46 protein-coding genes (1 of these 46 running past the window's edge) are annotated in these 57,671 nt (G+C 68.5%); 23 read left to right on the top strand and 23 right to left on the bottom strand.

The window, feature by feature from the left end:
- Nucleotides 1-491 carry the start of a ricin-type beta-trefoil lectin domain protein gene (locus ACIHCM_RS34905; RefSeq protein WP_399905213.1) on the bottom strand. Its footprint begins 7,129 nt before the window's first position, so 491 of the gene's 7,620 nt are visible here — the first part of the coding sequence; it begins with the start codon at nt 489-491; the stop codon falls past the left edge of the window.
- 576 nt (nt 492-1,067) lie between these two features.
- On the opposite strand from ACIHCM_RS34905, the gene ACIHCM_RS34900 reads away from it, so the two are divergent.
- The 6 genes from ACIHCM_RS34900 (at nt 1,068) to ACIHCM_RS34875 (ending at nt 11,028) form a co-directional block, all read left to right on the top strand.
- Nucleotides 1,068-4,571, top strand: coding sequence for a DNRLRE domain-containing protein (locus tag ACIHCM_RS34900; RefSeq protein WP_399905210.1), 3,504 nt, complete (start codon nt 1,068-1,070; stop codon nt 4,569-4,571).
- Between the two features lie 906 nt (nt 4,572-5,477).
- Nucleotides 5,478-7,964: a DnaB-like helicase C-terminal domain-containing protein gene (locus ACIHCM_RS34895; protein WP_399905207.1), complete on the top strand. Its 2,487-nt coding sequence runs from the start codon at nt 5,478-5,480 to the stop codon at nt 7,962-7,964.
- On the top strand, nt 7,964-8,536 hold the full coding sequence (locus ACIHCM_RS34890) for a hypothetical protein (protein WP_399905204.1): 573 nt from the start codon (nt 7,964-7,966) through the stop codon (nt 8,534-8,536). The genes ACIHCM_RS34895 and ACIHCM_RS34890 overlap by 1 nt, the downstream gene beginning before the upstream one ends.
- A gap of 995 nt (nt 8,537-9,531) precedes the next feature.
- Nucleotides 9,532-9,666: a hypothetical protein gene (locus tag ACIHCM_RS34885; RefSeq protein WP_399905201.1), complete on the top strand. Its 135-nt coding sequence runs from the start codon at nt 9,532-9,534 to the stop codon at nt 9,664-9,666.
- A gap of 359 nt (nt 9,667-10,025) precedes the next feature.
- Complete coding sequence (locus ACIHCM_RS34880) at nt 10,026-10,433, top strand: DUF6336 family protein (RefSeq protein ID WP_399905198.1); 408 nt, start codon at nt 10,026-10,028, stop codon at nt 10,431-10,433.
- Nucleotides 10,434-10,671: 238 nt separating this feature from the next.
- Entirely contained in the window at nt 10,672-11,028 is a 357-nt protein-coding gene (locus ACIHCM_RS34875) for a hypothetical protein (protein WP_399905195.1), read from the top strand.
- Here ACIHCM_RS34875 and ACIHCM_RS34870 read toward each other — a convergent pair.
- Genes ACIHCM_RS34870 through ACIHCM_RS34855 form a run of 4 tightly spaced genes read right to left on the bottom strand, consistent with a single transcriptional unit; the run spans nt 11,000 to nt 14,116 of the window.
- Entirely contained in the window at nt 11,000-11,788 is a 789-nt protein-coding gene (locus tag ACIHCM_RS34870) for a transposase (RefSeq protein WP_399905192.1), read from the bottom strand. The two genes, ACIHCM_RS34875 and ACIHCM_RS34870, sit on opposite strands and share 29 nt — an antisense overlap.
- 39 nt (nt 11,789-11,827) lie before the next feature.
- Entirely contained in the window at nt 11,828-12,679 is an 852-nt protein-coding gene (locus ACIHCM_RS34865; protein ID WP_399905188.1) for an isocitrate lyase/phosphoenolpyruvate mutase family protein, read from the bottom strand.
- A complete protein-coding gene (locus tag ACIHCM_RS34860) occupies nt 12,672-13,358 on the bottom strand; it encodes a dTMP kinase (protein WP_399905185.1) in 687 nt (228 codons plus the stop codon). The genes ACIHCM_RS34865 and ACIHCM_RS34860 overlap by 8 nt, the downstream gene beginning before the upstream one ends.
- Nucleotides 13,355-14,116 (bottom strand): hypothetical protein, encoded by a 762-nt coding sequence (locus tag ACIHCM_RS34855; RefSeq protein ID WP_399905182.1) that lies wholly within the window; start codon nt 14,114-14,116, stop codon nt 13,355-13,357. Before ACIHCM_RS34855 ends, ACIHCM_RS34860 begins: the two co-directional genes overlap by 4 nt.
- A 306-nt stretch (nt 14,117-14,422) precedes the next feature.
- Here ACIHCM_RS34855 and ACIHCM_RS34850 point away from each other — a divergent pair, with 306 nt between their 5' ends.
- Complete coding sequence (locus ACIHCM_RS34850) at nt 14,423-15,835, top strand: helix-turn-helix domain-containing protein (protein ID WP_399905179.1); 1,413 nt, start codon at nt 14,423-14,425, stop codon at nt 15,833-15,835.
- Between the two features lie 59 nt (nt 15,836-15,894).
- Nucleotides 15,895-17,379 carry a PCC domain-containing protein gene (locus tag ACIHCM_RS34845; RefSeq protein WP_399905176.1) on the top strand — a complete coding sequence of 495 codons (1,485 nt, stop codon included), beginning with the start codon at nt 15,895-15,897 and terminating at the stop codon, nt 17,377-17,379.
- On the opposite strand, the gene ACIHCM_RS34840 is transcribed toward ACIHCM_RS34845, so the two are convergent.
- Complete coding sequence (locus ACIHCM_RS34840) at nt 17,366-17,935, bottom strand: nucleotidyltransferase domain-containing protein (RefSeq protein ID WP_399905173.1); 570 nt, start codon at nt 17,933-17,935, stop codon at nt 17,366-17,368. The genes ACIHCM_RS34845 and ACIHCM_RS34840 overlap by 14 nt on opposite strands.
- Before the next feature lie 384 nt (nt 17,936-18,319).
- On the opposite strand from ACIHCM_RS34840, the gene ACIHCM_RS34835 reads away from it, so the two are divergent.
- Nucleotides 18,320-18,850: an ATP-binding protein gene (locus ACIHCM_RS34835; RefSeq protein ID WP_399905169.1), complete on the top strand. Its 531-nt coding sequence runs from the start codon at nt 18,320-18,322 to the stop codon at nt 18,848-18,850.
- A gap of 240 nt (nt 18,851-19,090) precedes the next feature.
- Here ACIHCM_RS34835 and ACIHCM_RS34830 read toward each other — a convergent pair whose 3' ends face one another.
- From ACIHCM_RS34830 to ACIHCM_RS34810, 5 genes are all read right to left on the bottom strand, one after another.
- The gene (locus tag ACIHCM_RS34830) at nt 19,091-20,887 is read right to left on the bottom strand and encodes an MAB_1171c family putative transporter (RefSeq protein ID WP_399905166.1); all 1,797 of its coding nucleotides are present in this window, start codon (nt 20,885-20,887) and stop codon (nt 19,091-19,093) included.
- Nucleotides 20,888-20,939: 52 nt separating this feature from the next.
- Nucleotides 20,940-22,187 carry a transposase gene (locus ACIHCM_RS34825; RefSeq protein ID WP_399905163.1) on the bottom strand — a complete coding sequence of 416 codons (1,248 nt, stop codon included), beginning with the start codon at nt 22,185-22,187 and terminating at the stop codon, nt 20,940-20,942.
- Nucleotides 22,175-22,645 carry a transposase gene (locus ACIHCM_RS34820; protein WP_399905160.1) on the bottom strand — a complete coding sequence of 157 codons (471 nt, stop codon included), beginning with the start codon at nt 22,643-22,645 and terminating at the stop codon, nt 22,175-22,177. The genes ACIHCM_RS34825 and ACIHCM_RS34820 overlap by 13 nt, the downstream gene beginning before the upstream one ends.
- A 142-nt stretch (nt 22,646-22,787) precedes the next feature.
- Entirely contained in the window at nt 22,788-24,839 is a 2,052-nt protein-coding gene (locus tag ACIHCM_RS34815; RefSeq protein ID WP_399905157.1) for a tetratricopeptide repeat protein, read from the bottom strand.
- Between the two features lie 988 nt (nt 24,840-25,827).
- Entirely contained in the window at nt 25,828-28,053 is a 2,226-nt protein-coding gene (locus ACIHCM_RS34810; RefSeq protein ID WP_399905155.1) for a hypothetical protein, read from the bottom strand.
- Nucleotides 28,054-28,453: 400 nt separating this feature from the next.
- Between ACIHCM_RS34810 and ACIHCM_RS34805 the strand changes: the two genes are divergently transcribed.
- Nucleotides 28,454-30,103 (top strand): hypothetical protein, encoded by a 1,650-nt coding sequence (locus ACIHCM_RS34805; protein WP_399905152.1) that lies wholly within the window; start codon nt 28,454-28,456, stop codon nt 30,101-30,103.
- Nucleotides 30,104-30,274: 171 nt separating this feature from the next.
- On the opposite strand, the gene ACIHCM_RS34800 is transcribed toward ACIHCM_RS34805, so the two are convergent.
- The gene (locus tag ACIHCM_RS34800) at nt 30,275-31,117 is read right to left on the bottom strand and encodes a hypothetical protein (protein ID WP_399905149.1); all 843 of its coding nucleotides are present in this window, start codon (nt 31,115-31,117) and stop codon (nt 30,275-30,277) included.
- A gap of 392 nt (nt 31,118-31,509) precedes the next feature.
- Between ACIHCM_RS34800 and ACIHCM_RS34795 the strand changes: the two genes are divergently transcribed.
- Nucleotides 31,510-35,679, top strand: coding sequence for an NACHT domain-containing protein (locus tag ACIHCM_RS34795; protein ID WP_399905146.1), 4,170 nt, complete (start codon nt 31,510-31,512; stop codon nt 35,677-35,679).
- 10 nt (nt 35,680-35,689) lie between these two features.
- Here the strand turns inward: ACIHCM_RS34795 and ACIHCM_RS34790 are convergent, their stop codons facing one another.
- Genes ACIHCM_RS34790 through ACIHCM_RS34780 form a run of 3 tightly spaced genes read right to left on the bottom strand, consistent with a single transcriptional unit; the run spans nt 35,690 to nt 42,770 of the window.
- Nucleotides 35,690-38,311, bottom strand: a complete 2,622-nt coding sequence (locus ACIHCM_RS34790; RefSeq protein ID WP_399905143.1) for an RNaseH domain-containing protein — start codon at nt 38,309-38,311, stop codon at nt 35,690-35,692.
- On the bottom strand, nt 38,308-41,622 hold the full coding sequence (locus ACIHCM_RS34785; RefSeq protein WP_399905140.1) for a hypothetical protein: 3,315 nt from the start codon (nt 41,620-41,622) through the stop codon (nt 38,308-38,310). The genes ACIHCM_RS34790 and ACIHCM_RS34785 overlap by 4 nt, the downstream gene beginning before the upstream one ends.
- The gene (locus ACIHCM_RS34780) at nt 41,619-42,770 is read right to left on the bottom strand and encodes a hypothetical protein (RefSeq protein ID WP_399905137.1); all 1,152 of its coding nucleotides are present in this window, start codon (nt 42,768-42,770) and stop codon (nt 41,619-41,621) included. Before ACIHCM_RS34780 ends, ACIHCM_RS34785 begins: the two co-directional genes overlap by 4 nt.
- 181 nt (nt 42,771-42,951) lie before the next feature.
- Between ACIHCM_RS34780 and ACIHCM_RS34775 the strand changes: the two genes are divergently transcribed.
- The 3 genes from ACIHCM_RS34775 to ACIHCM_RS34765 all read left to right on the top strand — a co-directional run bounded on the left by ACIHCM_RS34775 (nt 42,952) and on the right by ACIHCM_RS34765 (nt 45,001).
- Nucleotides 42,952-43,098, top strand: a complete 147-nt coding sequence (locus tag ACIHCM_RS34775) for a hypothetical protein (RefSeq protein ID WP_399905134.1) — start codon at nt 42,952-42,954, stop codon at nt 43,096-43,098.
- Nucleotides 43,099-43,103: 5 nt separating this feature from the next.
- Complete coding sequence (locus ACIHCM_RS34770; protein ID WP_399905131.1) at nt 43,104-44,078, top strand: hypothetical protein; 975 nt, start codon at nt 43,104-43,106, stop codon at nt 44,076-44,078.
- Between the two features lie 164 nt (nt 44,079-44,242).
- A complete protein-coding gene (locus ACIHCM_RS34765; protein ID WP_399905128.1) occupies nt 44,243-45,001 on the top strand; it encodes a DUF5131 family protein in 759 nt (252 codons plus the stop codon).
- A gap of 33 nt (nt 45,002-45,034) precedes the next feature.
- Here ACIHCM_RS34765 and ACIHCM_RS34760 read toward each other — a convergent pair whose 3' ends face one another.
- The gene (locus ACIHCM_RS34760) at nt 45,035-46,174 is read right to left on the bottom strand and encodes a three-Cys-motif partner protein TcmP (protein ID WP_399905125.1); all 1,140 of its coding nucleotides are present in this window, start codon (nt 46,172-46,174) and stop codon (nt 45,035-45,037) included.
- 95 nt (nt 46,175-46,269) lie between these two features.
- Here ACIHCM_RS34760 and ACIHCM_RS34755 point away from each other — a divergent pair, with 95 nt between their 5' ends.
- The 5 genes from ACIHCM_RS34755 (at nt 46,270) to ACIHCM_RS34735 (ending at nt 49,973) form a co-directional block, all read left to right on the top strand.
- Complete coding sequence (locus tag ACIHCM_RS34755) at nt 46,270-46,872, top strand: transposase (protein WP_399905122.1); 603 nt, start codon at nt 46,270-46,272, stop codon at nt 46,870-46,872.
- Nucleotides 46,842-47,396: a transposase gene (locus tag ACIHCM_RS34750; RefSeq protein WP_399905119.1), complete on the top strand. Its 555-nt coding sequence runs from the start codon at nt 46,842-46,844 to the stop codon at nt 47,394-47,396. Before ACIHCM_RS34755 ends, ACIHCM_RS34750 begins: the two co-directional genes overlap by 31 nt.
- Nucleotides 47,397-47,496: 100 nt before the next feature.
- A complete protein-coding gene (locus ACIHCM_RS34745) occupies nt 47,497-47,925 on the top strand; it encodes a hypothetical protein (RefSeq protein ID WP_399905116.1) in 429 nt (142 codons plus the stop codon).
- 101 nt (nt 47,926-48,026) lie between these two features.
- Nucleotides 48,027-48,527, top strand: a complete 501-nt coding sequence (locus ACIHCM_RS34740; RefSeq protein WP_399905113.1) for a hypothetical protein — start codon at nt 48,027-48,029, stop codon at nt 48,525-48,527.
- A gap of 447 nt (nt 48,528-48,974) precedes the next feature.
- The gene (locus tag ACIHCM_RS34735; protein WP_399905110.1) at nt 48,975-49,973 is read left to right on the top strand and encodes an IS481 family transposase; all 999 of its coding nucleotides are present in this window, start codon (nt 48,975-48,977) and stop codon (nt 49,971-49,973) included.
- Nucleotides 49,974-50,002: 29 nt separating this feature from the next.
- Here ACIHCM_RS34735 and ACIHCM_RS34730 read toward each other — a convergent pair whose 3' ends face one another.
- The 7 genes from ACIHCM_RS34730 to ACIHCM_RS34700 form a co-directional block, all read right to left on the bottom strand.
- Nucleotides 50,003-50,692, bottom strand: coding sequence for an rRNA adenine N-6-methyltransferase family protein (locus ACIHCM_RS34730; protein ID WP_399905107.1), 690 nt, complete (start codon nt 50,690-50,692; stop codon nt 50,003-50,005).
- The gene (gene tgmB, locus ACIHCM_RS34725) at nt 50,689-51,636 is read right to left on the bottom strand and encodes an ATP-grasp ribosomal peptide maturase (RefSeq protein WP_399905104.1); all 948 of its coding nucleotides are present in this window, start codon (nt 51,634-51,636) and stop codon (nt 50,689-50,691) included. Before tgmB ends, ACIHCM_RS34730 begins: the two co-directional genes overlap by 4 nt.
- Nucleotides 51,633-51,926 carry a putative ATP-grasp-modified RiPP gene (gene tgmA / locus ACIHCM_RS34720; protein ID WP_399905101.1) on the bottom strand — a complete coding sequence of 98 codons (294 nt, stop codon included), beginning with the start codon at nt 51,924-51,926 and terminating at the stop codon, nt 51,633-51,635. Before tgmA ends, tgmB begins: the two co-directional genes overlap by 4 nt.
- A gap of 86 nt (nt 51,927-52,012) precedes the next feature.
- Nucleotides 52,013-52,387, bottom strand: a complete 375-nt coding sequence (locus tag ACIHCM_RS34715; protein ID WP_399905098.1) for a DUF6415 family natural product biosynthesis protein — start codon at nt 52,385-52,387, stop codon at nt 52,013-52,015.
- Nucleotides 52,388-52,752: 365 nt separating this feature from the next.
- Complete coding sequence (locus tag ACIHCM_RS34710) at nt 52,753-53,487, bottom strand: hypothetical protein (RefSeq protein WP_399905097.1); 735 nt, start codon at nt 53,485-53,487, stop codon at nt 52,753-52,755.
- 296 nt (nt 53,488-53,783) lie between these two features.
- Nucleotides 53,784-54,017 (bottom strand): hypothetical protein, encoded by a 234-nt coding sequence (locus ACIHCM_RS34705; RefSeq protein WP_399905094.1) that lies wholly within the window; start codon nt 54,015-54,017, stop codon nt 53,784-53,786.
- The gene (locus tag ACIHCM_RS34700) at nt 54,014-54,538 is read right to left on the bottom strand and encodes an ATP-binding protein (RefSeq protein ID WP_399905235.1); all 525 of its coding nucleotides are present in this window, start codon (nt 54,536-54,538) and stop codon (nt 54,014-54,016) included. Before ACIHCM_RS34700 ends, ACIHCM_RS34705 begins: the two co-directional genes overlap by 4 nt.
- 273 nt (nt 54,539-54,811) lie before the next feature.
- On the opposite strand from ACIHCM_RS34700, the gene ACIHCM_RS34695 reads away from it, so the two are divergent.
- From ACIHCM_RS34695 to ACIHCM_RS34680, 4 genes are read left to right on the top strand one after another with little or no spacing between them, the layout of a single operon-like run.
- The gene (locus ACIHCM_RS34695) at nt 54,812-55,213 is read left to right on the top strand and encodes a hypothetical protein (RefSeq protein WP_399905091.1); all 402 of its coding nucleotides are present in this window, start codon (nt 54,812-54,814) and stop codon (nt 55,211-55,213) included.
- Entirely contained in the window at nt 55,191-55,715 is a 525-nt protein-coding gene (locus tag ACIHCM_RS34690) for a DUF6879 family protein (protein ID WP_399905088.1), read from the top strand. Before ACIHCM_RS34695 ends, ACIHCM_RS34690 begins: the two co-directional genes overlap by 23 nt.
- Nucleotides 55,716-55,722: 7 nt before the next feature.
- Nucleotides 55,723-56,586, top strand: coding sequence for a helix-turn-helix domain-containing protein (locus ACIHCM_RS34685; RefSeq protein WP_399905084.1), 864 nt, complete (start codon nt 55,723-55,725; stop codon nt 56,584-56,586).
- Nucleotides 56,583-56,768 carry a DUF397 domain-containing protein gene (locus tag ACIHCM_RS34680; protein ID WP_399905081.1) on the top strand — a complete coding sequence of 62 codons (186 nt, stop codon included), beginning with the start codon at nt 56,583-56,585 and terminating at the stop codon, nt 56,766-56,768. Before ACIHCM_RS34685 ends, ACIHCM_RS34680 begins: the two co-directional genes overlap by 4 nt.
- The last annotated feature ends 903 nt before the right edge of the window (nt 56,769-57,671 follow it).

The raw sequence follows: 57,671 nt of genomic DNA, 5'->3' as shown, positions 1-57,671 counted from the left end.
TACAGCTCAGCGAACGGGGTGTAGTTCAGAGCGACGACTGCTTCACCGGTGGCCTCGGCGGGTGGTGTGACAGTGAGTGCGAGGCCCTCGACCTCGGCGCCGGTGGCTGCGGCGATGTCGTCCTGGTCGGCGACAGTGACCTGCCATTCACCTTCCAGGGCAGCCGCCTCCGCCGGGGACGCGTCCTTGGGCGCTCCGAGCTCGACGGGCAGTTGGGTGCCGTCAGCGCCGACGACGGGGACGAGGTCACCGGGGGTCAGGTCGGAGAGCGTCTCGGGGACGGTGCCCCCCTGGGGGACAGCTGTGGCCTGCGGCTCGTACTCCTGGGGGTCTATGACTTCGGCGGTGGCCAACTCCTCCATGTCGGGCCTGGCGGGGTCGTCTTCCTCGGCCTCCTCCTCGGCGGCGGGCAGATCGACCAGCTCGACGTCGAGGCGCCCGTCGTCCGTAGGCGGGGGCACGGCATAGGCGGCCGGCGACACTCCGAGCATCAGAGCAAGGAAAACGGCAGCGATCACCGAACGCCGTGCCGCCAGCCGCCGGCGGCGCTCAGCACCGTGCCGGCTGAGTCTTCCCCGGCCACACCACGACAGCGGTCTCCCCATGACGCCCATGCCCCACCCTCAACTCCGAATTAACCTTTGATTAACCCAGAATTCAGCCGGCTCTCCAACGGGAACACCGCGTCCGGCTCACCCCAAAATGACGGCCAATTATGGGAGTACGAGTAAAGCCCCAGTCAATGGCGGCAAGGGAGCGGTGAATTAGATCACACGCCGCTCCGGGGCCTAATAATGCCGACTATGGACAATGCGGCAAGTCGGGGCGAGATGGGGTGATCTTGTAAAGATCACCTTCACAAGTGCTGCTCTACCTGCATCAACTGGACAACGCCGTGGTCGACGAGCAGACACAGAGCGGAACGGCAACACCCGGGGCGGGTACTCCCCAAAAAGCCTCGACTGTGGCGTACCACGGCTCTTTGAGTCATGCTCTGGCGAGAATTCCTAGGGGGTCCGCGAATAACCGCAGGACCGTGCTGCCGTCAGGGGAGAGGCTCAGCAACCATGGATCGTCATGGCTTCGGATCGTTTTGGAGACGGTCCTCGACCGGGCAGCGGCTTTCGGCCACCGGCATCGCCGCGCTCCTGGCGGCCGCGCTCGGCATCGGTCTGCTCGGCCCCGGAGCCGACGGGCAACGCGGTGGCCCGAACGCGCAAACCGACGCCCGGCCAAAGACCAGGACCGCTCCAGCGCCACTCGACGAGGACGCTGCACAGGAGAAAGCCGTCACCTCCGGCCAGCGTGTGGAAGTGGCGGCGCTGCGCAGCGAGACCTCCACCACGTACGCCCGGCCCGACGGCAGCTTCGAACTGGTCACGTACGGCGCCCCTGTACGGGCGAAAGTGGACGGCGCGTGGCAGCCGATCGACACGACCCTCAGGAAGGTGAATGGCGGCTGGGCCCCTAAAGCTGCAGCCGATCCCGTCGTCTTCTCCGACGGAAGCAATGAGGTCGAGGGCGGTGCGGTGAAACCGGCCGTCTACACCGTCACCCAGTCTGGCCGGGCACTCGAAGTCGCCGACGACAGCACTGCATTCAATGAACTTGCCACCCTCACCAGCGCAGGCCATCAGGTCACCCTGAGCTGGCCGGGCCCGGTTCCCCAGCCAGTCGTCAACGGCTCCAGCGCCCTGTACCGCAACGTCTTCCCCGACGTCGACCTGCTGCTGAGCGCGCAGGACAGCGGCTTCACCCACGTCCTGATCGTCCACAACGCTGAGGCAGCAGCCGACCTGGCACTCAGACGCCTCACGTACGGCCTGTCCTCACCGGACCTGATCTTCCGCCTCGATCCGCTCAGCAAGGTCGTTACCGGCGAAAACAGAAAGGGCGAGGAGATCACGGTCAGCCCCACGCCGTACCTGTGGGACTCAGCCGGCAGACGGGCCGTCACCGAGGGAGGCGACCCCGAGCCTGCCGAGCCGAACGACGACCCGTCGCCCTCCTACTCCGAGGAACCGGGCTCAGGCGTGGGCGACGAACCGGAGCCGGAACCCCTGGACACCGAAGGCCCGACTCCCACGGACGAACCGCAGGAAAAAGGCCCTGCACTGACGGCCCCCGCAGCAGACCCCAGCGAGACCGCCTCGAGCGACCCACGCTCGCCTGCCTCGTTCAAACGCAGCCGCAACAGCGACACCACACCGGCCATTCACACAGGCGCGGAGGCAGCCACACCAGTCGCGGCCCCGCTCACGGACGACGAGATCTGGACGTTGCCCGGCCTAGCAGGCGCCGACCCAGGCACGCACATAGCCGTCGCCGACGCCAAGCTGAGCGACCCAGGCACCGACGCCACCACCCTCAGCATCGTCCCTGACACCGACCTGCTGACCGACAGCGACACCGTCTATCCGGTCTTTATCGACCCCACCATCTACGGCAAGACCAGGAACTGGACCACCGCCTACAACCGCTACCCCACATCCAGCTTCTACGACGGCGCCAACTACAACACCGGCACTACAGAAGCGCGCGTCGGCTACGAGAAGACCACCTGGGGCACCTCACGCTCATTCTTCCGTCTCGGCTGGGACCGCGACATTGAGGGCGCGACGGTCCTGTCCGCCTCCATCAGGCTGCGTGAGACATATGCATGGTCCTGTGCAGCCCGTGAGATGCAGCTGTGGCACACCGGCAGCATCTCGTCGAAGACCACCTGGAGCAACCAGCCCTCCTGGCTGACCGAAATCGGCACCAAATCCTTTGCTCACGGCTACAACTCATCCTGTCCGGACGCCTACGTCTCCTACGACGCGAAGGCCATCGCCGAGGAGGCCACGGACAACGGCTGGCGTTCACTCACGCTAGGGCTGCGGGCCACCGATGAGAGTTCGGCCTACCCGTGGAAGAAGTTCAAGGCAGAGGGTGACGGCTCCCCTCGCTTCAACCTTGTCTACAACCGCAAGCCCGCCGCCCCCAAAGCACTGGACCAGTCACCCGGCAACGTCAGCTGCGACCGCACCTCGCCTGCCCAGCACATCGGCAAGCGTGACCTGGTGCTGTCGGCCAGATCCTCCGACCCAGATGACACATCGGTCCAGCAGAACCTGAAATACCTGCACTTCCAGGTTTGGCGGAGCGACAACGCCACTACCTTCCTCGCCGACGAGAGGATCACCGTCGACAGCTCCGGCAAGGCCTCGGTGAAGGTGTCGCAGTCGAAGTTCACCAACGCCAAGACCTACCGATGGCACGTACGTGCCATCGACGCCAGCGGAGCCGCCTCCGCCTGGTCGCCCACCACCAGCCCGGCCTACTGCCACTTCCTATTCGACAGCGACTTCCCCGAAGACCCGGACATCACCTCCACCGACTTCCCCCGGATGAACGACGACGGCACTGTCTGGTCCGAGGTGAAGTTCGGCACGGCCGGCAACTTCCACTTCTCACCCGCCGGTGAGACGGACGTCGTCAGATTCGAATTCTCGTTCAACACGTCCAGCTACGGCGGCTCAAAGACCGTCACGCCCGGCCAGTCAGTCACCGTACCCCTCAAACCGCACTTCGCCGGCCCCAACGTCCTCTACGCCCGCTCCAAGGACAGCGCAGGCAACGTCTCACCCGGAACCAAGTACATGTTCTACGTCACCCCGCGCGACAAAACCGACGCGCATGGAGACGTCACCGGCGATACCTATCCCGACCTGTTCGGCATCCACTCCGACGGCCAACTGCGAACCTATCCCGGCAACTCCGCCGGCGACCTGGCCTCCGGACTTGCTGCCGCCCACAACAACGGCACACCCCTCGACATCAAGAAATACGCCAACTACTGGGTCGGCAGCGACGGCAAACCGGCCCTGCTCACCCACGACCGCGACATCCAGCCGGGCGACGGCGTCACCGACCTATTCGCCCGCATGCCTGACGGCAAGCTCTACGTCTACCGAGGTGACGGCTACGGCGGCGTCGACATCACCAAACGCACCACCGTGCTACTCCCTCCCAATGGACCGGACACGGCCACCATCACCCAGATGATCGCCGGCGACATGAACCTGGACGACCAGCCCGACCTGTTCCTGCGCACCCAGGGCGGCGGCTTCTGGATCCTCAGCGGCTACACAGGAGCAAGCTTCCGCACCGCCACCCATGTCGCCTCAACCACCTGGGCCGAACGCGACCTGGTCTCCGTCGGCGACCACAACGCCGACGGCGCACCCGACCTCCTCTTCCGCTCCACCACCTCAGACCGACTCGTGCTCCGTTACGGCATCAAGGACCCGGTCAACGGCGGCTCCACCATCGCCTCCTTCGCCACCTCAGGCGGCTCCTTGAACGGCAAAGACGAGATCTACGCCGAAGGTTGGAACGAGACCACCACACCCATCACCCACATCCGCGGCACCCCGGACGTCAACGGCGACGATATTCCCGACATCTGGGCACTCGCAGCGGACGGAAGCATCCAACTGCACGTCGGCGGCAGACTCTCCATCGGCGCGACAACGGTGGTCGTGGGCGCCTCGGGGGAGTGGGGGACGAACAAGTTGACATTCGGCTGATCAACTCACGCGGTCGCATCTGCCGTCTATATGGGAAGCGGACCTGGCCCGCCAGCGGGACCGTAGGACGTTCGGCCCTGTCTCACATTCGGTGGTGACGGAGTGTGCCGCTATGCCCTCTGCCTTGACCGGCCCCCCAGACAGGAGCAGGAGGCAACGGACGGCTTCAGGCGGAGACGCCGCGCAGCGCGCCACCCATAGCCGGGGTGCCGATCTCCTGGGCCTTGACCACCTCGCCACGCACGGCGCGCTCACCGACATGAGACCGAAGGAGACCACGACGAGCCAGAACCTGGAGCAGCACGCGGAGAGCGCGGCACGGTCCTTGGTGGACCTGGTCAACGCCCTGCACCGCCAAGGCCTGCAGTACCCGGGGGAGGCCTACCACATCTACAACTACCTCACCCGCGCCGCCGCGGAACTGAGGAACCGCCCTCGACCTCGTCGGGAGCTTCGTACACGACCTGCACGCGAGGGGGCGCCTGACGTCCGACCTGAGGGGCGACTCCCTCGAAGACGTGATCCGTCGGTTCACCGAAAGCTCCGCCGCGGCGCAGGACCTCGCGGGCGGGCTTGCCGACAAGAGGGGCACGGCGTACTCCGCTGTCGGCCACCTCGCGTACAACGAAGCACCGGACCAGGGCTCGACACCTGCGAACTGACACCTGCGCCAGACCGTGTGAGCGTCCACAGCGACGTGAGTGGAAGGCCGGGACCGGCAGTTCAGGTCCCGGCCTTCCCGCATCGTGCACGAGCCGGCTCCCACCCAATTCACGAACCTTATGAGTGATTCGCACTCGAAAAAGGTATGACTCTGTGCCTCTCAGATGTGTTGAGCTGCTAGCTTTGGGGTGGGTTACTAGATCGGGAGGGTGTGTGAGTCAGTCGGCGCACGAAGAGAGCGAGATGAACGCGACCGAGGCGCGCAACGCCCTCTACGCCCTCGTGAAGCGTGCCGTGGAAGACGGACGCACGACTCTGATCTACAAGGGCCAGAAGCGGCAGGAGCGCGTGCTGCTGGCACCGCTCGACCGGCTTCCCGCCGCACGGAACACCGAGACCCTGCCTTCCCACGTCCTCAGCGCGGCACAGAAGGACTTCGGTGAGCTCATCACGCGAGCGGCCAGGGGAGAGCCACAGGTACTCTTGAGAAACACCACCCCAGTCGCAGTCCTGCTGTCCGCCGACGTCGACTCCGCCAACCACTCAGCCGATCCGGCCTCACGCGCGGCGTCCGCAGGAGGTGCGGTGAACAGCCCACGCAATCCGGACCGCGGCCGCGCGCCGCGCAGGCTCACCACGCTGGGCGACGCCATCGGCGCCGCACTCACCTCAGGCCCCGTCGGCAGCACAACATTCGGACTGCCCGGCCTGGACTCGGCAATGGGCGGTCTGCAGACCAACCGACTGACCCTCGTAGCGGCCGACCCGAACGTCGGTGGCAGCCTGCTGGGTCTGGCCGCCGCACGGAAGACCGCCCTCATGGACAACCACAAAGTCCTCTACGCGGCGTCCGGACCGAACCAGGCCGACATCATGCGCCGCATCATCTCCGCGGAGACCGGGGGCGACTACCCGCGCCTGAAGCAGGGCCGGCTCACCGAGCACGAGCAGCAGGTCGCCCGCGAGCTGATCCAGGCGCCCCTGCTCATCGACGACGGCAGCGATCTGACCGCCGAGGCAATCGCGGACACCGCGCCGTACGTCGAGAACCTGGCCCTCGTGGTCGTGGACCGGCTCCAGAGTGCCCACAACCCCCGCCTGCCTCTGTCGGGAAACCGTCTCCCGCACGCCTCCCAGGTCCTGGCCTCCCTCGCCCGCACCCTGCACGTGCCGGTCCTCGCCATCGTCGACAGCGCCGACCCCACCCTCGTGCGCCTCCTGGACGCCGACGTCCTGGTCACCCTCACGCCCACCGACGACCCCGCCAAACTTCAGGTGACGGTCGCAGAACGCGACTTCGGCACGATCGGCTCCGCCTACCTGCGCCCCGACCTGGTGCACGCCCGCTTCCTCGACGCCGGAACCGCCCCCGCTGGCGCACGCAACGCAGAACCCGCCCGCACCCTCGGCACGCCCGAGGAGCGGGAGCTGGCCGAAGCCGCGCTTCCCTACACATCCGGCGCCCGACAGGGGCTGCCGGCCTCCGTCACTCATCTGCTGTCCGCGCTGCGCGCCGCCCTGAACAATGCGGACGAGGAAGCCCTCGCCGACCTCGGGCCGTCACTGGCCCAGATGGCCGCGGCTCCACAGCCGCTGCCGGACGACGCAGAGGGACGCCGCCTTGCCACCGCGCTGACCGCGTACAACACCGCGCCCACCGGCACCCCCGGGCAGCCTGCTGCAGGCTCCGCTACGGACAGCGGACCCGCGACCGACGACGAGGCCAATGAAGAGCGAGAGCAGGAGCTGCGGCCGGGGGACGAGAAGGACGAGCCGGACAGCGCACCGTTCCCCGCGCTGAAACTCCTCAAGGACGCGGTCGCCCGCTCGAAGATGCACCCGATCAAGGTGATCCGTATCGAGGACCGGCAGAGCGGTCCGTGGCCGCTGATCAGTGAGCGCATGGACGGCGAACCGCGCTGGGTCCACCCCGAGGTGATCAACACCCGTGTGCCCGTCATCCGGGAAAACGGGAAGCGGGTCCGCCGCGACCAGCTCACGGTCCCCGCCTCCTACGGCGACGGATTGCTGTGCCTGATCGACCGTAACGGCAGCTACCCGTCCGCGTGTTCGGCCGTCCCCCTGGCCCCGAACAAGCTGCTGCACACCGGTCCCCTGGCCGCGCTCGACAAGGCCAGCGCCGGCATCTACCTCATCGACATCCCGCCATGGGCCCGCACCGACATGCCGCACCCTCTGGGCCGCATCATCGACCGTCCCGACGAGGACGGCCGCGTCTGGGTCACCACCCCGCACATCAAGCAGCTGGACAGACTCGTCCGCGACGGACACCTGACCGCCATGCCCACCATCCACGACTCCTGGACCGGCAAAGCCAACGAGTCCCTCTTCAAGCCCTTCTACGCCGCCGCCCGGCAGGCACGCCTCGACCTCGTCCAGGCCGGCGGCGAACCGTACAAGGCATACAAGACCCGGCTGTCGATCGCACTGCGCCTGCTGTGGCCCAAGCGCCAGGAACAGAAGTCCCCGTTCTGGCGGCCGGACTGGCGCATGAGCATGGTCGCCGAAGCCTCTGTCCGTCACTGGACCACAGCCTTCAAGGCCGTCCAGGAAGGCCACACACTCATCGCCCTGCGCAACGTCGACGCGGCCGTCTTCTTCACCCCCGACGACACCCCGCCGTCCACGTATCGGATCGGGACCGGCTTCGGCGAGGTCAAGGCCAAGTTCATCCAGCCCGGCGAGTTCATCCCCGAAGGTGACGACTGATGGCCGGCCCCACCGGGCACGGACGATCCCTGGGCGCCGCCCTCAACGACCTCCTGCACTCCCAGGTCACACCCCGCCACCGGCTCTCGTCATACAACGCCAAGCACTGGCACGCCCAGCTCAGCCAGCTCACCGGCACCCACCGCGGCTATCAGGCCCTGGAAGAGGCCGGTCTCGACGTGACCGTCAGAACATTGCTCAACTGGCTGTCCGACCCCGAGTACAACGTCCGTCGCGGCTACCGCGACCTTATCCACACCGCCTACGAGAACGTCGCCATCGTCCCCGCCGAGCCGATCCCCGACCGCTTCAAAGACGGCGACTTCGAGATCAGCGGCTGGGTCACCACCGGCCGCGACCGACGCGAACGCGGAACACGCGAAGCCGCGCCTCTGCGGATCGACGGCCGCCAAGGCGACTGGAACGCCATCGAGGAACTCTGGATGGCCGGCGAGCTCACCGACGACGACTTCGAGGACCACTTCATCGACGACGTCATCGTTGAGGACATCGGCGAAGGCACCGACGGATGGACGTTCGACGGCGGCTCCTACGCGGTGGAACTCAGGTGACACCCCCAGCGGCCTAAGGTGAACGTCGGCGGGCCGGGAACCCGTGCTGACAATGTGCTCGTCGAGCCTCAACGCCTCACCGGCGGGCCGGGCATTCCGGGTTCTCGTCGTGCTGCCCATGAAGTGAGCGAACCCTCTCTCCATGTCCCCCAAGGAATTCGGCAAGGCGCTTGCGAGGCCGTTGCCTAATCTGGTGACGAAATCTGGCTGGAAGTCGACCTTCGATGACATGAAGGCGATCTTCAATGAGAATATCTGGGGAGTGGCACGAGAAGGTATCCGGGCGAACGGGGGTTTCTTGAAGTCGGCGTGCCTGGTGGATTCCGAAGTCGCCGCAAGCCTCATGGCAATCAAGCCGGTGACCGCAAGTTTTTCCGGGTATCTCCGGCCTCAATGGTGTGGCGACCAAGATCAATGTCTTTACGGGCCTCGGATATGCTGTCACTGCTGGAAATATCTACTTCGACGAGAATACTCGTCCCGAATTCTAGGAGATTCTACATGGTGGTTGAGATCGACGACTGGACCTGTCGGCTTGACTTTCCGGACGGCTGGGTAGACTTGGCTTCCGCCGACGACGCCGCGGGGCGGGCAGCATGGGCGCGAGAGGTAGTGGAAACATTCAATTCTTTGCATCTCGTGATATCTAAAGGATCTTTGTAAAAGGAACTGATCAACCTAGCCAGACTCGCTGAGAGGAGGCAATCCGTAATTTCTGCCGCCTTCTATGCGGAAGGCGGCGTCAACTATGCGGCCTTTGACATTCGGATCTTCGGCGAAGAAGAGGGAGTGCCTTCCCTGGAAGGGTCGAGAACATGCTCCGCGCTCAGAAATCAATCGCGGGGCAGCCCGTGGTCAGTAGGGTCGAGTTGCCTGCAGGGAGTGCTCTTCGTTTCCAAGCCAGGTATCAGTCGAAAGGCCTTCTCGGAATCGGGAAACGTCCGTCGGAAAGCGTGTCCCATGCGATGCTGGTGCCTCAGACCGCAGATGTCCTGATGGCGACCATGGACTGGACAGCCATGGAGCGCAGCGACGAACTGGCGGAGATGGCCGATGCCCTCATCCGTGCCATGCGGTTTATCCCGCTTGATGCCGAAGGTAACCCGCTTCCCGGGGGCGCCGATGCATGAAACTTGCCGCAGCTCGGCTGCTGGGGGAGCGGCGGGAGGCCGGGGCGCAGGAGCGGGTCACGGTCTGGCCGAGGGGGCCGCTGAGCACGCCGTCCTTCACCACCCGTTCGACGTCCTCGCCGCCACCCCAGCACCGCACGAGGCCTGACCTCCGGCGTCCACCGGGCATGCTGGTCGAGACGGCCCGACAGACACCGCGGAACTGACCGCCGCCGCTCGTCGCTCTCGGTCCGCTGGCGATGGCGCTCATCGACTACAGCCGGGTCGGCGAAATGTAGTCGGACAGAACGGTGCCCGCCCCGCGCCAGGCATGGCTTCGCGTCCGGAACGTACCTCGTGGTCGGGATAGGGTGCCGATCATGACATTGGACGACGACGGTGTGATAACTCCGCGGCTGCGCCCGGCAGATGTAGTGCGGCGAGGTGCTCTCTTCGGCCTGGCGGGGGCGGCCACGCTCGCGGTGCTGGTCGTGTGCATCGCGGAGCACAATGACCGAACGGAGTTTCTCTCCGTCCTCGGTGTCCTCAGCCTCTTCTTCGGCGCAGGATTCTTCGTCATCGGCTCGGTCTTCTGGTTGTTCTCCAGGCGAGACGTTCGGCGCTTGCGGGACTGGCGCAGCATGACGGGACAGTCCGACGCGATCACCGCCAGCGGCCCGATGTTCGTGCGGCTGGGGGTGTTTCTGCTCGTCTTGGGGAGTGCCGGGCTCGGCATGGCCCAACTCGTGGATGCCGCGCCCTACGACAGCTGGCTCCATAGCCACTGACCGCTGCCCACTGGTTCTCACCGATGCGGTGTCGTCATCAGTTCCACTGTCGGCCGGCCCGCAGGGCCTTGACGGCCGGCATCGCAGGTCGCCGACTGCTTCGGCGTGTCGACGATCAAGTTTCCCGCGGTTGGTCGGCTTGAGCGTCATGTAATTCCCCATCCCGAATTCTCCTAATTGGCCTTGGGTAGCGCGGAGGTCGGGATCGAGGGACCTGGTCGTCGCGGAGCTGGTCAAGTTGCTCGCCCTGTGGTTCGGATGGCCGATGGGCAGCCCGGTTGGCGAGGAAACGTTCGTCGTGGTCGACATCACCGAGATCTACGTCCACTGGTACGCGGGCCGCTCGAAGAGCGAGCTGGCTGCGTCGCTGGGGGTGGACCGTAAGACGGTCAGGAAGTACCTGGCGCTGGCAGAAGCGTCCGGGATCAGCCCGGGCGGCCCGCCGATGAGCGAGTCCGACTGGTCAAAGCTGATCAGGGACGGCCAGGTGCCGGGCGGGCCGGTCGGGGCAGATCTGGCAGGGGCGTCCTTCCACCTCCTGCCCGGGGCCCAATGCCGTTGTTTGACTACTGAACTATCGCGGGCTGCAGCGTGATGACCTTGGCTGTGATCCGTCGTGTCGGCCGCCGGTCACGGGTGTTGATCCGGTAGGAGAGTTTCGAGGAGTACTTCGAGTCCGGACGCTTCAGATGTCGGTCCGCCTCGCGCAGGCGCCTGGCGCCGTTGTCGAGCTTGCGGCGAACCTTTGCCGCCAGCATCACCAAGAACTCCTTGATCTTCGTGGGCGTGTCCGTGCACTGGCGGACCACGCTGCGCCGTGCGTGCTTGAGGACCTTGACGAAGGAGACCCGGTCCGGGGCGATCCCGTTGTCGTCGGCCAGAGCGATGATGACCTGCGTGAGGCAGTGGTGTACGACCAGATGCGCCCAGACCTCCTGACGCACCAGATCCGGGTCACCCGAGCGCAGGACCTCGGCCGGCCCGCGCTGGAAGGTCTTGATCTGCCGGAATGCCGACTCCGCCTCCCACCTCGAGTGGTAGAGCCCGGCCAACTCCGCCGCCGAATAAGCGACCGGGTCCACCAGGTCGGTCAACAGCCTGACCACCTCGCCGCCGTCAACGCGGTACTCGATCACGCGGACCAGCACACCTCCGGGATGCGCGCCTTTCTGCCCGGCCAGGTTCATCCTCGCCAGGTAGGTTCCGTCGGGCAGATACGTGACCGGGCGAGCAGCGACGCTCGACCGGGCACGGATCAGCAGATGAGCCCCGGTTCCGGTGTATGCCTTCCACAGGGCCACCCCGGGAAAGCCGCGGTCCATGATGACCAGCATCCCGGCCGCCGCGTCGGCCATTTTGATCGCCAGCTCCGGCTCGCCGCCGTAGTTCGGGTGTCAGAGGCACGACAGCGCCTCCGGTTCGCCGACCTCCGCGAGGGACCCCGCGAGGGTGGAGCGGAAACTCCCTCCGCGCCGGAACTGACGGGCGGCGGTGCGCATACCCGCGAGGGCGGCACGGCTGAGCTGGTTCGCGTAGATGCAGAGGCGGAAGCCGGCCTCGCCGAGTTCGGTGGCGCTCAGGTCGGGGAACGCCGTGGGTACGCTGACCAGCGGCACGCCGTGACTCCATTCCCGTCCGATGGCCCGCGCCTGGTCACCGGAGGCGTCCTTGGAGTGGATGATTACGGCATCCGCTCCGGCCTCGGCGTACGCCTCGGCGCGGGCGATCGCCGTGGCCAGGTCCTCGCCGGCGATCAGGGCCTCGGTGCGGGCCACGACCACGAGGCCGTCACCGGCGACCTTCCGTATGCGCCCCACCTGCTCGCACAGCAGGTCCCGGTCGGCGAGGGTCTGGGCCCGGTGGGCCGCGAAGCTGTTGCACTTGGGGTATGCGCTGTCCTCGACACACACCGCCGCGGCTCCGGCGCGCATCAGGTCGGACGCGAACCGCTCCGCCGTGCGCCCCGAGCCGCCCGCGTTGTCGATGTCCACGATGACGGGCAGCTCGGTGACGCGGCCGAGCGAGGCGACGACGTCGGACAGGTCCCGCGGGCCCAGCACGTTGGCGTCGGGCAGCCCGGAGGCCGCGGACACCTCCAGACCGCTCACCCACAGGGCGTCGAAGCCCGCTTCCACCGCGACGTGCGCGGCGAGTGCGTTCACCGCACCGATAGCCAGGAGCGGGTGCTTCCGCTCGCTGTCGGCGAGGGCCTCACGCAGACGCATCGCCTTCGTGTCGTCAGCCATGGGTCTTTCCTCCTTCCGTGCGGGCGGCGAGCGACGGCACCAGCTGCCGTTCGCGCAGTACGTCCCAGGCTGCGAGCAGCACCTCGGACCTGGGCCGGCGGGCGTCGAGGCGGACCACGTCGCCGAGGAGCGGGAACTCGTCGGGCTTCGTGACCACGGCCTCGTAGGTCTCGCGAACCCGGCTCTGGACGTCGTGCACGTCCCAGTCGGCCCTGACGGCGTCTCCCTGTCGGGCCTGCGCCCGGCTCATCGAGGCGTCGGTCTCTAGGTCCAGGACGAGCGTGAGATCCGGGGCCACGGTGAGCTGCGCGGCCAGCGTCTCGTACGTCTCCAACGCCCTCATACGGTGCTTCACCGTGAAGAAGGCCAGCTCGCTGAGAAGCCAGCGATCCGCGATCACCGGCCGGGCCGGCCGCTGGGGGATCACGAGTCGATCCAGCGTGGCCTCCTTGTCCGCCGCGATCGCGGACAGGTAGGCGTCACGGTTCCCGGCATTCGGCTGGTACTTGCCGGTGACGACGGCGGCGGCCTGGTCGGCCGCGAGGAAGTTGGTGGTGAGCACGCACAGCGGGGTGACGCCGTAGAGGCCTTCCCAGAGCCGGAACAGGCCTTTGCGCAGCGTCGTCTTGCCGGTGCCGTCGAGCCCCTCGATGACGATGAACGGATAGCGGTGGTTCATTCGACCTGCCCCGCCCCCGTGCCGCCGGCGTATTTGGTGAAGCGACCCCGCCAGCGGGCCATGGTGGACACCAGGTCCACCAGCCGCAGCTCCGCCAACTCGTCGACCAGCCCGGGCAGCTCCGGCTCGGCGCAGATGCTGGCCTCGATGGCCCGGCAGTACGTGGCACGGAGGACCGGGTCGTCGTCGGAGTTGCGCAGCGCTGCCTCCAGCACCCGAGTGGCCATGCCGTGGGCCACGACGCCTACCGCGGTGCCAAGGGCCTGCTCATGCAGCGGGCCCGGGTGCGGCTCCAGCGTGATGTGGTGCACCCCGCGGTGGCGGATGACCGCGAAGAAGCCCACCCACCACGCGGCGGCGGCGCTGACGGCGGTCACGGCGTCCGACCAGGCCGCCCCGGGCTGCTCCGCGAGGAGGTTTTTGGCAGCGGCGTCGGCGGCGCGGTGAAGTGCCCCGCGCCCGTGCCGCGACTCCGCTCCGTGCCGCTGGGGCAGCTCCCACCAGAAGCCGAGCCCGGCGTCCTTCAGCAGCGCCATCGCGGACTCGTCGCCTGCCGGCAGGGGAGACGGGCGTTGGGCGAGCACGGAGACATCGGTGCCCGGCACGTCCGGCAGCGCCTTCTCCTCGGCGACAGCAGCCCGCCATTCGTCGAGATGGAGGTGGAGCCGCTGGGTCAGCAGCCCGTCCGCCAGCGTTTGCCAGGCATGCGCCAACGGCGGCGAACCGGGGGGCCGAGGCGGCAGGGTCAAGGACGTCACAGGTCCGGTCCTCACGTCCGGGGAGCCGCGGCACGCGGCTCCGGTCGGTGGTGCTCCACCACGATGGCTGCCACGAAGGCCCACGCCTATGAGCGTTTATGAGCTCCACCAGCGGAACGTGTCCGGGTGGTCGCAGAGCGAGAGAGAATGCCGACCATGGTCGACAGCGGACAGCGGCGGTGTACGCGTTGCGGCGCCCTTCTCAGTCGTTTCAACGCGGGTACCCGATGCGCCTCGTGCCAGGACGGGCCGGTCGCCCGACGGGCCGACCCGGCCTTCTGGCGTGATCCGACGGTCCGGCGAGCCGTGGCCGCATGGGAACTCGGCACTGTCGTCAAGCTGTTCAGGAAGCACACGGGCCTCTCCCAGGCCGGCGTGGCGCGGATGGTCAGCATCGACCAGGCCGAGGTCAGCAGACTGGAACGCGGGCTCAAACAGATCCGCGACCGACGGCAGTTCGTCCAATGGACCGATGCGCTGGGAGTACCGAAGGAGCTGCTCGCGCTCCTACCCACCGCCGATCCTCACACCCCGGACACCACGGGCCAACCGGGAACGGCGGACACCGGAGCCCGTGGGTACGCGGCGCTCCCCGAAGGTCCGGGCCAGCTCCTGTTACCCGCCGGCCGGTCCGTCTCGACAACGGCACTTCCCGTGCTGATCCTTCCCGCGGCCTCCTTCCTCGGGGACAGCCTGAGGCTCGACTCCCGCCCGGAGCTGGATGCCTGGCGCACCATGCCGATGCGTGCGCTCGTCGTCGCAAACCGCACGGTGGCCGGGGCGGTCCGGCAGTTCGTCATCGACGCCCGGCCGAGCGGCGTATGCGCCACCGCCTCCACCCCGGTCGACATCCCCGCCGCGTACGAACTGGATGATCTGACCTACGGCATTCTCTGGGCCGTGTCCGGCTTCGAGGCGGCACTGCTCGGCGACGACCAGCTCCTGCACACCTCGCTGGCGGCGCTCACCGCTTCCTCACGCTTGCCGTTCGCCTCCGACCACGGCCTGACCGAAGTCTCCCGGATGCTGATCGGCTCGGAGGCCGCCGCCCGATACATCCTCGGCCACCGTGACCACCTGGGAGACGCACCCGTCTTCTGGACCAGGGAACAGCACGGCGAGGAGGCCGCCACCTGGCTGTTCTTCCGGCACAAGTACCGCTACCTCGAACGAATGGCTCCCCGGCATCCAAGCGGTACCAGCGGCCGGGGGTTCTGCGTCCCCGACGCTGCGGTCGCCTCCTCGCCCGCGTACGAGCGCGTTCTGCTCTTCCTCGCCATCGCGCTCATGGAGCCGTTCGGCATCCGCACCTGGGTGACCGACGACGCAGGCTTCGCCCACACCGACGGCTTCGCTCTCTCGCATGGACGCCGCGCCGTCATCGCCTCATGGGTACGGACCGAGGGGCCTTCCCATCTCGCGGTCACCTCGCGGTCGGGAGCCCTGCGGAGGTTCGCCGATGTGACGGGCCACGTCAGCCACCACTCGGCCACAGCGGGCGAGCGGGCCGGACAGCGACTCGCGGCAACCGCAGAGTACCTCGGGCTCGACGCCTCCTGGCTCGGTCGACGGTGCGCACAGTTGTCGGCCGTCGGCACGGAGCGGTTCGCCCGGCCGCGGAGCCGGTTGCTGGGCCTCGAAGGGCTCGAGGCCGCCTGCAAGTTCACGGCCGAGCAGCTGATGATCATTCCGCGTACCCGGACCGCGCCGACCCGATAGCCTGCGTGAACCATTCGCGAAGTTGCGCTCGGCGGCGTCCTGACAGGGGAGCAGTGGACATGACGGAGTCGGTCAGGAACGTGGCGGTCTTCTCCCTAGGCGGCACGATCGACATGACCACGGATCCCATCACCGGAGGCGTTGTACCCGCACTCTCGGCCCACGAACTCCTCGCCGCAGTACCCGCCTTGGCCACGAGCGGCATCGGCCTCAAGGTGCGGGACTTCCGACGCCTGCCCGGCGCCTCCCTGACCTTCGAGGACCTCACCGCACTGTCGGCCGCGATCACGGCGGAGCTGGAGACCGAAGACGTCGACGGCGTCGTCATCACCCAGGGCACCGACACCATCGAGGAGACCGCCTACCTCCTCGACCTCTACCACGGCCACGAACAACCGGTCGTCGTCACCGGCGCGATGCGCAACCCCACCCTGCCCGGCGCTGACGGTCCGGCCAACATCCACGCCGCCGTCCTGGCCGCCGCCGACCCCGGCCTCAGCGGAGTCGGCTGCCTCGTCGTACTCGGCGACGAGATCCACTCGGCACGAACCGTCCGCAAATCGCACACCACCAGCCCCGCCGCCTTCACCTCACCGGCGTGCGGCCCGATCGCGCGGATCGCGGAGAACCGGGTGCGTAGGGTGGGGTGCCTGCCGTCCCGTGGACCGCTGGTCCGTGCCCCCGACCGTGCGGCACGCTTCGGGCTCTACACCGCCACCCTCGGCGACGACGGAGCCCTGCTCGACCTGTGGGACGGCAACTGCGACGGGCTCGTAGTCGCGGCCTTCGGCGTCGGCCACGTCCCGGAGCGTCTTGTCGAAGGGCTCACCAAGCTCGCGTCCCGCATCCCTGTGGTACTCGCATCCCGCATCGGCAACAAATCGTCCTGTCCGACACGTACGGCTTCCCCGGCTCCGAGAAGGACCTCCTCGGCCGCGGGCTCATCTGCGCCGGAGACCTTGGCCCTTACCAGGCGCGGCTACTCCTGCACGCTCTGCTCGCCCAGGGCGCCGACGGAGCGACGGTCCGCAAGACCTTTGCTACCGGCGCCGCCCGCTGATCCCACCTCATCAGGAGACCCGCGCATGCGTTCTCACGAGCTGACCGTCGGCCGTACCTTCGGCGTCACCTTCGACCACGGGGAGGACTTCTTCGAGGCGCTGTCCACCTTCTGCCGGGACAACGGCGTACGGCAGGGCTACATCCCCTCGTTCATCGGAGCCTTCGCGGAGGCCGAGATCGTGGGTGCCTGCGAAAAACTCGCGGACCCGGACGCACCCGTCTGGGCGAAGACGTACGTCACCAACGTCGAGGCGTTCGGCGCCGGCACCCTCGCCCATGACCCGGCCACCGGCGAGATACTCCCGCACATCCATGTCTCCGCCGGCCTGAAGGCCCAGTCAGCCGACGGCAGGACAAGCCACCTCCTCAGCGCCAAGGTCCAGTTCCTCAGCGAGCTGATGGTCGTGGAGGTCACGTCGCCCACGATGACCCGGCCCCGGAACCCCGACCTCTACGACGTCCCGCTGCTCACGTTCGGTTGACCGGTAGTAGCCGGCGGAGCCAGTGGTGGGTGGGCGCGATCATGTTGATCGCCTCCGCCAGCCAGGCGCGTGCCGGAGCGTCGAGCAGCGGCAGCACAGCTTCGAAGTCGGTGTTGTCCTTGTCCCGGGTCGCCTTGGCCTTGTAGAAGAGCTGCACCTCGGGCGCGAGATACGGGATGCCCGTCTCGCTCGTTCGCCCGAGTCGGTTGATCGGGAGTCGGATCTCCGGGGTACGCCGCGAGACCCACTGGGTGCCCTCGGCCTCGTCCAGCATGATCTGCACCGACCAGGGCGCCTTCGGCGTGCGGCGGCACCAGATGTCGTGTAGCGGCGGCTGCAGGACCTCTCCCGGACGCCAGGGTCGAAGCTCCCCCTGGCCGGGCGGGTCCGCCACGTACAGGTCCCAGTCGGCCAGCAGTTCACGTACGAGGGCCTGGTCGCGCCGGAGGACGAGGACGTCAAGATCGCCGTGTGCGCGCAGCTCGCGGCCGACCGCGAGTTCGATCGCGTAGCCACCGGCGATCCACCACGGGAAGTCCGCCTTGGCGAAGACCATAGCCACATCCTCGGGGCGATCCGGAACCCAGCGTCCCAACACGTCAGCACTCACCCGCCCATACTCCCAGTGATCAGAGGGGCGGAGGCGAAGGCCGGCGGCGGGCCGGCGGCCTAGCTGGAGCGCCCTGTCGCCCGCTCGCGCCCCCTGCGCTCATAAACGCCCATGAGCATCAGGGACACCGGCATCCATCGTTGAGCGCGTGACTCGCGACCGGCCTCATTGGCTGGTGCTTGAGCCACGATCCTTCCGGGGTCGCGTGCCCGAAGCCAGGTGCTTCCTGCGGCCGTATGCCTCTCAGTGGCGTACTGGCCGCACTTCCGCGACCACGTCGCAGCCCCGGGAGAAGGTCATCGCTGTCACCCACAGGAGGTCCGTCGCCCGATGATCAGCGCGCCATCCGCCGCTCTCGGCCTCGTGTACCGCTGGACCGACCGCACTCTCAACCCGACGGGCGAAGCCCGCGCGGTTCTGCGACGTGTCCTCAAGGACCTGGGGCTGTCCGGGGACGTCGTCAGTGACGGGGTCCTGGCCGTCTCGGAGCTCGTGGCGAACGCGCACGAGCACGCGTGCGGCCCGTACGAGGTGCACGTCCGTTCGGCTGCCGGGAGGTACATCTGCGAGATCCATGACGGGGATCCTCTGCTCCCCGCGGGCCTCTACCGCGGTGACACGTCGTCGTCGGACGCCGAACCGGCCGAGGAGGCGAGCGGGTTGCTCGTCGAGCGTGGACGGGGCCTGCGCATCGTGAACGAGCTGGCCCAGGGGCAGTGGGGGTTCCATGTCACGGGACGTGGTGCCAAGGCCGCCTGGATCGTGCTGGCCACGGCTTCGGTGGCGGTGTCCGAGGGGAAGGATGCTGACGACGCTCGGGCATCCCGTGCCGAGAGCGAACCGAGACACCAGAGAGCTTGACGGTGCATCGGATCCTGTCCGAAGAACCCCGCCAGGACACGACCGGCGAGGCAAGCAGGGTTGCAGAAGGCGCCGAGAGGCGATCCAACGGCGACCTGCCGACCGCACCGTGCCGGTCCGTTTGCGACCCCAGCCGTGCCCGGGTGATCCGGACGACGGCGCCAAGCGACGGCGTCCAACCGCTGACCGAGCCGGCGGATACCTCTCGGTCCGCTATTGCGGTGAACCTGTGCGGACCGGTCAGCGCAGCCCCGCGAACACCACAGCTGCCGCCGTGCCGCCCACGATGGCGCCCACGATCACCTGAGCGGTCGTGTGGTCGCGCAGCGAGACCCGTGACCAGCCGACGGCGGCGACGCCGAGGAAAAGGAGGGCGGCCCACCAGCCGTAGGCGACGGTGATGACGACGGCGACGCCGGAGGCGACGGCGGTGTGGACGCTGACCTTCCACCAGACGGTGACCGCCATGGTCAGTACCAGGCCAGCGATCATGGCGGCGACCAGGGCGACGACCTCGTGGGGCGCGTCGAGCGCCAGGAGCAGGCCCGTGCCCACGAGGACGGAACCGAGGGTGACGAAGAGCGGTATCCACCGCTGGGAGCGGACCTTGAGGTGCTTGTCGGTCCAGTGGCCACGGCGGACGCCGGCGACGATGTAGGCGATCGGCAGGCCGCCGCAGAAGGCGCCGGCCAGCAGGCCCCAGCCCGCACCCGCAAGGGAGTTGGTGGAGTGCCAGCCGATGACCAGCAGGACGCCGATGACCAGGTTGGCGGGCGCCAGGACCTCGGTGATGAGGCGTGCGGAGCGCCGCTCGGCAGGAGCGGTGGCAGTGGGTGGAAGCTGGGTGGTGGTGGTCATGCCGGTGTCTCCTCGAGGTGGGCGCGGAGGAAGTCCTGCGTGGCGCGGGAGCGGTAGGCGGTGCTGAGGGTGGTGAGGGCGCGGACCTCGGTGGCGAGGTCGCGGCCTCCGCTGGCGGGGGGGCATGGGCTCGCCGGAGCCGGTGGCCGTGCCGCGGAGCCGTTCCTCGCGGGCGACGGCGAGCCAGCAGGCCTCGGTGGTGATGTCGGCGTGGGCGCCGATGAAGCCGAGGGAGGTGGCGTGGTCGTAGGCGCGTCCGCGCAGTTCCGCCGGTGCGTGGTCGGCGAGAGTGAGGATCAAGTCGCGGATCTCGATGGTGCGCCGGTACAGCCGGTCGGGCGTACGCAGTGGGTTGGTGGCGTCGGCGGCGCGGCTCGGCGGGGTGTCGAGCCGGGTCTCCGGGACGGCGTCGGTGAGGGTACGCCACAGGGGGTACAGGCTGACGAGCTGCCAGTGGGCCCGGATGCGAGCGAGGACGCGTGGGGCGGCGGGGAGGGTGCTGCCCAGCACGATCAGCAGCAAGGCCAGGAAGAGCAGGCCCGTGCTGAGCGCGTGGCTGACGTGTTCACCGAGCGGACTGCTGCCGACGTAGTTGATGAACAGCACGGCGACGCGGTGGAGGGCGTATACGAGGCCTACGGCGGTGCCAGTGCCGATGAGGATCAGCCCTCGGCCGACGAGTCCGGCGTCGGAGCGGCGCCCCCAGCGGAAGCAGAGCAGCGTGGCGCTCAGCAGGGCGGCGCCGAGGTATGAGGTCCATACGACGCCGTACGCGAGGATCGTGGCATGGTCGGCGTAGTCCGCGAGGAGGTCTTCCGCCTCGTGAGGTTGGGGCGTGGCGAAGAAGCAGGCACCCAGCAGCACGATCGTGACGACGGGCACGGCCTTGTGCAGCCTGGATGGGCGTATTCCGGTCCTCGACTCGGCCATGTCGGCGACGAAGGTCAGGACCGACGCTGCCGCGACGGTCCCGCAGACGTGCTTGATCAGGAACGACAGGTTGGTGACGTGCAGGTGCTCGTCGACTGCCGACGCGGTGGCGACCGGCCGGACCGTCATGGCCACGGCGAGTGCCGCGAAGGCCAGCCAGAGACTGAAACGTTCGGGTCTCCGAAAGGCGGAGCGGGCACGCCAGAGGGTGACGGCCCAGAGCAGAACAGCGGGTATCGCGTCAATCATGTGTGGGGGGAGTCTCAGCTTGACTCTGTCGGGGATCTTGGAGTTGCCGAGGTCAGGTGCCCAGGGTGCGCCAGGACTTCGGCCGGGGTATGTCGCGCTGATCGAGGTAGGTCTGGAAGGCGGTCGGTCGGCGGGGCGTGGGTGTTTCCTCGGTCGGCGGCAGTCCACTGAGGCGCTCGATGTTGATGGCGATGGCGGTCAGGACGTGCTGGATGTGGGCCTTTCCCTGTCCTCGGTAGCGGCAGCGTCGCATGCCGTGTCCGTGGGCGAACTCGTTGACCGTGCCCTCCACTCCGGAGCGGACCGCGTAGCGGGTCTTCCACTCGGGTGTCTGCTGCTCGGTGCGGACGCGGAGTTGCAGGTCGCGGAGTTCTCGTGGCGGAAAGCCGACGGTGCGGTGGCTTTCGCGGGAGGTGGTGCACTGGGCGCGGGCCGGGCAGGGGTGGCACTGGCTCTTGGTGAACCTGGCCACGATCAGCGGGGCCGCGGTGGGTGAGGAGGTCGGGTAGGGGCCGTGCCAGCCCTGGCTGACCTGGCCCTGTGGGCAGGTGACCTGCTGGCGGTCGTAGTCGATGTGGAAGTCGTCGCGGGCGAAGCCCTCGTTCCGGCGGTGTTGGCGGGTGGGGTTGCTCCGGAGTGGCCCGGAGACGGTGACCTGGTGTTCACGGGTGGCTTGTTCCAGGTGGGGCAGGGAGGTGTAGCCGGCGTCGACCAGGTGCTCGGCGGGCAGCAGCCCGCGACGGGCCAGGCGGGTATGGATGCCGGGCAGGACCTGGCTGCCGTGGGTGGTGGCCGCGCTGGTAGCCACGTCCGTGATCACGTTGGGGCCGTCGGGAGCACAGGTCTCAGTCAGGTGAGCGGAGAACCCCTTCCAGCTGATGATGTGTCCGTGCCGTGCGTAGCGGGCCGAGGTGTCGTAGGGAGAGACGATCGTCCGGGACGAGGGCGGCAGCCCGGCCCCGCCTTCCGTCTCGGCGGTGCGCCAGCGCAGGTGTCCTGCGCCGTCACGGTGGTAGTTCTGCACCATGATCTGGCGCAGGGCCTGGATACGAGGGCCGGACGCGCGGTCTGCTCCGTGACGGTCGAGGTGTTCCAGGAGTCGGGCGGCGTCGTTGCCGGTGGCGAGGATCCTGGTCTTGGGCTTGGTGGGGTTCTTGCCCAGGCGGACCGGGCGGCCGTAGCGGAGCCCCCAGTCCTCATCGACCAGGCCGTCCAGCAGGTGAGGAGTGATACTGGCGACTTCTTCCAGTGCGGCACGGACCGCCTCGGTGATCAGCTCCAGGCGGGTCAGATCCCGCACGAAGCCAGGACGTGGGTGGAGTCGGTGCGCTGTGTAGTGCGCTCGCGCACCAGGCCGGCCTCCTTGAGGCGGGACAGCGCGAGGTCGAGGAGGCGGTCAGCACGGTCGCCTTCGGCGAGACGGTCGCGGAAGTCGGCCAGCACGCTGTGGTGGAAGCCGGGATCGTCCAGCTCCAGGGCCATGGCGTACTTGAAGTCGATGCGGCAGCGGACCGCCTCGGCGGCCTGTCGGTCCGACAGGCCGAGCAGGAACTGCAGCAGACAGACGGTGGCCAGTTGAGCAGGCGAGAGGCCCGGACGCCCGTCGCGTGGGTACCAGTCGGCGAAGTCCTCGTCGGACCACAGCCCGTCCAGCCGGTCGCGCACCCATATCGCCGTCGTGCCGCCCGGGTTGCTCGCCCGCGCGACCTGCGCAGTCAGAGGCGGGACTTGCTCACCGGAACGCGGGCGGAGGGACAACGGGCACCTCGACAGCTGCATCGGTCATCGGAACCACCCGAGCATGCCCGTTGACCATGCTGCCGCACCGGGAAACTCCAAGATCCCCGACAGAGTCAAGCTGAGGCAGCCGGGTGCGCCCGCCCCGTGCTGTGCGGCTGGGTCAGGGCTGGAGCAGCGCGAGCAGCTCTCGAACGTCGGCCGCTTCGCTGGTAAGACCAATCTCTTCAAGCAAGCATGCTGCACGCGTGAGATGAGTGGTGGCCTGGCTCGTGTCACCCGCGGTGATCCAGGCGAGGCCGATGGCGCTCAGTGCGTGCGCGTGCAGATCGTGGGCGTTGGCGCGTTCGCACGCTGCCTGGGCCTGCAGGAGATAGGTGATCTGCTGCTGTGGCGTGAGGTCGGTGAGCAACTCGGTGCAGGTCAGCAGGATTGCTGCTTCGTCGCGGGGATTGCCCGCGGTGCGGCGGACGGCTTTGATGGCCCGCTCGCAGACCGCCTGTGCTTCCTCGGGCTGTCCTGATGCCTGGAGTGCGAAGGCTGCTGTGCACAGTGCTTTCGCTTCGCTGGTGGTGTCACCGAGTTGCCGGAACAGCGAGGATGCCTCTTCTGCTGCGGCGCACGCCTCTGCGACGTTCCCCAGCTCCTGATGGTCCCTGGACAGGTTGTTCAGTACCGCGGCCTGCTCTTGCCGGTCTCCACAAGCCCGTTGGACTGCCAGGGCTTCCTGGTGGATCTGTAGGGCGTCAGCAGGTTTCCCTGAATCGTGCAGGGCCGAGCCGAGTCCGTTGAGGGCCTTGCCGCGTTCATTGTGGTTGTCCACTGAGGCGAAGAGTTCGATGGCCCGCCTGTGAGCCAGGACAGCTTCCTCGTAGCGTGAGGCCTCGGTCAGGGCGATGCCAAGATTGTTCCATGCTCCTGCTTCGGCGGCGAGCGCTCCCGCTTGGTGAGCAACGTCGCACGCGATCGTCGTCACGGCGATCAAGTCGTCGAAGTACCCATGCCAGGTGAGGTAGTTGTAGAGGATCACCGGGAGTTGGAGAGCGATGTCCTGGTGCCCGATGGCGGCTGCGGCGCTCACGGATGCGGTGAGATTTACCCGCTCGCTGTCCAGCCAGGCCAGTGCCTCCTCTTGATCGGTGAATGCGCTTGGCGCAGACGAGTGCGTTCCCATGGTGAGGTGGGCACCGGCCGCGAGGGCGGTGGTGGTGTAGTGCTCGAGCAGTCGGCTGCATGCCTGAGCGTGGGGCCCTGCCGCAGCCGGCGCCTCTTCTCCTCCAGTATCGTCTGCTGCGGCCTGCTGGGTGCCGTGGACGAGCTCGGTGGCGAAGTCGCGTACGAGGTCGTGCATCGACCAGCGCCTGTTCACGCAGTCGAGCAGGTGCGCCTGCACGAGAGCGCGGAGCGTGGTGCGCACGGCCGGCAGCGGGCGGGCCGCCAGGACTGCCGCTGCTTCAAGACCGATGTCGGGGCCGGGGTTGAGCGCCAGGAGACGAAAGAGTTCGGCATGATCCGGTGAAAGCCGACGGTAGGAGAGATCGAAGGAGGCACGGACAGCCCGCTCTCCGTCGTCCAGGAGGCTCAGTCGTGACCGGGCCTCGGCGAGTTCGGCCGCGAGCTCGGCGACGGTCTGGTCGGGTTCCAGGATCAGCAGGGCGGCACTGATGTGCAGAGCCAGCGGCAGGTATCCGCACAGGCGGGCCAGTTCCGCAATGCCGTCTTCGGTCTCAAGGACGCGTCGGTCGACGGGGTTGGCTTGCAGCAGGGCATGCCGCAGAAGTGCCGCCGCCGCCTCGGGGCTGAGCACGGCAAGATCCACGAGCCGCGCGCCGAGTGTCGGCAGCGTGTGCCGGGAAGTGATCAGGACCTGGTGCCGACGGCTGCCGGGAAACAGGAGACGGACCTGATCAGCGCTGGCGGCATTGTCGGCCACGATGAGCAGACGCTGCCCCTGGTCGGCCCGGTCTTCCAGTTCGGACCGGTACAACGCTGCCCGCTCCTCAGCCGCTGCAGGAATGCTGGCCGAGTCGACGCCGAGGGCCCGCAGGAGCGCCTCCAGAGCCTGGCCGGGCTGCACTGGTTTGTCGTCGTATCCACGCAGGTCGATGAAGAGGCTGCCGCTGAACCAGCCCGCCTCGGTGGCGGCATGTCCGCAGGCCAGGGCAAGTGCTGTTTTGCCTACACCGGCAAGTCCGGCGACCGAGGTCACCAGCACGGGCGGTAGGACATCATCTGCAGCCGGGGCAGCGATCGGCCCGGACCCGGAGGAGGAGTCCACGTCCTGCTGTGGTGGCACGGCGTGCGGCCGAAGGACCGACAGAACCTGCTCGACCTCTGCATCCCGGCCGCTGAGATTTGAGGGCGCTGCGGGGAGGGAGGCCAGCGCGGTCGGCGCGGGTGCGGCTGGGTGAACAGTGACCGTCAGGGGACTGTAGTCGCCAGTGGTGACCGCGCCGATGCTCCCGGCAGCCGCAACAGAGCGCAGGCCGGACGCCTCCACGCCAGTATCCGGTATCAAGGACTGCCGGTCAGCAGCCGAGTTCTGCGATCCGGATTCTGGTCTGGGCTTCCTCTGCCACGGATTCATGCGCGCGCGTCGTCTCCGGTGATGGCCTCGCCGACCCCGCCGGCCGCTGCGACGCCTCGCTCACCCATCGCCTGCGCTGAACCGGAAGTCCCTGCTGCTGGTGGTGTCACGGGGGGTGTGGTGAGGGTGGCGCGATCGCCGGTAACCGCTCGGCTAATGCTGCCGCCTGCCGCGACGGAGCGCGCTCCCGCCGCTGTCGCAACCACCCCATGGCTCCCGGCAGTTGACGGCCGCAGAAGCGTGTAGCAACTCAGCGCAACTCCGACCAGACCTGCGACCGAACCAGCCACACTCGCCACCTGACCAGCCGTGTCGAGATCGGCCACGGCCGCGACGACGCCCAGCCCCACCGCTGCCAGCCCGCACAGCACCGCCAGCAGCCACACCATAACTCTCGCCCGTCCCGTCACTCCCACATCATCGCACTGGCGACTGACATCCCGGCCGCCCACTGCCCGCCCCCGGCGCCGCACGGGATCCACTACCGCCCGACGACAGGACGTCTGGCCGACTACGCTGAATCGGATTGCTGTTCGTGTGGTCGTCGGTCGAGGTTCCGGCGGCCCCGCGCCGTTCAGGGGGCGGGGTGTGCCCTGTCATGCGACGGCCTTGGCGATCATGCTGGCCCAGGCGAGCGGAGAGCGGCCAGCAGACGGTCAACCGTGCGCCTCCACTGGCGGGATTCCTCGCGCGAGGGGAACCACGCCTTGAGGGTCTGGCGGTCCATATCAGTGAACTCGCGCAGCTTGGCTCCGAGCTCGGTGCGCTCAGCATCACCCCGACGGGCCGCGTAGGACACTGTCTGGGCGAGGTCGTGCAGCCGGTGCGCGGCCCTGTAGTAGGCGACTTGGTGCTCGCTGAGGCGGCGTACGGCGTAACCGCCGCACTTGCTGCAGGGGTCGAAGCTTTCGTTGCCAATCAGGCGTTCGAGGGGGACCAGGTCGTCGTCGTGGTAGAGCCCGTCCTCCGGCCGCCGGTGGGTGCACCCGGGGGAGTGGGCCCGGCCCTCGTACGCGCCGAACGCGTCGGAGGTGTAGACCTGCACACCTGCGAGCGTGCCCAGCGGCAGGCCTGAGCCGCGCTGCCATCCGGAACCGGTGTCGGATGCGAAGGGCTCCAGGTCCAGCTGTTCCATGGCCAGCAGGCCGTGCCAGACGGCGGAGGCGAAGGGGCGGCGTGGATTGCCTTGATCGTCGTATCCGGCAGTGTCCAGCTGACGCAGGTCGGCCAGGCCCTGGGCCAGGGAGAGCGAGCGCAGTGCGTGCCCGGTATCCCGGCCTCGCGCGCACAGCCGCTGTAGCACCCTCTCGCCTTCTGCCACGCTCAGATGACGGCCGAAGTCCTCATGGTGAGGGTCGTGGACCCGGCTGGGCCACACCTCGCCGTCCCGCGTCTCATCCTGGCCGGAGGACGGCGAAGGTGTGAAGAGAGCATCCGGGAGGTCACTCGCTCCGGCGATGATGGTTCCCTGCCATCCTTCGGCGCAGCGCTGCTCCAGGGTGCTCAAGGACACGACCTCAAGGCCGGCGGCGCGGGAGAAGACCGCATACAGCTGCTCCGCGTCCCGCATGGCTGCACGCAGCGCACGCACATGCCCAGCGCTCACCACACGCCTTCGGTGGACGGGAGTGTCGTCGAACACGCCCGGCCCCAGTCCCGCCTTGTCTGCGGCATGCAGGCCTGTTGCCGACGGTGTGGTTCCGGCCGATTCCGGTTCGCTGTAGGAGAGCCCGCTACGCTGCGCAAGCAAGCGTGCGGCCACAGGCTCCGGCACACGCACTGTGATGACGGAGTTCGGCTCCCACACGGTGCTGACCGTGTGCAGAGCGAGGACTCCCAGTTCCCACTCGCCCAGCCGGTCCAGCAGCGAACGGCGGACACCGCGCACGGCAGCGTCATGAGGAAGACGTGCGACCAGTGTCCGCTCGCCGTGCTCGTCACCGACTGCCGACCGGATCTCCCTCTCCCAGCCGGCCATGACCGCTCGTCCGCGCTCCAGGATCTGATCGCGCCCCTTACGGCGGCTGCCCATCCCTTCGACCAGTCGATGCGCCAGAAAGGTGTGCCGCTGCGGGGCATCCCAGGTGTCCGCGACGGCGCTGCTCCAGCGTTGCCACAGCGACACCAGATGCTTGCGCACCTGATCGGGGCCGCCCAGCGGCGTGAACGCCGGGTCCTCGGCCGGGACATCGGGCTCCTCAGCCTGGGCCGCCGCGGCGGCCATCAGCAGCACCTCCCTGTCGACCAGCAAGGCCGCTTGCCCCTGCAGCCCGCGCAGGCGCTCGGCTTTCGCCTCGATCGCCGGCTCGGCCCAGGGCCGCAACCAGGGGAACAGCTCCAGATGCCGGTGTGTACGGTGCAGGCTGGCCAGTGCACCACGCCATTCACGAAACACGGACTCGCGGATCTGCCTGGCCTCTTGCAGAACCTGCCAGGAGCCGTCATCGTCTTCGGCTTCGTCCCGCCCGCAACTGTCGGCCGGTTCGTCGGACACGGGCCGGTACAGGACGGCAGCCGCGTGGCGGATTTCCTCGCCGTCCGGGGAGCTCTCGTCCGTGTCACGGAAGCGATCCAGCTCATGCAGCAGACCGGGCCCGGTCAGCGTGTCCAGGAACACGGCCAGCCCGGTCCCCAGCCTGGCCCAGGAGTTGTACGTCCCGCACTGCGGGCACATCCGCCCCACCACCGCGGCATCCAGATACACAACCCGCTCGTCAGCCTGCGCCGAGCGCAGGTAGGAGCATGACGGTGCGGCGTGCAGCTTCGCCTGCCGGCCCCGGCCGGACCAGTCCGTGATCGGCGTGCCCTCGAACGGGCCGAGCGGTACGTCCGACGCAAGCACACTGTACATCCCGACAGCTCCCCTGAAACAGAATCTGGCACGGCTCAAACCGCCCCGCCCGGATGCAAGTTGACCCTAGCTCGTCGCGGCACGGCTGCGGTTACTTTTAGGCTCAAAAGCCACAAGCGGACAGATCTATGGAGGTGCACCGACAGCCGGACGTGACCGACCGGGCGGTCGGCCCGCCACAGATACAGCGATCAGGCGCATCCCGGCTGGCTGAGCAGCGACCGGATGCGTGCCGCCGGGCCGCCGGCTCGTGTCTCGCGCTGTCAGAGGGCGGGATTAGGCTCCGTACGTGACGATTCCTGCACCTGCGCAAGCTGATCTCGACAAGGCAATAGCCATGGCGTCGCGGCATGGCCGGCCCGCGGACCTTCACAGCGCAGGAGTGGCCGAATTGGCCGCGGCACTGGGGGTGCTGCGTCGCGCGGAGACCGGTGAGATTGTCCCGAGCGCTGTCCTGTTGGCCGCGCACGACCTGCTGCACACCCAGGTGCCGCCCCAACTCGGTGACAGCAGCATGCGGCGCCTTGCCCAACTCCTCGTCGGCCAGGGAGTGGTACCCAAGCCCGGCGACTACGACGGCCGGTGGTGGCTGTGGTGGCCCAAGAACGGCCGCGACCCCTGCCGCGACTGCGGCAAGACCCGCTCCCTGACCCGCTATTCGGCCCGCCTCGGAAACGACTACCGCTACCTGTGCGCACGCTGCCGCGCCGCTGAACGCCAGCACATCGTGCAGCAGGCCGACAGGCTGCTGCACGTGCACGACCCTCACCAGCCGACGTCAACACCCGCGCCCACTCTCGCCCCGCCCGCCGAGGCACCAACAGGCAGGGGCGTGCCCGCTCCGTCAGGCCGTGACTGGGAGAGTTACGTGATCCGGCTCGAAAAGCTGCTCGCAGCGCTGGGCTGGGCAGGATTCGACCTGCCAGAACGGTGGGACACCGACTTCGACCCGCAGGAAGGCGCATCGTTGTTCGCCACGTGCTGGCGCGGCGACGGCGGCCTGGACGTCCAGTACAACCCCCACCAGCAGACCCTGGCCCTGCAGCCCTTCGACGACGTGTGCGGTGACTGGCCCGAGTCCTACTCACTGCTGGACGACAGCATCGAAATCCCCGTCGCCCCCTCCGGCGAGCAGGCCGTCACCGCTGTAGCTGCCGCCGCCGGACAAGCCGGTCTGCTCGATGCCACCCACGTGCGTATCGCCGACTCCGCACCGGCCGAGGCCCGGCAGGAGTTCATCCTGCGCAGAATCCGCCGGATCTTCCAGCCGGCCGCCGACCGGCAGCTCCCGCTGGGAGACCTGCTTCGGGAAGTCACCGAGAACCAATGGCTCAACGCCTACCTGGAGTGGGTAGTCGGCATGACTGGCGGGGACGTCGCGCCCGACATCGTGCCCGATGCGGCTGCCCTGGGCGTAGCAGCCTGGTGCTGGCGCAACAACACCGCAGTGGAAAAGCACCACCTGGAATCGGACGTCCTGATGGCGCGTGTCAACATCGCCGTCACCCGCATCACTCAGCAGCACGTCTGCCCCGTCGAAGGCATCGACTGGGACAGCATCAAGAACGCCCTGACCGACCCGCAGTGGGCCCTGCCCGACGGAACCCCCGTCTCTTCGCTGTTCGGCCCGGGCTGGAGTGAGGTAACCGCCACCGTCACAGCGGAACTCGACCGCTGGCGCCACCACGACCATGAGGTGCTCGGCCCCCAGACGACACTGATCCTGATGAGCATCGGCGGCTCCACCGGCTACACCAACTCCTGGTGGGGGCAAGGGCGCTGGCACAGCATCTGCCGCCGCCTCATCGACGACGCCACCGCCGCAGGTCTGCCTCTGCCTCAGCCCTACGATCAGCGTGGCCCCGGCGCCCTGCTGGCCGATCTCGATGCCCCCGACGAGGTATCCCCGCCCGTTCTCGACTGGCTCATCGACCTCCCGGACGCCGGCGTCCATGGACCCCGCGGACTTCGCATGCACCACGCGACCCGTCCTCCCCAGCGCTGCTGGGACCCGCACTGGCTCGCCGACGACAACCCCTGACCCGCCCTGTCCGGACTACGATCGGTCGACCGCACCCTCTGGCCACCCGACGTGGTCCCGCCTCGGCGACGAGCAGCTCGATCGAGCTGCTCGGAAAAGGTGGTGCGGATGCGGCCGCCGTCCCCGACGAAGCCGGAGTCACCGAAGTCCTCGGTACGCCGGACCCGTTCTTCACTCGTTGAGGTCGAGTGTGTAGCCCACTTCGATGGCCGGCCCCTGGTCATCGAACGGGGAATGACTCATCTGCTGGTGATGTATGTCGATGTGGCCGTCTGGGATGAGGTCGTCGCCGTCCCAGTACCAGCGGGCCAGACGGTCGGCGGCTCCAGCGAACCTCGTCCGTGTCGAGCTGGCACTCACGTGGATGCTCTGGATCGATGCCCCGTCGGGAAGTTGCTCCCTCCAGGACTGCACCAGGGCTGGGAGGGCTCGCAGTTGAGTCTTGAGGTCGTCGACGACGTCGGCCGCCACCACCTGCCTGGGTGGCGGCATCCAGCCCCGGCGGCCGACGATGACGCCGGCGACAAGCGCGGGGGTGATGGTCAGCTCTGCGGTCTGGGCGGGACCGTAGCACAGGCGCCACTCCCGCTCGAACAGCCAGTCCGACCGGCCCCGGGCGGCGTCCGGCTCGTACACCACACACCGGTTGTATGTACGGCGTGGCAGCTCCGCCTTCATGTGGGCCTGCTCGGTGCGGGACACGTACAGGGCTGGTCGGGCGCCGGTGGCGATGAGCTGCTGGCGGTCAAGTACGAGGCCCCAGGGCGGGTAGGGCCCGCGGTGGACACCGTGGCGCAGCATCGCCCGGCGTGCTTCCTCGGTAACCTCGCTGAAGCAGATCACCGGCGCGTCGGTCCAGAAGGTGGTGTTCCCGCGCAATACGCCGTTGTGCAGGATGTTCACCAGCCTCTCCTCGGGGCTTCCCTGGGCGAAGTCCGGGACTTCTTCGTCCTGTCCCCGGGGACGTCCCGTGAAGTGGACCAAGTGGTCGGGCAGGTCGGGGTGCGTGCTCACGGTCGGTTCCTTCCCATTTGGTCCCGACGCGCCTGGCCGACAGATCGTCACCTACTGTTCGGCGCCGGATGGGAAGAAAATATCCGACGCCCCCTGCGGGCTCGCAGGCCCGCCCGGCCACAGCCGGGGAGGGGAGCCGCCAGCCGGTGGCTTGCCGAGCATCACGTGGCGGTGTGGAGTCCGACCCGTTCAGTGACGACGGGCCGGGGGGCCGCTCGTCCGCCCTTCCGCGGCCGCGGTGACGATGTAGTACAAGGCGCCCACGGGGTGCTGCAGCCCTTGGCGCTCTACAGTGGGATGCGGCCAGCACACGCACAGTCCCCCTGCAGTCCGGGACTGTCTGTTTGATGGTCAGCGGTCCATCTCGTCCGCCCGCCAGGAGAGCATTGCCCATGCAGGAGTATCAGTTTCCTTGGCAGCGGCGGGTGTTCGTGCTCGACGAGCCGCCGGCCCAGGGCCGTTACGGATGGCCGCCCCGCTACGCCAAGGCCGGCGTGCTGCTGGCCCAGGAACGGGCTACCGCCGTCATCGTGCTGCGCGGCGAACGCGGCATGGGCAAGACGTACGCTCTGCGTCAGGAACGCGACGCTCTGCTGGCCGCCGGTCTGCATCCCGCCTGGCTCGAACTGAAACGGTGCACCACGACCCGGCGGGCGCAGAGTCACATGCAGACGGCACTGACACCGCCCACCGAACCGGGAGAGTGGCACGTCCTCCTCGACGGCCTGGATGAAGGTCTCAACGACCTTCCCCAGCTGGACCAGCTCCTGCAGGAGGCGCTCGAGGACCTGCCCGAAGCGGATCGCGAAAGGCTTCGCCTGCGGATCACCTGCCGCAGCGCCCGCTGGCCGGCCCGGTTCGAAGAATCCCTGCGCGCAGACTGGCAACCCGACCAGATAAAGATCATGGGTCTGGCCCCACTCGGCCCGGACGACGTAGCCGTCGCAGCTGAGATGGTCGGCGTGGCGGATACCGCTGCCCTGCTCGAGTCGATCCAGCAGCAGGGACTGGTCGCACTGGCCACCCACCCGGTCACGCTGCTGCAACTCCTCGACAGTTACGCCGTTCACGCCCGCCTGCCGGCAACGGTGCACGACGCCTACCTCCAGGCGTGCCTGCGCTTGTGTACCGAGCACCGCCGCCCCACCAACCCCGCCCAGCTGCAGACGCAGACCTCCCCCGAACACCTGCTCGCCGTCGCGGCCCGGCTGGCGGCCACGATGCAATTCGGTCCGTACACCGCGGTAACCGAGGACGAATCCCGTACGACGGCAGACCTGCGCCTGTCACGGCTCGACGGTTTTGACGAACCCGGGCACCTGGGTGGCAGTGTCCCGTGCACCCTGTGGAATCTGCGCCAGGTGACCGAATCAAGCCTGCTGGTCCCGACCGGGGATCTGCGCTGGGCCTTCGCCCACGACAGCTACCGCGAATTCCTCGCCGCCCACTTCCTGCGCATGCACCACCTGCAGCCGCAACCCCAGCGCCAGCTGCTGTGGATCGGAGACGGCCAGGCCCGCCACATCATCCCCGCCCAGCAGGAAGTCGCCGCCTGGCGCGCCACCAGCGACACCACCCTCTTTGCCGACCTCATGCGCGACGACCCGCTCGTCCTGCTCCTGGCCGACCTGCCCAGCCTGCCCGACACCGACCGGGAGCGCGCAGTTGACGCCCTGTTCGCCCTGCTGGAACGGGATGACACGGTAAGTCTCGACCACAGCCTGCTGCACCGCCTCAACCACCGCCGACTGGCCGACCAGCTGCGTCCCCGCCTGCAGAAGCCCGGCCAGTCCCGTCTGACGTATGCGGTGGTCAGCATCGCCCGGGCTTGCCCCCACCCCGAGCTCGCCGACGACTTGCTGGACGTGGCCGAAGACGACCGCCACGACACGGGCGTGCGCACCGCGGCCCTGGCCGGCGTCACCGAGCCCACCCCGGACGCCCTCACCCGGATCATGGACCTGGCCCAGGATCCCTCGCCCGAGGTGATCGCTGCGGCGCTGCGCCATCTCTATCCCGGCCACCTGACAGTGACCGGCTATCTCGACTGCATCCGCGACCCTGACCCGGCCTTCGTGGGCACAGCCTTCTTCCTGCGCCGCGAAGCCCCGGCACAGCTCGACGACAGCACCATCGCCGAAGCAGCCGGATGGGCCGGACGTGCCCTGCACGCGGGAGACGCCCAGTCCACCAGCCCCGGCCTGGCCCTGGCTGTGCTGGCCCGTGCGGTCACCCTCAACGAGGACACCCCCGCTCTCGACCTCGTGCCCGTCATCGGCGAGGGACTCCTCGGCCTTGCCGACGACGAGGAACGCCTGCACAGCTCGGTCCTGCAGACCGCGCTGGAGGAGCTGGCCCAGGCCCTGGACAGCTGTCCCCGGACCCGGCGCCTGCTCGCCCGCCACCTCCTACAGCACGCCGAGGACAATGCCTTCTACAGCGTGCTAGCCGGCATCCCAGGCGGCTCCTTCCTGCCCGGTGCCGACCTGCTGTACTGGATGGAGCACTGGGAACAGCTCACCGCCATCAACCCAGCCCGCGCCCGGCAAGCTGTCCGCTTCGCGCCTCCCGAGGATCCCGAAACCAGGGCACGAGCCGATGCCGCGCGTCGCACCCATCCCACGCTTGCCGAGGCCACCGCATTCTGGGAGACCTACCGACGCGACCAGCAAGAACGCGCTGCCCGCGCCGAAGCACGACGGCAGCAACAGCGCTTTGACCCGGTCGACTTGAACACGGCACTCGACGAGGTTCTTGCTGCGGTCGGCCCGAGCGTCCTGACCGCATGGAACGCCCTGTTGCGCTGTTTGCGGCGCGCACCGGACGGCTCACCAACGCGGCACACCGGTGGCATTTCCACGCTGGCCGACCGGGCACCCTCACGTCCTACCAACGGCACCGAACCCGCCCGGCGCCTCAGCCAGGCAGCCACCCACCTCCTGAGCGAAGTTCCCCCGCTGACCACGGCCAACTTCCGCCCAGACTCCACCGCCCGCCGGCCGTCGGCAGAACTCACCGCCTTCGCCCTCGTCGACCACACGGCAGCACTGCATGCCAGCCCGGCGCACTGGGCCGGCTGGGCCGTCGCCCTCGCCCAGAGCGCCGCCTACGATGACGACGAACGCGATCTACAGCGCACCTGGATGCCATTGTGCGTTGCCCGTGCCGAAGACCAGCTGCTCCCACTGCTGCTGGATACCCTCGACCATTCCGCTGTCCAGACCCTGCGCGACCTGGTGAAAGCGCTGGAACGGGACTCCACCAGCGGGCTGAGAACCGTCCTGTCTGCCTGGGCACGGCACAGCGATCGCAGCCCCGAACAGTGGTACGCCGTCCTTGAGGAACTCGCCGCCGCAGAAGACGCCGAAGCCCTCAGCCACCTGGTAGACGCCCTCGCTACCGATCCGCGCGGGCACGAGCCCGGCTCGCCGCCACGGCAACGCTGGCTTTTCGCCGCCCGCGCCCTGCTGCGTCACGACATTCTTCCCGACCACTGGCCCGCCCTGCGCCGCGGCCTGGGCGACGTCACCGTCCTGAAAGAGTACGGCGACCTGCTCACTGGTGTGTCGACCGGCCCCGACGGCTGGCCCTTTGATCACCTCGACGACGACGCGCTGGTTGATCTTTACGTTCTCCTTCTGGAGGACATCGGCATCGCCCGCCTGCAACGGCCCTGGCGCAGCGGCTTCATCCAGGATGAAGACCGCCTCGTCGACCTGCTGCGCCACCTGCCGCGCATCCTCGCCTCCCGTGAAACCCACCATGCGGCAGCTGCCCTGCACCGGCTGGCCCAGGCCTACCCGCAGGTCTGGCAACTGCGCATGCTCGCCCGCGCCACAGCCCGCGCCGCAGCAGCCCGTAACGCCCAGCCGCTGGAGCCCGAACAACTGATCCGGCTTGCCACTGAGTACCAGACCCGCCTCGTTCGCGACGCCCGCCAACTGCTGGACCTTGTCCGTGAATCGCTGACCCGCATGGAGGAGGACCTGCAGGGCTACAACGGAACCGCCGTCACCCTCTGGAACCGCAACCAGTCCCGCTTCAATTCCAGTACTCAGTGCTGGCCCTGCTGGGAGGACGACCTCAGCGACACCGCCGCCTCCTTCCTGCGCCGAGACATCGGCGGCCACCGCATCGTCGTCAACCGGGAAGTCCAGGTGCGGCGCGACGGCCTTCCCGGCCTGCGCACCGACGTGCAGATCGAAGCCCCTGCCCCTCCCGGCACTGGCGAGCACACCCTCAGAGTCGTCATCGAGGCCAAAGGATGCTGGAACCCTGAACTGCCCACCACCGCCCGAACTCAGCTCCGCGCCTACCTGAGCGAGCCCGATACCGCAGGCCTGCTCCTGGTCGGCTACTTCGACTGCGCCCGCTGGAACACTAAAAGACGCAGCTGCCCCGCGACCAACCACGCGATCGACGACGTCCGCCGCGAGCAGCACGAGCAAGTACGTCAACTGACCCAGGACGGCACGCTGCTCGCCTCAGCGCATGTACTGGACTGCCGTCTACCCGATGAGAACAGCGACTGGCGCAAGACGGCTGACGAACCGGAGGTGTGAGCCGGTATGGCTATTCGGGAGTGTCGTCCTCGGCGGTGGCCACGTACTGGGGATGCTTCTCGTCGGCGTTGCAGGCCAGGTGGAGTGGCAGGGGCAGCAGGGTGCGGCCGTTCCAGCTGGCGGATTGCTGGGAGAGGCGGGCCGCGAGCCCGACAAGCCGTTCCTCCTGCCAGGTGCCCGGCCGGGCGATGGTGTACTCGGTGCGGGTGATGGCGTGGAAGTCGGTGCCGAGCTTGCTCTGCGAGGTCTCAGGCAGGGTGCGACGGGTGTAGTCGGTGCCGGTGCGCTGACCGCCCTTATGCTGCCGCGTCTCTGCCGCGAATAGCCAGGATCTGACCCCGCCGTGGTCCGAGACGTAAAGGATCTTCTCGGGCATGGCCGCCTTGTCGGCGTCGCCGGGGCGTTTGCTGCTGCCGCCGACGCGGTGTGTGGGCCGCGGGGTGCGACTGCCGTGCGTGACCCGGACGACGGCGATGTCCCGGCCGCGGGCAGCCAGCGCCAACCCGGGCAGTAGCCCGTCGCCCAGGGTGGGGTTCGCCAGGCCCGGCCACAGGTCCCGGTGCTGCTCGGTGAAGACCACCACACCGCGATCGCCGGGCAGTTGCGCCAGGGCCTGCTCGACATGATCCCGCACCCGCGCCGGGCCGCCGGTGTCGTCGCGCAGATGATGGCCGGGCAGACCGATCGGTCCGGCATGGTGGCGGGTGCGGCCGGCCGCCAAAGGCAGCCACTTCTGGCCGCTGTACATCAGGGCCGGCCAGTACCTCTCGTCAGGGTGGTGCGAGGCTTGCAGCGCGACCAGGGTGACGGCCAGGACCGGGGGAGCGGTGGCGCGGCCGCGGATGCGGGGGAAGCGGTGCAGCCGTGTCCACAGACCCACCAGCCAGGTCCGCCGGTCCAGTGCGGTGTCCCGGGCCAGGGGGTGGCAGGCGGCGGCCGCCAGCCGGTCGTCGATGACGCCGCAGTCTGTCAGCAGGCCGCCGGTGGCGATCTGTGCTGCGGCGTCTTCCTTGCGCGTGATGGGCGGCGGTTCCTGGTCGTTCCTGGCCGCGCGGGAGCGGGCGATCTTTTCGGCGAGGTTGGGCTGGTAGAGGTCGCCGAGCGAGGCCATGGTCAGAAACTGCGACGGCATGTCGCGGTCGGCGAACAGCGGCTTGAGGGCCGTCTTGGCATCGGCCTCACCGCGGGCCGGCAGGGAGGTCTCGACCAGGGTGGCGACGAGTTCGCCCGGATCGGACGGCCGCAGCATCGAAAGGCCGTTGAGGACCGGGGCCCGGTTGTGCGGGCCGTGCCGCACGAGTTCGGGAACCCGTACCGTCACCAGCTGCAGTCCCGGTGCCAGCACGCCGGTGTGCCCGTCCTTGAGCGCCTGGATCTCCGGCTGGGCGAAGTCGCGGCCCAGCTGGGCCAGGATCCGCTCCTTCCACGCCCCGGTTTCATACAGGGCGACGATCCGCAGGCTTTGGAAGCCGGCTGCCACAACGGCGGGCAGGATCTTGTCCGGGGGCACCACCGGAGACGGTTCGGGCGACAGCCGGGGCACCCTGACGCTGCTGCCGGTGTAGGTCAGGGGGGCGGCGTCCAGCATCCTGCTGGCGTGCTCCTCCAGCCGGCGCATCAACCGTGACCCCGCCCCCTTGCCGATGGGGTGCACGGCGGTGGTGTGGATGCCCCGCACCGGCCCGGGCTTGTCAAAGTCGACTGCGAACGGGTCGGGCAGCGGCGCGATCCCGCAGGCCTCGACGATCTGCGCGGTCGCCCCCTTGTACTGCGCCGACTTCAGCGTCCACTGGCCGTGATCGTCCTTGGCCCACCGCAGGTGCACCGGCGCCTTGAGCACGATGTCGGGGTTGGCGGGATGGCACACATGCGCGTTCTTTACCCCATACCAGCCGGTGGCGATCCGCGCGGTGCGCGCCTCCAGATGCGCCACCAGCATCCGGCCCCCGGGAGCCGGATCGACGTCGATATGGATGCGGTCCATGGCGTGACCCACACGGCGGCGCCGCTCACCGGTGGCCTCGTCGATCCAGCTCGCCTCCCGCTCCATCGGCTGCGCCCACGTCAGCAGGTCGCCTTCCGATTCCAGGACCAGCGCCAGCGGCTCGGCCAGCGTCTCGACCTCCCACGGTTCGCGGCGCAGCAGCTGGGCCAGACGCCAACTCGCCACCCGAAAAGGCCAGTTCGGTCCCGTGACGCGGCCCTCACGGTCGCGGTGCAGCACCTCCTGCAGCGGGTGGGGGCCGCCTGCCTCGTCGACCAGGTACTGGCTGAGCGTGTCCTGGCCCTCCCAGCCGGTCAGCCGGCCCTCCCATTCCCGCACCAGCCGCCGCCACACCGTGAAGTCGAGCGGCTCCGACGTGACGATCAGCGCCCGCCTGGTCCACGGCCCGGTCAGCGGCGGGCGTTCCGGGTCGGTGAACACCAACCGCCGCCCCGTGACCGCGCGGGCCGCCGTCGCAAGCGAGGCGGTCGGGCGCTGCGCGTCGAGCGAGCGCGGCTTGGGCAGCCGTGCCCAGGCCTGGCTGAACTCCTCGGGCAGCGGATACACATACACCTCGCCCATCAGCTCGCCGGTCAGTGCGAACGACAGGGTGCTCAGCGCACCGGGGCTCTTGGCGGAGCGGCTCACGGCGTCTCCCCGGGAAGGTCGTGGTCGGCCAAGCTCAGAAGGACATCGAGGGTGGAGCGGTAGATCCGGTCGATGAGGTCCCACTCGTCGCGCCGCTGCCAGTCCGTGCGCAGCGTGGACAGCAGGTGGGGGAGGGTGGAGTCGGTCGCGGTCTCGGTGAACGCGGCGTCCGCCAGATGCAGGCTGCCGTGGTCTCCGCCACGGCGGGTGCGGCCGCCGAGCTGGATCAGACGGGTGAGGATCTCCGCCACGATCGCGGTCTTCACGTCCTCGCCGAGGTCCTTGAAGTAGTGCGAGCCGCGCCGGATCTCCTCGAAGGTGCGTCCGGCGGACAGCCGCAGCTGCTCCAGGGCCGCGGCCGGTTCACCGCCGGGCGGGGGCGCGTCACGGTAGGCCAGCGAGTTGACCATGGCCAGCAGCACGGCCGGTTCTTCCATCACCAGCACCGGCCGCACTACCAGACAGGCCACGTGCAGCAGCGAGCGGCCGCCTTGATCGACGATGTTCAGGCCCCGCTCCACGCGGGCCATGGGCGCCAGCAGGAATCGGCACTGTCCGTGCCCGACATGGAAGGGGAACTGCTCCAGCCGGTCCGCCGGGAGGGGTACCCATCCCGGGGGGTGTTTCTCGTAGCGCGGCACATCCCGCGGCCGCACCGCCACACAGATCTCCCCGGCCGGCGCACCGGCTGAGATCAGCCCCTGCGCCAGCAGCGGTCCGGCGTGGTAGGCCTCGAATGCCACCAGCACGTGCGCCCGATGCGCCCGCGCCGGATCAGCGGCCACCTCCGCCAGCTCCGCGTCCAGCCGCGGCCACAATGCCGCACCCATCTCCTGGTACGCGTCCTCGCGCCGCTGTCCCCGCAGCCCCGAGATCCGCGCCCATTTCCCGTCCTCGTGCTGCACCTTGTCCAGCACGGCGCTGAGAGTGCCGTTGACGTCGTCCGGCACGTACCACGACGGCGGTGTGAGCAGATGATGCCGCGGCGCGCGCGGCATGTGCGCGGTCGCCGACAGCCCGATCACCACACGCCGCCGGCCGCCGTGCGCCAGCGCCGTGACGTCGCCGAGATGGCTGATGTGACTGTGCGGGTCACCCACGAAGCTCTTGAGGGTGAGGGTGGTTGCCGCAAGGTCCTGGTCGTTGAAGTGCTCGCTGAACGCAAACAGTGGCCGTCCCAGCGGCCCGTAGGGCGCAGCCCTCCACGGCACGTGCGACGACAACACCTCCGCCAGCTCGTTGGAGGCCGTCATGCCCGCCCCCTGCAAGGCCGGTGCCACCCCCACGATCTGCCGCAGGATCTCGCGGCTCTTCTCCAGGAAGGCCCGCCGCGCCGCGTACTGGACGAGATCGGTCACGTCCTCCGGCGGGGCATCCTGCGCAGTGTCCTTCGGCGAGTCGTCCCCGGCGGCCGCATCCTGCGGTGACGGGTCTGCGGTGACCTTCCTGAAACGGTCGGTGAGCTCGGCGAGGGTGTCGGCGCTCAGACTGCCCTCGTCCGACAAGTCGGTCAGCGACGACAGGACGGACCGCAGTTCCTCCAGCCCTTCGACCTCCTCGCTCTCGTCCAGCTCGCCGGTCTTGCTGAACAGCCGGTTCACGGTGCGCATGTGCGCTTCGCTGGGCCGCTCCCCCGGTTTCAGTTTGAAGATCCGGTGGGCCAGCATTGCATCCCACCGCCGCGGCACCACCAGTCTGCGCCGCTCCCGGTCCGGGGTGATGGCCCCCCGCGCCAGGTGCGACACATACGTCTCGGCCAGCCACGACAGCCGCTTGATCTTGGGGTGCAGATACTCCTCGACCTCACGGCTCAGCCGCAGACAGTGACGGCTGAACTGCTCCTCCAGCTCGCGTACCGGGCTGCTGGCCGACCCGTACCGGGCCAGCAGGACGCTCTTGGCGCTCTCATCGAACGCCTTGGCCTGCAGCGCGTCGACCTCGTCCATCATCACCACATGCGCCCGGCGCAACAGCAGTTCCTCCACCGTCACATCCCCGCGCTCCACACCGCAGTCGGCCAGCGGAACGTGGATGCGCCCGATGAGGAAGTTGGTGTGATTGGTGATGAGGATGTCCGCGTCCAGCGCGGCACGGTGGTGACGGAACTTGCCGCAGGTGGCACGCCACGGACAGCACCGTGTCTTGCCGGAAGAGTCCTTGAGCTGGTCGCACGGTTCGTTGCCGGGATCCCACAGCTCCACGCCCCGCGACTCGGGCGCCGCGTGCGCGGTCAAGGCGCAGCTGTAGGACATTTCCCCGAACACCCACTCGCGGTGCTCGGCATCGTCGTGCACGCTGCCCGCGGTGTCCTCGGCGAGCTTTTGCATGCCGCGGGTGGAGATCAGCGGCACCACCACCGGCAGCCGGCCTCTGTGTTCTTTCTTGTCTGTCCGGCGCAGGGTCTTCGCGTCCCGGCGCAGCCGTGCCACCGCCTGCATCACCTGCGCGTTCTGCGGCACCACCACAGCAGCCGTCAGACCGCGCCGCGCACACCACAGGGCGATCAGCTCCGAGGCGATGTTCTTTCCCAGCCCGGTAGGGGCATGCAGCACATGGGTGGCTCCCGCCTGCGCATGGAACTCCTCGCCCAGTGCCGAGCCGTCCGCATGGTGCAGATGCTCTCGCAGGTCCGCGACGGCCTTCACCCGGTGCTGCTCCCCGTAGGCGGCGTCGAGCCGCTCGGCCAGCTGCTCCAGGTCGCTGAGGGGGATCCGCAGATCGTCAAGGTCAGCGCCGTCCTGCAACACCGCGGCCGCAGCCTTCCCGGGCTCAGCAATGCGCAGGTCGTAGCGGACGCCGACGGCTCGCCGCGACGGGCTCAGCGGGTCGTTAATCCGCAGTTCGGAGAAGTAGCGCCCGGGCGCGGCCGGCTGCCGCCGACGGGCACGGGCAGCGCGCGCCACATGGCCGTCGATCTCCGCCAGCAGATCGTCAATGCGCGCGCCAGAGTCGGATGCAGGCATCACCACGACCTGCCCGTCCTCGTCGGCCGCAGCGAACTCCGCTCCTGCGCCGGCCGCCGCCACCCGGGCGGCCTCCTCACGGAAAACACTGCGGTGCGCCAGCGAGGCGGGACGCCTGCGCAGCAATCGTGCCACCCGTAGCCGGTCATCCTGAGACAGCGCCGGCCACTGCTCCCACCAGGGCAGATGTCCGGACAGCAGGAAGTGAGCGTCGTCCAGACGGGCCACCTGCCGCCACGCGGACTCCTCCTTGGGGGCCCGATTGGGAAAAAGCCGGGCCGCCAGCAACACGGAGGCCCGCACCACCAGCGGCACCGTGACGCTTCCGCTGCCGGCCGTGCCGCTCATGCCGCCCCCCGCTGCAACTGGGCGCTGATCAGGCGTTTGAACGACGCCAGCGTGTGCACGGCGTACCCGTCCGGCTCCAGCGCCGCACGCAGCGGCTTGACCTGCTCCGACCGGTAGGACGGCACCACGATGGTCTTCGCCCGCGGAGGCCGGTCGATGATGCTCTGCTCGTTGGCGACGTCCTTGACATCGACCAGGCACCGCCCGTCCGGCAACGTCACCCCGATGTCCCAGGAGTCCATCTCACCCCAGCGCTCCACCTTCAGCCCCTTGCGCTCCAGCCACCGCATCAGATCCACCTCGGTCAGCCCCGGCACGGTCAGATGACGCCACACCGGCCAGTCCAGGCACAGCACACCCTCACCGCGACGCGCAGCCAGTCCCGGGGGCCCGTTCACCACCTCGGGCGGATCGCTCAGACGCCGTCCCGGCCGCAGCAGCACGCGGGCCTTGCGCTGGTGCGGCAGAAAGTCGCAGCGCAGCAACTCACCCGTTAGCCGCATCGGGTACGCACACACCGGGCACGGCCACCACCACACCGCACCCCCTCGCACGCAGCTGCGCTCCGCCGGCAGCGGCCGGTAGACCTGCATGCGCGCACCCCCGCGCCGCGCGTACTCCTCGAGAATGCTGTCCTCGGTACCGGTGGGGACCTCCACCAGCATCAGCCGACCGGTGACGTACTGCGCCTGGCTGCCGCTGGCCAGCTGCCGGTAGATCGCGTGTTCCGTCTGCTCCGCCGTCTGCCACGACCAGGTCGGCAGCCAGTCCCGCCCGCCGTCCAGTCCGCCGGTAGCAGGGTCGAAGAGCACCTCGAGGTAGGAGCAGCCGACTTCGAAGGCTTCCTCGGTCAACTGGGCGGACTGCTGGTCGTGTCCGTCCTCCAGAATCACCAGGTCGCCCATCTCGGCAGGCAGGGCGGACCAGTCCAGAGGGATCCACGACCGCAGCGGACGAGTGAGGTTGCCGATCAGGCCGGCAGGTGTCTCGGGACCGGCGCCCAGTGGGAGGTGCCCCAGGATGACGCCGTGCATGCAGGAGATCTCACGCCAGGCCCGCGGCTCTTCCAGCCGCCGGGTCCAGGCCACCCCGGCGCGTAACGCTGCACTGATCACTTTCCGCCCGAGGGCGTACTGAGCATCGCTCATCGCGAGGCCCCCTTTCCACACCCCACCAAAGGTTTTGGGGCTGCACGGGTTCGGAAACCACAGCCGAGACCGTACAAGGGGCCACTGACACACGCGGGTTGAGATCCGACAAATGATCAATTCAGACCTTGGATGAAAACTGGAGAGAGTCCAAAAGCAAATACCTCGATCGAATTCAGGCATGGAGCGGTCGTCCCGCGTGCTGCTGCACACGACGAGCCCCGGCACGCGCCGACGTGCCGGTCTGCGGCTGCGGACGCACTCCCTCGACCAGTTCGGGACACTGTCGTCGTTCCTGCGCCGGCAATGGCATGCCGGACTACGCTGAGGCGGGTGCACAGAGACTTAGGAAAGAGCGTTCCGGTCGGCGTAATGGGGCAGTACGGCATACCCGTTGACCGGTTCTACGGGCGGCCGATGGACATGGTCACCTGGGACGACGACAACTTCGTGCACAGCGACCCCACGTGCCACGAGGCGATAGGCACCAGCCCCGGGCAAACGCGCCGCGTCCGCTTCGACGCGGACAGCGCCTTCAGCATGTGCGGCTGCTGCCGCGTGGAGCCCCTGGCCGCGGACGCCAGCCTTGCGGACGCCGTCTTCGACCTCGTCCTCCTCCTGGAGGCCCTCCAAGAGGAGGACGACGAAGCAGAAAACCGTCAACAGCCGCACTGCACGCCGGACTTCCTCGGGCCCAACTTCAACCGCGACCACTGGCGCAACCTGCAGTTCCGGCTGTCGGTGACCGTCGAGGGCGTGAGGGCGCACCCATGGCTGCACGACTGGGCGCGTCCGGCGCTGACGCGTGCCGCAGCTCATACGGAACGCCGCTGTGAAGAACAGCGGACCCTCATCGACACGGTCACCCTCGAAAAGGCCGCCGTTGCTCTGCAGCAGCGCGAGCAGTCCACCGAGCAACTGGCGCAACTCTGGCAGGCGTGGCGGCACAGGGAGGACTGGCGCATCACCACCAGCCCGGACTACGCCTGCTACGACAAGGACGCCCGGCTGCACCCGCCACCACGCGCCGGCATCGCCGAACGCAGCGCAGCGACCGTGGAGGCCAGCGTGCGGCTTTCCTCCCATCGCCCGGACGATGACGGATTTCGGCTGGTGGAGCCGCTGTCGATGTGGGAGATCGCCGCGCTCGCCGCCTACAAGACCACCGCTGACTGGGCCGCAGGCGTCATCACCCTGGCCGCGCCGCCCGTCGTCGTGCAAGAACTCCTCCATCCCGCCAGGGGCCTGGACATCACACCTCGTGCAACGGGCGCGGCCCGGACGCCACAGCCGCCCGCAGCGCCGTGACAGTCGCCAAGATTAAAACAAAGGTTCTATTGTGGGTGGCGGTTACGGCGCACGGGGTGCGGGCGACTGCCGGTGACCGGGGATGAGCCGGGTCGTTGGGAAGACAGTGGCGGGAATCCTGCAGGCGGGGCGAGGCGCGGTTCGAGGGGATGGAGGGCCGGCCGGTGAGTGACCGCAGCGCGATCGAGTGGACCGAGGCGACGTGGAACCCGACAACGGGCTGCGACCGTGTCTCCGCCGGCTGCGATCACTGCTATGCGCCGACGCTGGCGAAGCGGCTGAAGGCGATGGGCTCGCCCAAGTACCAGGCCGACGGTGATCCGCGTACGTCCGGTCCCGGCTTCGGACTGACGCTGCACCCTGACACCTTGCGCGTACCCTACGGGTGGAAGAGTCCGCGGACGGTGTTCGTGAACTCGATGAGCGACCTCTTCCACGCCCGGGTGCCACTGGACTATGTGCGGCAGGTCTTTGCGGTGATCGCTGAGACGCCGCAGCACACCTACCAGGTCCTCACCAAACGCGCCCGGCGCCTGCGGCAAATCGCTGGGCGGCTGGAGTGGCCGGCGAATCTGTGGATGGGGGTCTCGGTGGAGAGCGCCAGAGAACTGCCCCGCATCGAGGACCTGCGCCAGGTGCCAGCCGCGGTGCGGTTCTTGTCGTGCGAGCCGCTGCTCGGCCCGCTGACCGGCCTGGACCTGACGGATATCGACTGGGTGATCGTGGGCGGAGAATCCGGGCCCGGAGCCCGCCCCATGGACCTGGCCTGGGCACAGGATGTGGTGACCAGCTCCCGCCAGTCCGGCTGCGCCACGTTCGTGAAGCAGCTCGGCTCCCGCTGGGGCAAGCACCACAAGGAGATCAGCCGGTTCCCCGCCCCGCTGCGGGTCCGTGAATACCCCAGGCCACGCGTCCACGTGTGACCAGCCCTGCCCGCCTCATCGCGGGAGGGCGTCTCAGGCGGGCAGGCTGACCTGGCTCTTCGTCGTGAGTTTCCCACTGGAGAGCAGGGTCACCTGGCCGTTTTGCCGCATCTCCCGTATGGCCTGCAGGGCGTGTTTCGGCATCCAGCGCGAGGTCTCGGTCAACAACCACTCGCCCACCGTCTCCACCGTCGCTGGCCCCATCGACAGGCGCTGCGCGACCAGTTCCAGCAGTTCGGTGTCGGCGAGCCCAGCGGCCTGGAACAGGTCGATCTGACCATCAGGGATCGCACCGCGCGTACGCGGGTCGCGGAAGCTCTCACCGTCCCGGTCGTCGACCTTCCACATGGCCTCCTTCATCGCTTTCACACCGGCGGTGCTGCCTGTTCCGAAGACAAGGTAGAGCGGCTGTCCGGTGCGGGGGACCAGTTCGAACTGCAGCTGGTAGGGAAAGCCCGACCGGCGCAGGGCGTCCCGGTAGGTCGACAGCCACACACGCCACCGCTCGCCGGGGCGGCTTTCTGCATCAGCAGGCGTCCAGAATGCACGGCCGCCGAAGACGGTGTCGAGGACGTCCGGGTTGAGGTTCTCGCGTCGGCTGAACCAGTTGGGCCCGAAGGTGGTGACGACCTCGCTGGAGGGGTTGCGGGCGATGCGCCGCATCACATCCAGCGGAACATTGACGCTGCCCCAGCTGTCGAAGATGCCGAGGATGGGCTGGCCCCAAGCACCCAGCTGGGTCAGCAGGGACACGCTGTCGGTGCCGGCGTCGCCGCGCTGGACCTCGATGTGGACCGGCAGGTCGCGCAACGGTCCGAAGCGGGTGTGGAGCTCACCCAGCAGGTGCTGGTGCCGGGCATGGTCCTTCTCGATGAAGATCAGGTGCACACGCCGGGGGCTGAGGCGCATGCGGTTGACCGCGCTGTGGTTCAGCAGGCGTTCGAGAATGAAGACGGGCGAACCCGGTTCTCCGTCCTGGTAGCGGCCAGGACCGGCGAACGCGTCCAGGAGCGTGACACGGGGGCGGGAGTATCCGGTGCGCTGGGACGTCTGCAGCAGAATGGGCCACCAGGCGTCCAAATAGCGCTGGCACAGGCGATGCTTGGCGGCCGTAGCCGGTTCCAGCTTCCATAACACACCCATCCCGGCCCCTCCAGGTCGATGGGCGGGCATGCGCCAGCCGCACCCCTGGTGCTGAATTCCGCTTTCGGTGGGTATAGCTGCTGGTAGCGGGGCGGTTGCGGGTACTCGGGGGCGGGTGCTGGGTCATGGTGTTACGGGCACGGCTGGGCCGTGACGAGGGCGAGCAAGCGGTGGTCCACCGCCTGGCGTCGGCCAGAAAGGCGCCGAAGGTTGTGGTGGAGCGGTGCCGGATGGTGGAACTGAGTTGGGACGGATGGCTGGTCCCCCAGATCGCCGATGAGCTGCGGTGCAGCCAGAAGACGGTGCGCCGCTGGCTGCACCGCTTCAACCGCTGCGGGCTGGAGGGACTGGAGGATCTGGGCGGGCAGGGACGCAAGCGAAGGATCACCGAGGCCGAGCGCTCGAGGATCGTCGGCCTGGTCAAGCTGACGCCGCCAGGTCGGCTCGAGGTCCAGCCGTCGAACGAGATGTGGGCGCCGGACGAGACTGGGCCGGCGGAGTGGACCCTGGACGCACTGGCCGCAGCCGCTCAGGAGCTGGGCATCCAGGTGGGCCGTTCCCAGGTGCGCAGGATCTTGCTGGCCGAGGGTGTGCGCTGGCGCCGGACGCGGTCCTGGACCCGGTCGAAGGATCCGGACTTCGAGGGAAAAGGACGCGGATCGTCGAGCTCTACACCAGCCCGCCCAACGGCGCGACAGTGGGGTGCGCCGACGAACTCGGCCCGGTGATCCCACGCGCATTCCCGCCGACACCGGGCTGGTCACCGGACGGACACCGCATCAAGAACGAGATCGACTACTCCCGCGGACCGGAGAAGACCTGGGTCTACGGCGCCTTACGTGTCCGGGACGGCCACGAGGTCACGATGACGGCCACCTCCCGTAACAGTGCCTTCTACCAGCAGTTCCTCCAGCTGGTCGAGGACGCCAACCCGCACGGGGACATCTACGTGATCACCGACAATCTGTCCTCCCACAACAGCGTGTCCACCCGGACCTGGCTGGAGGACCACCCGCGCATCAGGCACGTGTTCATCCCGGTCGGCGCCTGCTGGCTCAACCTGCAAGAGGGCTGGTGGCGCATCTTCCGCAAAACAGCCCTGGCCGGCCGCTCCTTCGGCGATCGCGACCACATCGCCCACGCCACCCGCGTCGCCACCGACCAGCTCAACACCCGCGCCAGACCCTGGATCCGGGGCAGACCCGCACCGCCCACCAGGCGCTTACGCCGCCAATATGTGTACCGCCTTTGAGGAATTCAGCACTAGGCCGATCCTCCGGAACGGGGAGCCGCCGCCCGCCTCGGCGGGCGGCGGCTCCCCGCCGTCCATGGCAACCTGAAGAGAGATTCCGATGACAGATTTCGCGCAGTACGACGGTTACAAGAAGGACTTCGACTTCTATGTCGGGCCCGCGCAGCCGGACGGCTTCCGGAGCGGAGAATTCGGCGACCGCCTGTGGGCGGACGTCTCCCGCATCCTGGGAACACCGTTCGACGGTGGCACGATCACACCCGACGACCACAACGGATACATCTACTGGTTCGACAACAACGACCTGAGCGCTTCCCTGTACTCCGGCCCGCGCGAACCAGGCTCGGGAGCGCTGGACCAGGTGCCCGCGATACTCACCGTGATCTCACGGTCCGAGAACGTCGCGAGTTCGGAGCTGGCCGAACGGCTCTACACCGGGCTGACCGGGGCCGACGGCTACCTCGTGGTGGTGCTCGCGGACGACGGGATGCCGATCGCCGCCAACTTCGACATCGGCGACGACTGGTGAGTCGCCTTGCGCGTGCAGCCGGATGGACGGCTGCCGTCGCCGGGCTGGTGCTTGTCGCCGGCTGCGGAGACGCCGTTGAACACCCCGCCCGATCCGCCGCCGTGCCCTCGACGCAGGCGCCCTTCGGGCAGGACACCGTACGTCAGGAGATGGACGCTGCCGTCGTGGCGGCCGGTCTCCCCGAGGGAGAGACCGAAGCGGGCTTCCCGAAGCCCCGCCACTCGGCCGGAGCGGCGGCCACGGAGAAGGAGCAGAAGGTGGCAGCCCTCGCGGCCCGGCTGTCACCCTGTGTGGTCACCTGGTCGTCCGACGATGCCACGGGCGCCTCCGAGGCAACCGCTGCGAAGGCCCGTCGGCAGTTCGCCGCCATGCTGGCCAACCTGGGCGCCCACGGCTGGAAGGAGACGACGCCCACCGAGGATGTGCCGACGGAGAACGGCGGTGTCTACGTCATAGCCACGTACAAGAAGCGGGGCTGGATCCTGAACGCCCGGCACAGCAGCATGCACCCTTGGGTCGAATCCACCGCCATGGCGACGAAGGAGTCCTGTTTCGACAGCCTCACCGACGAAGAGGCGGGCATCCTGGAGGACGTGGACTGACATACGTTGGTGCGCGTGCCGTTCAAGGCCGCGGCCGCCGCCACCCGCGGCAGCACTGTCAGCACCTGGACCCGGCCCGCGCGCAACGACAGGCAGCCGAATCCGCACAGGGGACGCGGGGGGCGGCGACAAGCGGGCTGACTTCAGGCGGCGACGGTGCCGAGGGCCCGCGCGTCTATGACTGGCGGCGGTCCAGCACCCGGTGATCAGGGGCGGCCGGGCGCCGTGCAACTGGACCAGCTTTCCAGGGACACCTTGTGGCCGGAGGGGCAGCACCCACAAATGAGGCGGCGCCTGGCCCCAACGTCCAGGGGGTTATCGACGCGCTGTTCTGTCCGGGGAGGTTGTGGACAGGTGAGCCAGGTCTCGGTCGAGGGATCTTGAACAGGTGAGGGCCTTCCGGGTTCGGTGTGGATTGCGACGTCTACACCGACCAGAAAGGCCCTCGTGTCCCACCGTAATGCACCCCTGACCGAGACCGGCCGCCTGCGCTTGGCCCGCTGTGTGGTCGAGGAAGGCTGGCCGCTTCGGCGGGCAGCCGAACGCTTCCAGGTCTCGCCCACCACGGCCCAGCGATGGGCCGACCGCTACCGCAGGCACGGAGAAGCCGGTTTGGCGGACCGCTCCAGTCGGCCCCGCCACAGCCCTGGCCGTACTCCCACCCGCATTGAGCGGCGGATCATCAAGGTCCGCCTGCTGCGCAGGTGGGGACCGGCCCGCATCGCGCACTTCCTGCACCTGGTGCCCTCGACCGTGCACCGCGTCCTCACCCGCTACCGCCTGGCCCGTCTGTCCCATCTCGACCGGGCCACGGGCCGTGTCGTGCGCCGCTGCGAACGCGAGCGGCCCGGCGAACTTGTCCACGTCGACATCAAGAAACTGGGCAACATCCCCGACGGCGGCGGGCACAAGGTCCACGGCAGGGCCCAGGGCGGCCGCAACAGCTCCGCACACCGCGATCCCACCCGGCCCCGCACCCGCCACGGCCGCCCCAACCTCGGCTACAGCTACCTGCACACCGCCGTCGACGACCACTCCCGCCTCGCCTACAGCGAGATCCACGCAGACGAGAAGAAGGAGACCGCCACCGGGTTCTGGCAGCGAGCCCACGCCTTCTTCAGCCAGGCCGGGATCACCGTCGAGCGGGTGCTGACCGACAACGGCTCCTGCTACCGCTCACGCGACTGGCGCGACGCGCTCGCCCGGGCCGGCATCACGCACAAGCGCACCCGGCCCTACCGACCGCAGACCAATGGCAAGGTCGAGCGGTTCAACCGGACGCTGCTGGACGAGTGGGCCTACACCCGTCCCTACCGCTCAGAGCAGGAACGGCGTGACGCCTTCCCCGGCTGGCTGCACACCTACAATCACCACCGCGGACACACCGCGCTGAAAGGCCAACCACCCGCCAGCCGCGTCCCCAACCTCACGGGTCAGTACACCTAGCAGGGGCCCGGTGGCTGTGCCGTCGTCGTTCATTGTCGCCGGGCCAGCTCGGAGGCGGCGAGCCAGCCGTTGATGGTCGCGAGGATGATGCCGCCGGGCCGCGTCTGCTTGAGCCATTCCGGCGGAACGTTCCGCACACCGCACGTTGCGGTGATCCGGTCGTACGGCGCGCCTTGCCCGTGGCCGAGCAGGCCGTCTCCGGTGATGAGCGTCGGGTACAGGTCCAGCCGCCCGAGGGAGGCCTGTGCCCGGACCGCCACATCCTCGTCGTACTCGATCGACGTGACGTGCTGGTCGCCCAGCCGGTTGCAGAGCAGGCCGGTGGAGTAGCCGGTGCCCGTGCCGATCTCCAGCACGTTCATGCCGTCGTGCACCCGCAGGTTCTCCAGCATGCGCAGGACGAGGGAGGGCAGCGTGCTGGAACTCGTCGGCTGCTGCATGATCTGCCCGCGGATGTCGGAGGGCAGGATGGTGCCCGCGATCTGCGTCACCAGCGGCTCGTCCGTGTAGCAGGCTTGGAGCCATCCCGCGTCGTCCTTCAGGACAGGCTCCCAGGCGGTCGGTCCCGGTCCCTCGGCCCGGCGGAAGAATCCGCCGCGCAGGAACTCGTGCCGGGGGGTTGCCTCCGCCGCGCGTCGCCACGGCTCCGTGCGGAGGTCGCCGCTCGCGGTCACGGCGTTGATGAGCTGCTTGTGCAGCAGTTGGGCCTGGTCGCTCACGGCGTCCTCTCCAGAAGGTCGGCCACGGCTGCCAGCGTCGGCAGGCCTGTTTCCTCCTCCAGCCAGTACCACTGACCGGACGGGTTGCATTCGAGGAACCACCATTGCCCGTAAGGGCCCACGGCGAAGTCGTATGCGCCGAAGAAGTGGCCGAAGTGGTCCATGTATGCGTGGAGTGCCAGCTCGATCTGTGGGGGCGCCGGGGCGGGGGTGTAGCGCAGGCGGCTGTAGTCGGTCCGCCAGTCGAGGAGGTCGGAGTTGATACGGACACAGAACGTGGCCGGGCCGATGACCGTCACACGGACGTCGGCGGTCTTCTTCACGACCTGCTGGAACAGGTGGGCTGTCCCGGCCACACGGCCGTCGATGTCGCCGGCCGTCACCTCCGAGACCCCGACGACGTTCGAGACTCCGTCGACCCGGTACACCGGGTTGGACAGCGGCTTGTAGAGGACCGGGCCGTGCCGCTCGACAAAGGCCCGCGCGGCATGCGGACTTGAGGTGATCAGCGTGGGCGGCACATCGAACCCGGCGCCGACCGCAGCGGCCAGGCCGGACGGTTTGAACTCGGCGTCGCCGACGCGGTGCGGATGGTTGACGTACAGGCAGCCGGGCAGCGCGGCGAGGATCCCGCCGAGCCCGTACCGGGCCTGCGTGACGGCGAATCGCGTGTCCTGCTCGCTCAGGTGGGGAAAGGCGAACCCGGAGGGCCGCCGGTAGTAGAGGGCACGGACGGCGGCCAGGTCCGCCGTCCGGGAGGGGGTGGTGATCGTGCTCTGGATGCCGTCAGGCGTGATCTCGGCCTCCACCGACAGTGATGCGGGGAAGTCCCCGGAGTCGAACCGCACGACCGGGACACCCCGGCCGTGCAGCTCACCTATCACCACGTCGGCGGTGGGGTCGTACAGGCTGGTGACGATCAACACCGGACGCGAGTCGGTCACTGGTCCGAGTCGGAACCGGTGTCGGAGTCCTGCGTGCCCCCGTTGCCGTCCGGGCTGGTGCCTGTCGACGGGCTGGTGCCGGTGCTCGTTCCGTGCTTTCCCATCTCCAGCACGCGCCAGTCGGCGTCGAGGAAAATGGTTGTCTGGGTGGCCGGGTCCAGGATGGCGTGCGCGTACGCGGGCGCCATCGTCGGGTAGGGGGCCATGCGGCGGACGCCCCACGGCAGCGGGGTGACCGCGCCTGACGGCACCGGAGAGGACACCGGCAGTCTGTCGGAGTGAGCGAACATTCGGGGACTTTCTTGTCAGTCGAATGTGCTGATGGACCCGCCCCGGGACTCGACCTGTCCACGGTGGGAAGCCCTGGGGCGGGGGTCTACGGGCTGTCCAACGGGCCGGGGAAGTCGTGCAGGGTCAGCAGCGCCCGGACGGCCGTGGCCAGGTCGTGCATCGACTCCGCCTGCCATGCGGTGGCCATGTCGATGTCCAGGGCGCGGCCGGCGGAGGTGATGACGTGCTCAGCGGTGCGCCGGTGCTCCCCTTGCATGCGGGGGAGCATTTGCTCGACCTCCGGCAGGAGCAGGCGGGCGTGGCCGCGGAGGCAGCCCACCAGGTTTGCTCGATCCTCACCTGGCGGCAGCGCCGGACCCCACAGGGCCCGTTCGCAGGTGTCGCGGATGAGGGGGACGTCGATGGGCGCCGACCCGGAGCTGGCTCTGGTGGTGGTGGTCACGTGCTGCCTCACGGTCATTGCGGAAAGGTGGGTAGGCGCCGGCCGTGCGCGACGGGGGGACACGCACGGCCGACGCCGGTCTATGCGGCCGTCGCGGCCGGGGAGGACCGAGGTGGCGACGGTGGGGCGTCCTGCTCGGCGGCCGCCGTGTCCGGGACGTCGGTCACCTGCTCGTGGACGCTGACGCCGAGGAGGGTGGCGGCGGCGACGTGGCCGGCCGCCCATAACGCGGCGAGCGTGGCCCCTAACGGGTCCCGGCCGCCGCTCACACGATCACCTGCGGCGCGTCTACCTGCTCCGGCGCTGCCGTGTCGTGTACGAGCGCATGCAGTACCCGGAACAGGTGGGGTCGGCGTGGCGCGTGTGGGTGGTGTGGGGAGGCGTCAGCCGGTACGGGCCCGGCGGCGCAACATTCTCCCGGCGGGGCACGCCCACGTGGTGGACGTACGGCTGGGTGCCGCCCAGGCACTCGACCCCGGCCGGGGTGAGGTCGCGCGGCCACTCCCCGTTCCGTACGCGGAGGCGTACACGAACGGCCGGTACGGGTCGCAGAACACCAACCCGGCCAGCTTCAGGTCCGACAGCCGAGCAGCGAGCTCCTGGGGCGTGATGGCGCGATCGAAGTCCGGTCGTAAGACCGCGTACGGCACGGGCACAGCGTCCCACGCGACGCCGGCCGTCAGCAGGGCCACGCCGTGGCTGCTCCGCCACTCGCTGATGGCTGCGTTCCCGTGCGGGGCGGTGTAGCGGTGGGCGGGCAGCATCTCGCGGTCGGCGGACAGGCGGAATCGGGGTGGCTGCAGGCGGTGGGTGGCCAGGATGGTGTTGACGTCGCGCCAGCAGATCAGCTGGCCCGGGTCCGGGACGGCGGCGGGGACGTGGCCGTGGTGGCGGTGGAACATCTGGGCCAGGCGCTCGTCCTGGCCAAGGTGCGCCGCCTCATTCAGCGGTGACAACGCGTCTCCTCCCTCATCGGTCGTTGCCGTGGTACGGCCGGTGCTGCCGCCGTCGGACGGGGTGACGCCGCGCTCGTGGGCGGTCTGGATCCGGCGGCGTGCCTTGACCAGTGCGGCCTGGGCCGGCCCGGTCGTGGGAGTGGTGGCGGTGTTGTTCGGCATTGCTCCTCCTGATGCCGGTGGACTGAGGGGCCTTGCGGACCCGCTCCGGACGGCGCTCGACCTGTCCAAGGCGTGCGGTTGATCCGCCCGGAGCGGGGCTTGCGACCCGCCCCTGCCGGGGCTGCCCCGGGGCGGGGGAACCTTTTGATCGCCTGCATCCCGGCAGGGGCGGGAACTCAAGGGGCGGTCCGGGACAGTGGCGACGGCGACGCCAATGACGAATCCGCACGAGGCGGAGATCAGCACGATCAGCAGGGGTCCTGTGTAGCGGGCCAGCCAGTTCACGGTGCGGCCAATCACGGTTTCCACCACGCCCGCCATGGGCGGGTGATGATCTCGCGGTAGGTGTGGTGAGAGGGGTTGCGGCCGCCGTGCTCGAACACCCAGTTCTGCGGTTCGGAAAAGTCGGCGCTGGTAGTTGAGCTCTCGCCGCAGACTGCGCACTGCATCGCGTAGGTGGTGGGTTCGGCGTCCGGCTCGTGGTCGGGTTGGAGGGTCCACTCCTTGTGGCACACCACTGCTCGGCTCACCGGGCCGCCTCCTCGGGTTTCGCCCTTGGGGCGGAAACGCCCGAAGCGGCGGTGGGCTGGTCCGCTGTCGGGGGCGCCGGATGGTCAGTGGGGGCAAGCGGTGACGGGTGTGTGGTCGGCAGGAGCAGCTCAGCCCACGTGGTCTTGCGATGGGGGTGCCGGTCATATCCCCATTGCGAGCTGAGCGCTTCCACGAGCATCAGGCCACGACCTCGTTCACAGGTGCTGCCAGCCGGGGAGAGTGAGGGCGTTGCTGGATACGTGTCGGCGACGGATACACGGACCCGGTGCCTTCGAAGGCGCTTGATCATCACTCGTGCCGTGCGGCAGGGCGTGTGGTCGATCGTGTTCGTCAGCAGTTCAGAAACGATCAACTCCGCGTCGCTGGCCAGTGCATTCATGCCCCACGCGCTGAGGGCGCTGGCCACGAGGCGTCTGGCGCGCTGCACTGACTCAGGCTCACACGGCAGCAGCACGGTGTAGCTTGGCATGCCGCGTTGGTTGAGTTTTGTGGCGGTCATGGTCAAGGTCGTCCCTCCGGCGTGGGGCGTCCGGCCCTGTCAGGGGGACGCAGAGCTGGGCTCTCCTCCATGTCGCCGGGCTGAAAAAAGCGGGCGCCTGAGCGGGGTGGAAGCGGTTGTCCCGGCGAGTGATGACGACCGTAGGGCTACTGCCACTCAACTCCCAACAAGCTTGCGTGAGTTTGCAGCAAGCCGGTTGACGGGCTTGGACGGGCTTACCGACCATCGGTATGTCGCGCAAACCGGAGCAAGAATGAGGACAGGAGAAAGGCCATGAAGTTACGGTTCCTTGGCACCAACTCCACCAGCGGCGACTGCCCGACGCTCTACGCGACCGACCAGGACAGCTACATCGTCCAAGGCTGGCAACTCTTCGCAAACGAGCTGCTGATGCAGCTCGATGTGCCCGAGGGCGACACAGCGGTGGAGGTGCCCACCGAGTTGTTCCAGCACCTGATCAAGGATGGACTCCCGGCCGGAGACATCAAGCGTGTCCAGGCCCCGATCATGATCCTGACCCCGCAGGGCACATGCGTCGTCCAGGGCAAAACGGTGACCGACGCAGGGGCCCTGTCCCAGATGTCGATCCCGCACTACGAGACCTGCGTCGAGGTACCGAAGCCGGCGATCACCGCTCTATGGGAGGAAACGCGTGGAGCTGATCTCCAGCGCTGAACGCAACCGGCTCTTCGAGCGCTTCCAGCGTGACGCGTTCCACCTGGAGCTGCGCGATGACTACTCCCTGCCCGGTGAGGAGGGACCGTTTCAGAGCTGGCTCAACGGCGACGACGTCGACTACGCCTACCTGAGGTCCTGGACCCAGCTCATGCAGCAGACCACCGGGCGCGGCATGACCGTCCGCCGCGTCCGGATCATCACCGAGCCCCTGAGCCCCTACATCCAGTGGGAGTACGCCACCACGCCGCTGAACGAGGAGGCCGGCGAGATCATCCGCTGGCTGCCCCGCCACCTCCTCCCGGACGGCATCACCTTCCCTTTCGACAGGAAGGACTGGTGGCTCTACGACGACCAGCTCCTCGCCGTCGGCCACTTCGATCAGGACGGCCGAGTACTCGGTTCGCAGATCATCAATGACCCCAGCGCCGTCGCCGAGTGCGCCCGCCTGCGGGACCTGCTCTGGACCCGCGCCATTCCCCACGCCGAGTACAAGCCCTGAACCACCCGTGAGTACCCAAGTAGATGAAGCACTGCAAGCGCTCGGGGCCCGGCTGCGCAGCTTCCGTAAGGACGCCGGATTCCAAAGCGGCCGGGCCTTCGCGCAGGCCACCACATGGCACGAGTCGAAGGTCTCACGCATCGAGCACGGCAAGCAGCGCCCGAGCGAGGACGACATCCGTACCTGGTGCGCGATCACTGGCCAGGACGACCAGATAGGCGACCTGATCGCAATCGTCCGCCACGTCGACGAACTATGGCTCGAGTGGCGCCGCCAACTCCAGGCCGGCGCGGAGAGCCGGCAGCACAAAGCCATCCCCGTGTATGCCAGGACCAAAGTATTCCGCATCTGGCACCCCACCGTCGTGTGGGGAACGCTCCAGACCACCGAGTACGCCGCCAAGGTCTTTGAGCAAGTCGTCAGCTACTACGAGATCCCCAACGACTCCGAGGCGGCTGTAGCCAAGCGGCTGGAACGCCAGCAGTACCTCTACCAAGGCGAGCGAATCTTCAACGTGCTGCTGGGCGAACAAGCCCTGTACACCAACTTCGGCGGCCCTGGCGTGATGAAAGGACAACTCGACCGCCTGCTCGCGGTGATGCGGCTACCGAGACTCAGCCTCGGTATCGTGCCCCGGTCTGCGCCCGCTGCGATCTGGCCGGGCAACTCGTTCTCAATGTTCGACGACAAGCTCGTCCTCGTCGAGACCTACTCGGCGGAACTGTCCGTCTCCCAGCCCCGAGAGATCGACCTGTACGCCAAGGCGTTTGCCCTCCTGCGGCAGTCAGCGGTCTACGGCAAAGCCGTCCGCGACATCATCTTCACCGCCATTCAGCACTTCGACCGGATGCCAACCGACCAGGAGGCGTGACCTTGCCCGAGAAGCCGAACTGGCATACAAGCTCCTACACCTCGCAGGACACATGCGTTGAGGTCGCCGACAACGACCCAGACGCGGTCATGGTGCGGGACACGAAGGAACGCAGTCGCGAGGCCGTCTATGTCTCGCCAGCCGCCTGGGCAGCATTCGTGCAGCACGCCAAGCAGCTGTAAGCCCCCCAGAGGCGCCGGAAGCTGGGCTCCACGGCTCTCCATGCGCGGCGCGGACGTCAGGCTCGGACTGTGCTGCGCAATGTGGTGGGGGGTGATGGTGGGCGGGGGATGATCGTTGATGCGGTCGCTGTTGTGTCGTGCGGTCGTGGGGGTGGTGCGGGTGTCGGTGCGGTCGTGGGGGCTGCCGGAGGTTCCGGCGCAGTCCGCGGTGGTGGCTCGGGGTGGCGTTCCGACGGGGGAGTCTGGCGATGCGGGTGCTTGAGCGGTTCGCGGGGGTCTTCGCTGACGAGCTGTTTGCCGGGGCTTTCGGGGTGCGCGGTGCCCCGGGACTGTTACCGGGAGTGTTGTCACTGGTCACGGGGTTGCAGTTCGCGGGATGACCTTACCGACCGGCGGGCCGCGGCGATGGTGGTGCGGGCGGTCGACTGGAAGTACGGGCTCGGGGCCGGGCTGACGGACACGGGCTTCGGTGCCGGCGTGCTGAGTCGGTTCCGTACCCGGATGGCCGGTCATGGCATGGAGCGGGTGGCTTCGACCGGCTCCTTCAACACTTTACGGACGGGGGCCTGGTGGCCGCCGGGGGCAAGCAGTGCACCGATTCCGCCCATGTGATGAGCGCGGTGCGGGACTTGGACCGGCTGGAGCTCGCCGGGGAGAGCGTGGGGGCGGCTCTGGAGGCCCTCGCGGTCGCGGCACCGGCCTGGCTGGCCGGACAGGTCGATGTGGCCGTGTTCGCCCACTGTTACGGGCCGAGGGTGGGGCCGGCGGCCCATTCGACCGCCCCCGCAGCGGCAGCCTCGAACGATTCCGCTACGGACTCACTGCCTGACGGAAGGGAGCAACAGAGTCGCCTGTGGCCGCAAAGCAGGTCACACGACCCGTCTGCAACATCATCATTGACTG

It is taken from the genome of Streptomyces sp. NPDC052023, from assembly GCF_044548465.1.
Lineage (GTDB): Bacteria > Actinomycetota > Actinomycetes > Streptomycetales > Streptomycetaceae > Streptomyces.
This window is presented reverse-complemented; position numbering and strand designations above follow the sequence as displayed.

Coding starts and splice junctions, on each gene's coding strand:
- ACIHCM_RS34900 (WP_399905210.1), top strand. CDS start 1,068: ATGGATCGTCATGGCTTCGGATCGTTTTGGAGACGGTCCTCGACCGGG.
- ACIHCM_RS34895 (WP_399905207.1), top strand. CDS start 5,478: ATGAACGCGACCGAGGCGCGCAACGCCCTCTACGCCCTCGTGAAGCGT.
- ACIHCM_RS34890 (WP_399905204.1), top strand. CDS start 7,964: ATGGCCGGCCCCACCGGGCACGGACGATCCCTGGGCGCCGCCCTCAAC.
- ACIHCM_RS34885 (WP_399905201.1), top strand. CDS start 9,532: ATGGCGACCATGGACTGGACAGCCATGGAGCGCAGCGACGAACTGGCG.
- ACIHCM_RS34880 (WP_399905198.1), top strand. CDS start 10,026: ATGACATTGGACGACGACGGTGTGATAACTCCGCGGCTGCGCCCGGCA.
- ACIHCM_RS34870 (WP_399905192.1), bottom strand. CDS start 11,788: ATGGCCGACGCGGCGGCCGGGATGCTGGTCATCATGGACCGCGGCTTT.
- ACIHCM_RS34865 (WP_399905188.1), bottom strand. CDS start 12,679: ATGGCTGACGACACGAAGGCGATGCGTCTGCGTGAGGCCCTCGCCGAC.
- ACIHCM_RS34860 (WP_399905185.1), bottom strand. CDS start 13,358: ATGAACCACCGCTATCCGTTCATCGTCATCGAGGGGCTCGACGGCACC.
- ACIHCM_RS34845 (WP_399905176.1), top strand. CDS start 15,895: ATGACGGAGTCGGTCAGGAACGTGGCGGTCTTCTCCCTAGGCGGCACG.
- ACIHCM_RS34840 (WP_399905173.1), bottom strand. CDS start 17,935: ATGGTCTTCGCCAAGGCGGACTTCCCGTGGTGGATCGCCGGTGGCTAC.
- ACIHCM_RS34835 (WP_399905169.1), top strand. CDS start 18,320: ATGATCAGCGCGCCATCCGCCGCTCTCGGCCTCGTGTACCGCTGGACC.
- ACIHCM_RS34830 (WP_399905166.1), bottom strand. CDS start 20,887: ATGATTGACGCGATACCCGCTGTTCTGCTCTGGGCCGTCACCCTCTGG.
- ACIHCM_RS34795 (WP_399905146.1), top strand. CDS start 31,510: ATGCAGGAGTATCAGTTTCCTTGGCAGCGGCGGGTGTTCGTGCTCGAC.
- ACIHCM_RS34785 (WP_399905140.1), bottom strand. CDS start 41,622: ATGAGCGGCACGGCCGGCAGCGGAAGCGTCACGGTGCCGCTGGTGGTG.
- ACIHCM_RS34780 (WP_399905137.1), bottom strand. CDS start 42,770: ATGAGCGATGCTCAGTACGCCCTCGGGCGGAAAGTGATCAGTGCAGCG.
- ACIHCM_RS34775 (WP_399905134.1), top strand. CDS start 42,952: ATGGAGCGGTCGTCCCGCGTGCTGCTGCACACGACGAGCCCCGGCACG.
- ACIHCM_RS34760 (WP_399905125.1), bottom strand. CDS start 46,174: ATGCCCGCCCATCGACCTGGAGGGGCCGGGATGGGTGTGTTATGGAAG.
- ACIHCM_RS34755 (WP_399905122.1), top strand. CDS start 46,270: ATGGTGTTACGGGCACGGCTGGGCCGTGACGAGGGCGAGCAAGCGGTG.
- ACIHCM_RS34745 (WP_399905116.1), top strand. CDS start 47,497: ATGACAGATTTCGCGCAGTACGACGGTTACAAGAAGGACTTCGACTTC.
- tgmA (WP_399905101.1), bottom strand. CDS start 51,926: ATGTTCGCTCACTCCGACAGACTGCCGGTGTCCTCTCCGGTGCCGTCA.
- ACIHCM_RS34715 (WP_399905098.1), bottom strand. CDS start 52,387: ATGACCGTGAGGCAGCACGTGACCACCACCACCAGAGCCAGCTCCGGG.
- ACIHCM_RS34710 (WP_399905097.1), bottom strand. CDS start 53,487: ATGCCGAACAACACCGCCACCACTCCCACGACCGGGCCGGCCCAGGCC.
- ACIHCM_RS34700 (WP_399905235.1), bottom strand. CDS start 54,538: ATGACCGCCACAAAACTCAACCAACGCGGCATGCCAAGCTACACCGTG.
- ACIHCM_RS34695 (WP_399905091.1), top strand. CDS start 54,812: ATGAAGTTACGGTTCCTTGGCACCAACTCCACCAGCGGCGACTGCCCG.